The organism is Flavobacterium jejuense (assembly GCF_006491595.2).
Taxonomy (GTDB): domain Bacteria; phylum Bacteroidota; class Bacteroidia; order Flavobacteriales; family Flavobacteriaceae; genus Flavobacterium; species Flavobacterium jejuense.
In genome coordinates this window covers 57,672-101,325 of the sequence record NZ_VEVQ02000017.1, presented here as the reverse complement: position 1 = coordinate 101,325, position 43,654 = coordinate 57,672, and the positions used below count along the sequence as shown (strand labels likewise).

Annotated in this window: 38 protein-coding genes, 3 tRNA genes and 1 riboswitch; of the genes, 22 read left to right on the top strand and 19 right to left on the bottom strand. The window is 32.0% G+C overall.

All coding sequences use genetic code 11. The features are described 5' to 3' along the window. The 3 genes from FIA58_RS18985 to FIA58_RS18975 form a co-directional block, all read left to right on the top strand. The coding region (locus FIA58_RS18985; RefSeq protein ID WP_140964278.1) for a T9SS type A sorting domain-containing protein at positions 1–1,539 on the top strand (1,539 nt) is incomplete at its 5' end. Positions 1,540–1,654: 115 nt separating this feature from the next. Continuing rightward, positions 1,655–1,813, top strand: coding sequence for a hypothetical protein (locus tag FIA58_RS18980; protein ID WP_165928957.1), 159 nt, complete (start codon positions 1,655–1,657; stop codon positions 1,811–1,813). 53 nt (positions 1,814–1,866) lie between these two features. Continuing rightward, complete coding sequence (locus FIA58_RS18975) at positions 1,867–2,046, top strand: hypothetical protein (RefSeq protein ID WP_140964277.1); 180 nt, start codon at positions 1,867–1,869, stop codon at positions 2,044–2,046. A 205-nt stretch (positions 2,047–2,251) separates the two neighbouring features. Here the strand turns inward: FIA58_RS18975 and dnaB are convergent, their stop codons facing one another. The 5 genes from dnaB to tgt all read right to left on the bottom strand — a co-directional run bounded on the left by dnaB (position 2,252) and on the right by tgt (position 8,151). Next, positions 2,252–3,802 carry a replicative DNA helicase gene (gene dnaB / locus FIA58_RS18970; RefSeq protein WP_140964276.1) on the bottom strand — a complete coding sequence of 517 codons (1,551 nt, stop codon included), beginning with the start codon at positions 3,800–3,802 and terminating at the stop codon, positions 2,252–2,254. A gap of 153 nt (positions 3,803–3,955) precedes the next feature. After that, on the bottom strand, positions 3,956–4,909 hold the full coding sequence (locus FIA58_RS18965) for an acetyl-CoA carboxylase carboxyltransferase subunit alpha (RefSeq protein ID WP_140964275.1): 954 nt from the start codon (positions 4,907–4,909) through the stop codon (positions 3,956–3,958). A 50-nt stretch (positions 4,910–4,959) separates the two neighbouring features. Beyond that, positions 4,960–5,871, bottom strand: coding sequence for a DMT family transporter (locus FIA58_RS18960; protein WP_140964274.1), 912 nt, complete (start codon positions 5,869–5,871; stop codon positions 4,960–4,962). Continuing rightward, entirely contained in the window at positions 5,858–6,937 is a 1,080-nt protein-coding gene (locus tag FIA58_RS18955) for an LptF/LptG family permease (protein WP_140964273.1), read from the bottom strand. Before FIA58_RS18955 ends, FIA58_RS18960 begins: the two co-directional genes overlap by 14 nt. An 83-nt stretch (positions 6,938–7,020) precedes the next feature. Continuing rightward, positions 7,021–8,151, bottom strand: coding sequence for a tRNA guanosine(34) transglycosylase Tgt (tgt, locus tag FIA58_RS18950; protein ID WP_140964272.1), 1,131 nt, complete (start codon positions 8,149–8,151; stop codon positions 7,021–7,023). Between the two features lie 176 nt (positions 8,152–8,327). On the opposite strand from tgt, the gene FIA58_RS18945 reads away from it, so the two are divergent. The 4 genes from FIA58_RS18945 to FIA58_RS18930 all read left to right on the top strand — a co-directional run bounded on the left by FIA58_RS18945 (position 8,328) and on the right by FIA58_RS18930 (position 11,986). After that, positions 8,328–8,627 carry a hypothetical protein gene (locus FIA58_RS18945; protein WP_140964271.1) on the top strand — a complete coding sequence of 100 codons (300 nt, stop codon included), beginning with the start codon at positions 8,328–8,330 and terminating at the stop codon, positions 8,625–8,627. Between the two features lie 9 nt (positions 8,628–8,636). Beyond that, on the top strand, positions 8,637–10,019 hold the full coding sequence (locus FIA58_RS18940) for an NAD-dependent succinate-semialdehyde dehydrogenase (RefSeq protein WP_140964270.1): 1,383 nt from the start codon (positions 8,637–8,639) through the stop codon (positions 10,017–10,019). 143 nt (positions 10,020–10,162) lie between these two features. Further along, positions 10,163–11,011, top strand: a complete 849-nt coding sequence (locus FIA58_RS18935; RefSeq protein WP_140964269.1) for a transketolase — start codon at positions 10,163–10,165, stop codon at positions 11,009–11,011. An 18-nt stretch (positions 11,012–11,029) separates the two neighbouring features. Beyond that, positions 11,030–11,986 (top strand): transketolase family protein, encoded by a 957-nt coding sequence (locus tag FIA58_RS18930; protein ID WP_140964268.1) that lies wholly within the window; start codon positions 11,030–11,032, stop codon positions 11,984–11,986. Between the two features lie 71 nt (positions 11,987–12,057). On the opposite strand, the gene FIA58_RS18925 is transcribed toward FIA58_RS18930, so the two are convergent. After that, entirely contained in the window at positions 12,058–13,008 is a 951-nt protein-coding gene (locus FIA58_RS18925; protein ID WP_140964267.1) for an FKBP-type peptidyl-prolyl cis-trans isomerase, read from the bottom strand. A gap of 76 nt (positions 13,009–13,084) precedes the next feature. Here FIA58_RS18925 and FIA58_RS18920 point away from each other — a divergent pair, with 76 nt between their 5' ends. Genes FIA58_RS18920 through FIA58_RS18910 form a run of 3 tightly spaced genes read left to right on the top strand, consistent with a single transcriptional unit; the run spans position 13,085 to position 14,543 of the window. Further along, a complete protein-coding gene (locus FIA58_RS18920; RefSeq protein ID WP_140964266.1) occupies positions 13,085–13,474 on the top strand; it encodes an RNA-binding S4 domain-containing protein in 390 nt (129 codons plus the stop codon). After that, a complete protein-coding gene (locus FIA58_RS18915; protein ID WP_317167932.1) occupies positions 13,458–14,039 on the top strand; it encodes a methyltransferase domain-containing protein in 582 nt (193 codons plus the stop codon). Before FIA58_RS18920 ends, FIA58_RS18915 begins: the two co-directional genes overlap by 17 nt. A 9-nt stretch (positions 14,040–14,048) precedes the next feature. Next, positions 14,049–14,543, top strand: coding sequence for a phosphoribosyltransferase family protein (locus FIA58_RS18910; protein ID WP_140964265.1), 495 nt, complete (start codon positions 14,049–14,051; stop codon positions 14,541–14,543). Here FIA58_RS18910 and FIA58_RS18905 read toward each other — a convergent pair. Beyond that, positions 14,535–15,056 (bottom strand): shikimate kinase, encoded by a 522-nt coding sequence (locus FIA58_RS18905; protein WP_243754707.1) that lies wholly within the window; start codon positions 15,054–15,056, stop codon positions 14,535–14,537. The two genes, FIA58_RS18910 and FIA58_RS18905, sit on opposite strands and share 9 nt — an antisense overlap. Before the next feature lie 129 nt (positions 15,057–15,185). Here FIA58_RS18905 and FIA58_RS18900 point away from each other — a divergent pair. The 3 genes from FIA58_RS18900 to FIA58_RS18890 all read left to right on the top strand — a co-directional run bounded on the left by FIA58_RS18900 (position 15,186) and on the right by FIA58_RS18890 (position 15,486). Next, a tRNA-Lys gene (locus FIA58_RS18900) sits at positions 15,186–15,258 on the top strand. Between the two features lie 27 nt (positions 15,259–15,285). Next, positions 15,286–15,358: transfer RNA gene (locus FIA58_RS18895), tRNA-Lys, on the top strand. A 45-nt stretch (positions 15,359–15,403) separates the two neighbouring features. Continuing rightward, positions 15,404–15,486: transfer RNA gene (locus FIA58_RS18890), tRNA-Leu, on the top strand. Between the two features lie 37 nt (positions 15,487–15,523). Here the strand turns inward: FIA58_RS18890 and FIA58_RS18885 are convergent. The 4 genes from FIA58_RS18885 to FIA58_RS18870 are packed head-to-tail and all read right to left on the bottom strand — an operon-like array spanning position 15,524 to position 17,531. Then, positions 15,524–16,051 carry a DUF4252 domain-containing protein gene (locus tag FIA58_RS18885; RefSeq protein WP_140964263.1) on the bottom strand — a complete coding sequence of 176 codons (528 nt, stop codon included), beginning with the start codon at positions 16,049–16,051 and terminating at the stop codon, positions 15,524–15,526. 11 nt (positions 16,052–16,062) lie between these two features. Beyond that, a complete protein-coding gene (locus FIA58_RS18880) occupies positions 16,063–16,590 on the bottom strand; it encodes a DUF4252 domain-containing protein (protein WP_140964262.1) in 528 nt (175 codons plus the stop codon). A gap of 7 nt (positions 16,591–16,597) precedes the next feature. Continuing rightward, on the bottom strand, positions 16,598–17,035 hold the full coding sequence (locus FIA58_RS18875) for a hypothetical protein (RefSeq protein WP_140964261.1): 438 nt from the start codon (positions 17,033–17,035) through the stop codon (positions 16,598–16,600). Further along, positions 17,016–17,531 (bottom strand): RNA polymerase sigma factor, encoded by a 516-nt coding sequence (locus FIA58_RS18870; protein ID WP_140964260.1) that lies wholly within the window; start codon positions 17,529–17,531, stop codon positions 17,016–17,018. The genes FIA58_RS18875 and FIA58_RS18870 overlap by 20 nt, the downstream gene beginning before the upstream one ends. A 184-nt stretch (positions 17,532–17,715) precedes the next feature. Between FIA58_RS18870 and FIA58_RS18865 the strand changes: the two genes are divergently transcribed. Further along, the gene (locus tag FIA58_RS18865; protein ID WP_140964259.1) at positions 17,716–19,143 is read left to right on the top strand and encodes a S41 family peptidase; all 1,428 of its coding nucleotides are present in this window, start codon (positions 17,716–17,718) and stop codon (positions 19,141–19,143) included. 61 nt (positions 19,144–19,204) lie between these two features. On the opposite strand, the gene FIA58_RS18860 is transcribed toward FIA58_RS18865, so the two are convergent. Next, on the bottom strand, positions 19,205–20,275 hold the full coding sequence (locus FIA58_RS18860) for a YncE family protein (RefSeq protein WP_140964258.1): 1,071 nt from the start codon (positions 20,273–20,275) through the stop codon (positions 19,205–19,207). Between the two features lie 6 nt (positions 20,276–20,281). Next, a complete protein-coding gene (locus FIA58_RS18855) occupies positions 20,282–22,105 on the bottom strand; it encodes a TonB-dependent receptor plug domain-containing protein (RefSeq protein ID WP_243754706.1) in 1,824 nt (607 codons plus the stop codon). A 30-nt stretch (positions 22,106–22,135) separates the two neighbouring features. After that, positions 22,136–22,395: riboswitch (cobalamin riboswitch) on the bottom strand. A gap of 87 nt (positions 22,396–22,482) precedes the next feature. Between FIA58_RS18855 and FIA58_RS18850 the strand changes: the two genes are divergently transcribed. Beyond that, positions 22,483–23,994: a hypothetical protein gene (locus tag FIA58_RS18850; protein ID WP_140964256.1), complete on the top strand. Its 1,512-nt coding sequence runs from the start codon at positions 22,483–22,485 to the stop codon at positions 23,992–23,994. A 157-nt stretch (positions 23,995–24,151) separates the two neighbouring features. Here the strand turns inward: FIA58_RS18850 and cobC are convergent, their stop codons facing one another. The 6 genes from cobC to FIA58_RS18820 form a co-directional block, all read right to left on the bottom strand. Then, the gene (cobC, locus tag FIA58_RS18845; RefSeq protein WP_140964255.1) at positions 24,152–24,676 is read right to left on the bottom strand and encodes an alpha-ribazole phosphatase; all 525 of its coding nucleotides are present in this window, start codon (positions 24,674–24,676) and stop codon (positions 24,152–24,154) included. Next, positions 24,661–25,443 (bottom strand): adenosylcobinamide-GDP ribazoletransferase, encoded by a 783-nt coding sequence (locus FIA58_RS18840; protein WP_140964254.1) that lies wholly within the window; start codon positions 25,441–25,443, stop codon positions 24,661–24,663. The genes cobC and FIA58_RS18840 overlap by 16 nt, the downstream gene beginning before the upstream one ends. 7 nt (positions 25,444–25,450) lie before the next feature. Beyond that, the gene (gene cobT, locus FIA58_RS18835) at positions 25,451–27,127 is read right to left on the bottom strand and encodes a nicotinate-nucleotide--dimethylbenzimidazole phosphoribosyltransferase (RefSeq protein ID WP_140964253.1); all 1,677 of its coding nucleotides are present in this window, start codon (positions 27,125–27,127) and stop codon (positions 25,451–25,453) included. Positions 27,128–27,373: 246 nt separating this feature from the next. Then, positions 27,374–28,018 (bottom strand): Dph6-related ATP pyrophosphatase, encoded by a 645-nt coding sequence (locus tag FIA58_RS18830; RefSeq protein ID WP_140964252.1) that lies wholly within the window; start codon positions 28,016–28,018, stop codon positions 27,374–27,376. A gap of 5 nt (positions 28,019–28,023) precedes the next feature. Beyond that, complete coding sequence (locus FIA58_RS18825) at positions 28,024–28,530, bottom strand: bifunctional adenosylcobinamide kinase/adenosylcobinamide-phosphate guanylyltransferase (protein ID WP_140964251.1); 507 nt, start codon at positions 28,528–28,530, stop codon at positions 28,024–28,026. A 230-nt stretch (positions 28,531–28,760) separates the two neighbouring features. Continuing rightward, a complete protein-coding gene (locus FIA58_RS18820) occupies positions 28,761–29,123 on the bottom strand; it encodes a DUF5522 domain-containing protein (protein ID WP_140964250.1) in 363 nt (120 codons plus the stop codon). 81 nt (positions 29,124–29,204) lie between these two features. Here FIA58_RS18820 and FIA58_RS18815 point away from each other — a divergent pair, with 81 nt between their 5' ends. The 7 genes from FIA58_RS18815 (at position 29,205) to FIA58_RS18785 (ending at position 43,287) form a co-directional block, all read left to right on the top strand. Further along, positions 29,205–30,341, top strand: a complete 1,137-nt coding sequence (locus FIA58_RS18815; RefSeq protein WP_140964249.1) for an ABC transporter substrate-binding protein — start codon at positions 29,205–29,207, stop codon at positions 30,339–30,341. 58 nt (positions 30,342–30,399) lie between these two features. Next, a complete protein-coding gene (locus FIA58_RS18810; RefSeq protein WP_140964248.1) occupies positions 30,400–31,365 on the top strand; it encodes an iron chelate uptake ABC transporter family permease subunit in 966 nt (321 codons plus the stop codon). A gap of 361 nt (positions 31,366–31,726) precedes the next feature. Beyond that, a complete protein-coding gene (locus FIA58_RS18805) occupies positions 31,727–33,232 on the top strand; it encodes a hypothetical protein (RefSeq protein WP_140964247.1) in 1,506 nt (501 codons plus the stop codon). A 207-nt stretch (positions 33,233–33,439) separates the two neighbouring features. Then, the gene (locus tag FIA58_RS18800; RefSeq protein ID WP_140964246.1) at positions 33,440–34,177 is read left to right on the top strand and encodes a hypothetical protein; all 738 of its coding nucleotides are present in this window, start codon (positions 33,440–33,442) and stop codon (positions 34,175–34,177) included. 404 nt (positions 34,178–34,581) lie between these two features. Then, positions 34,582–37,800, top strand: a complete 3,219-nt coding sequence (locus tag FIA58_RS18795; RefSeq protein ID WP_140964245.1) for a LodA/GoxA family CTQ-dependent oxidase — start codon at positions 34,582–34,584, stop codon at positions 37,798–37,800. 2 nt (positions 37,801–37,802) lie between these two features. Beyond that, complete coding sequence (locus FIA58_RS18790; protein ID WP_165928956.1) at positions 37,803–38,897, top strand: NAD(P)/FAD-dependent oxidoreductase; 1,095 nt, start codon at positions 37,803–37,805, stop codon at positions 38,895–38,897. Between the two features lie 178 nt (positions 38,898–39,075). Beyond that, a complete protein-coding gene (locus tag FIA58_RS18785) occupies positions 39,076–43,287 on the top strand; it encodes a CARDB domain-containing protein (protein WP_140964243.1) in 4,212 nt (1,403 codons plus the stop codon). The last annotated feature ends 367 nt before the right edge of the window (positions 43,288–43,654 follow it).

Below are 43,654 nucleotides of genomic sequence, written 5' to 3'. Positions count from 1 at the left end.
ATAAATGCTTCAACGGGTGCGATTGATGTTTCTGCATCAACTCCTGCAACTTATACAGTAACCTATACAACTGCTGGATCTTGTCCTAATAGTTCAAGTGTTTCTGTAACTATAAATACTTTACCAACTGTAACTTATACAGCTCTTGCAGATATATGTAATGATGCTGGTCTTCAAGCTGGTTTAGGTGGTGGAATGCCTTCTGGTGGTGTGTATTCTGGTGCCGGTGTAACTGATGATGGTAATGGACTTAGTTATTCTTTCGATCCTGTTACTGCTGGGGTAGGTGTTCACACAATTACTTATACTTTTACTAATGCTAATGGATGTACCAACTCTGCAAGTGATGATGTAGAAGTAACTGAAACTTCTGCTCCAATAATTGATGTAATAACAGTTAACATCACTGGAGAATGTTTTGATATAGGAGGTGTTTATGCTAATAATGGAATACTTAATGGTAAAAATAGTTATATAGCAACTTTCCCAGGTTTCCCAGGTGCAATCTCTTTTGATGGAGTTAAATGGGTATTACACATCATAGGAGATATTGCTGATACTGGTTTTGAAAACACAACAGTTCCAGCTGGATTGACACCTCCATTAACTGGATGGACACCCACACAATGTCTAAATGGAACTTTAGAAATTGAAATAGGAGTTTCTCTATGTGATGGAGCAATTGTAGATAATTTATCACAAATTACATCTGGTTCCAACTTATTATTTTATAATGTTGCAACAGGAGGTTCGTCTTTAAATAGCAATGATTTATTAGTTTCTGGTGATTACTATGTTTCTGATACTGCAAATGGATGTGAAAGTGACAGGACTATGTTTAGTGTTAATATAAAACCTACACCAAGTGCAACAACAATAACTGCATCTTCAACTGTTATTTGCTCTGGAGGAAGTGTTACTTTAACTTCGGCTTCAGCAAATGGAAATCTATGGTCAACTGGTGAAACTACACAATCAATCACTATAACATCAGCTGGTGATTACACTGTTTCTATACTTAATAACGGTTGTATTTCTAATTCATCAAATACTATAACAGTAACTGATGCGGCTCCAATTGATAATACTATTTCTGAAATGACAACTGGTATTTTAACTGCTAATGAAGCAGGTGCGTCTTACCAATGGTATGAGTGTCCTAACACTTTATTATCTGGTGAAACCAATCAAAATTTTGAGCCAACTGCTCTTGGTGATTACAAGGTAGAAATTACAGTTGGAACTTGTGTTGTGGAATCTGCTTGTTATACAGTGACTGCTTTAGATACAGAATCTTTTGATAACAAAGTTACATTTGTAATTTATCCGAACCCTACAAATGGATTATTAAACATAGATTCTAACTTTGATGGTGACTTTATTATTGTAAATCAATTAGGTCAAACTATTAAAAGTTTTAAAGTAAATGCTACTATCGAGAATGTTATTAACGTTGAAAATATGGCAGATGGTGTTTATTTCATAAAAGGTTCAAATGGAACACAAATAAAATCGCAAAGACTTATAATTAAAAAATAATTATTACTTTTAACTAACTAATCTAAAGAAGGATTGTTTTGAGGTTTCAAAACAATCCTTCTTGTTTTTTTAGAAAAAATTTAGATAATTGACTTATTAACCAAACTTATTTAAAATGAAAAGAAGAAATTTTGTTCAAAAACTAACTATATTCACTACTAGTTCATTAGTTTTATCAGGTTCCAATTTGTATGCCTTAGATGCTGATCCCGAAATTAAAAAACAAAACACGAGTATTGATTTAGCTTCATTAACTTTTAATGATAAAAAATAACTTTAAAAGGAAACTTTATAGATTCAGAAACATTTGAACCTATCAATTTTGCAGTGTTAAAGGCTAAATTTAAAAAAAATAGATTTTTTCCTTTATCAAAATCTATTGAATCTACAGATGGTTCTTATGTAATTCAAACTGGCTTTTCATCCAATGGAAATAAAATAAATGAAAAAGTTACCATTGAAGTCACCGCTACAGGCTATAATTTTTTTCAAGCGATTTCTATCTAACAACGAATGGTTGTAACGTACATAGTGACATTTGGGTGTACAATCCGAAATTCAAAATTGAGTATTGTCCTCAAAACAGTTCTAATGGTGATCACACCAATTCTACATTTGACTTTCATTTAGTTAAAAGTTAAAAAATCATTTTTAAACAAAAAAAGAGATTTCAATATTTGAAATCCCTTTTTTTATTATAAGTCTAGTTATATTAAAAAGGTACATCAGAATCATCCTCTTCATCTGAATTAAAATTACTTCCAAAAGCTTCATTTGGAGAAGGAAGATTTGGAGTTGTAAATGGATTTTGTTCATCCAAATTCATTTTAGAAGGTAAAGCATCAAAAGGAGAACTAAAATCATCCAAATTATCAAACTTACCTAAGTTTCCAATAAATTTTAATCTAATATTATCCAATCCACCATTACGGTGTTTTGCCACAATGAATTCTGCTTGACCTTGAGTTGGAGAACGTTCTTCATCGTCCCATTCATCAATTTTATAATATTCTGGTCTATAAATAAAAGATACAATATCAGCATCTTGCTCAATCGCACCAGATTCACGTAAATCAGACAACAAAGGTCTTTTACTAGAACCACGAGTTTCAACGGCACGCGATAATTGGGAAAGTGCAATTACAGGCACATTTAATTCTTTAGCTAACGCTTTTAAGTTTCTCGAAATAGTAGAAATTTCTTGCTCACGATTTCCTCCACCTTTTCCATTTCCACCTGCTGTCATTAACTGAAGATAATCAATTACTATCATCTTAATTCCATATTGAGAAGACAAACGTCTTGCTTTGGCACGCAAATCAAAAATGGATAATGAAGGAGTATCATCTATAAACAAAGGGGCTTTTTCTAAATCTTTTACCTTAATAGAAAGCTGTTCCCACTCATGTTTTTCTAATTTACCAGTTCTCAATTTTTCCGAAGATAATCCTGTTTCTGACGAAATTAAACGAGTAATTAACTGAACAGAAGACATCTCTAGAGAGAAAAAGGCAACAGGAGCACCATAATCAATAGCCATATTTCTAGCCATAGATAATGTGAAAGCTGTTTTACCCATACCTGGACGAGCCGCAACAATAATTAAATCGGACGGTTGCCAACCTGATGTTAATTTATCTAAGTCATGAAAACCAGTTGGAACCCCACTAAGTCCTTCTTTTCCTGCAATTTCTTCAATACGTTTTTTAGCTTGGATTACTAAACTTTGTGCTGTTTCAGAACTCCTCTTTATATTTCCCTGCGTAACTTCATAAAGTTTTGATTCTGCTTTGTCTAATAAATCAAAAACATCAGTACTTTCATCATATGATTCTTCAATAATTTCGCTAGAAATCTTAATCAAACTTCTTTGGATAAATTTTTGTAAAATAATTCTGGAGTGAAATTCAATGTGAGCTGAAGATGATATTTTTTGGGTTAACTGAATTAAATAAAAATCGCCACCAGCTAAGTCTAACTTTCCATTCTTTTTTAATTGAGCTGAAACTGTCAATAAGTCTATTGGTTGTGTATCATTAAATAATTCAACAATAGCTTCAAAAATATGTTTATGAGATTCTTTATAAAAAGCATCAGGTTGCAAAATATCGATTACTTCATCAACTCCTTTTTTATCAATCATCATTGCACCAATAACTGCTTCTTCTAAATCAATAGCTTGAGGGGGAAGTTTCCCTTTTTCCAAGTTAATTATAGTGGTTTTATCAACCTTTAATGGGCTACTACTTCTGATATTTTCCATGGCGCGAAGTTAACCAAATTTTAATTGTTTTTATAATTCTAATTGTTAATACATGTATGTTAAAAAGCTGTTCATAACATGATAATTTTGTTTATAACACAAAAAAAATCCGAAACAATTAAGCTTCGGACTTAAATTTGAAAATAAAATGAATTATTCTTTGAATTCACCCATTTTACTATATTTATCCATTCTATTCATTATCAAGTCTTCTGTTGATAACTCTTTTAATTCATTGTAAGCTTTAATAATATATTTTTCAACTGTTTTAAAAGTTGTCTCTCTATCTTGATGAGCACCTCCTAGAGGTTCAGGAATAATATCATCTACTAATTTTTGCTTTTTCATGTCAATAGCAGTCAATTTTAAAGCTTCAGCTGCTTGCTCCTTATATTCCCAACTTCTCCACAAAATAGAAGAACAAGATTCTGGAGAAATAACTGAATACCAAGTATTTTCTAACATAAAAACTTTATCTCCTACTCCTATTCCTAATGCTCCACCAGAAGCACCTTCTCCTACAATTACTGTAATGATAGGTACTTTTAAACGAATCATTTCAAAAATATTTCTAGCAATTGCTTCTCCTTGCCCTCTTTCTTCAGCTTCAAGTCCTGGATAAGCTCCTGGAGTATCTACTAAAGTAATAACAGGAATGCCAAATTTTTCAGCCATTTTCATTAAACGGAGAGCCTTTCTATATCCTTCTGGATTTGCCATTCCAAAATTACGATATTGACGTGTTTTAGTATTGTAGCCTTTTTGTTGACCAACTATCATAAAAGATTGTCCGTCTATTTTCCCAAGTCCACCTACCATAGCCTTATCATCTTTAAAGCCTCTATCTCCAAAAAGTTCTAAAAAAGTATCTCCACATAAAGCCTTAATATGATCCATTGTATATGGACGATTAGGGTGTCTTGACATTTGAACACGTTGCCAAGCTGTCAAATTTTTATATATACTTTTCTTCGTTTCTGCTAATTTTTTCTCAATTTGTTTACATGTTTGAGTAACATCAACTTCAGATTCTTGACCTATGATAACACACTTATCTAACTGGTCTTCAAGTTCTTTTATTGGTAATTCAAAATCTAAATATTCCATTGGACTAAATTTTGGTTTTAGTTTGTTATTACAAAGATAAAATTTTCAAATTAATTAACGTTGAATTGACTTTGTTTTAGTTTTCTTTTTTTATAATTTTTCACAACTCCGTTAGCAATAACAGTTGTAAGTATAATTGCTGCTCCAACATAAAACATCGAATTCATATGTTCAGATTCACTAAAAATAAGTAATGCTAAGACAATTCCATATATAGGTTCTAAATTAATAGTTAACATAACCGTGAAAGGACTTAATATTTTCATCACTTTTACAGATGCAGAAAAAGCATATGCAGTACAAATCGATGATAACACTAAAAGCCACAAAAAATCATTTAAAGAAAGTGAGAAAAATTGAGTATCAAACTTTTCTGTAAAAAACAGTATAATGCTCAAAAAAAACACTCCAATTCCTAATTCATAAAATGAAATAATATTCGCCTCATATTCTTTTGCATATTTACCATTAATTACTGAAAATAAAGCAGAAAGAAAAGCAGAAGTAATCGCTAAATAAATGCCGTTTTTATATTGTGTTTCCACGTCAAAAATTATACTAAGCCCTATAATAGTTATTATTCCAAACAAGACTTCATATCCTACAATTTTTCTTTTATACAAAACAGGCTCTATTAGTGATGCAAAAAATGCTCCTGTTGATAAACAAGCTAATGTAATTGATATATTAGAAACTTTTATAGCTTCATAAAAAGTGTACCAATGAGAAGCTATTATAATTCCTGATAATGCAAATCCTACAAAAGTTTTTAAGGGTATTTTTAAAGATTGTTTTTTAATACAGATATAACCAATTATAAAAACTGTTGCAAAAAACATTCTATACCAAACCAATTCCAAAGCTTCTAAAGAAATTAACTTTCCTAAGATAGCTGTAAACCCCCAAATGAAAACAATAAAATGGAGATGTAAATAATTTTTTAAGTAACTAGCGTTTTGCATTGCGAAGTAAATAAAAGGCTAATAGACCAAAAACAATATTAGGAATCCAAACTGCTAATAATGGAGAGAAATCTGAATTTTCAGCAATCGTTCCAAATACCTTATCAAAAAAGATAAATGTAAAAGCTATTACTATTCCTATAGCTAAATTCACACCCATTCCACCTCTTCTTTTCATAGAAGAAACTGCAACAGCAATTATTGTTAAAATGAAAGCAGAAACAGGCAAACTATATTTCTTATAAAGCACTACTAAATAAGCATTTATCCTTGTATTTCCTTTTTTCTTTTCTTTATTAATAAATGTATATAACTCTCCAATTGTCATTGTTTCAGCTATGTAAAAAACCGGAGTTAATTCATCAGGTTCAAAATTAAACTTTACAATTTTTTTATCTATCGATTCTAAGACATCATTGTTTTTTCCTACTGATCGTTTTATATAATTAAATAACGAATATTTCTTTGTTTTTTCATCATACTTAATTCTATTGGAATTAATTTTTTCAACTAATTTATTTCCATTGAATTTTTCGTAAGTAAAATTAAAACCTGTTTTAGACAAAAAATTATAATTACTTATGTAAATGTATTCACCATCTCCTATTTGTCTAAAAATATCAGAAGTTTCCATTGTTTTATAACCTCCTCCTCTTAAATAGGCATTTCTAAAATCTAAAAATCCTTTACTCGCTTTTGGTACTAAGAAAAACCCCATTAACAAAGCAAAAATACAAACGATAGAAGCTCCCATTAAAAAAGGCCTTAAGAAACGTTTGAAAGAAATTCCAGAGCTTAATATGGCAATAATTTCTGTATTATTGGCTAACTTTGAGGTAAACCAAATAACCGATAAAAAGAGAAATATTGGAAATAATAAATTAGCAAAATAGATAATAAAATCCCCATAATAAACAACAATTTCATCAAAGGGAGCTTTTCTTTCAATCATTCTATTTACCTTTTCAGAAACATCAATTACTATTCCAATAGGAATAAATAAAAGTAACATTACTGAAAATGTAATTAGATATCTTTTTAAAATATACTTATCTATTAACTTCATTGCTGAATTTAGAATTTAGAATTTAGAAATTAGAAATAAAAAGTTATATCAACTTTACTACTTCAGAAATCTAATTTCAGAGTTTATAATCGTTGACTCATTTGTATTACCATTTTATCTTTCCACTCTCTAAAAGTTCCTGCTAAAATTTGTCTTCTAGCTTCTCTTACTAACCACATATAAAATCCTAAATTATGAATAGTTGCTATTTGTTTACCAAGATATTCATTAGCTGCAAATAAATGTCTCAAATAAGCTTTTGAATACTCCATATCTACCCAAGTATGATTCATTTCATCAATTGGGGAAAAATCAGCCTCCCATTTCTTGTTTTTTATATTAATTGATCCATGAGCAGTAAATAACATTCCGTTTCTTGCATTACGTGTTGGCATAACACAATCAAACATATCAATTCCTAAAGCAATATTTTCTAAAATATTAATTGGAGTACCCACACCCATTAAATACCTTGGTTTATCCTCAGGTAAAATAGCAGTTACTACTTCGGTCATAGCATACATTTCTTCAGCAGGTTCTCCTACTGACAAACCACCAATTGCATTTCCTTGTGCTCCTGCATTAGCAATATATTCTGCAGATTGTTGTCTTAAATCTTTATAGGTACTTCCTTGAACAATAGGAAAGAAAGTTTGTTCATAACCGTATTTAAAAGGCAATTTTTCTAAATGTGTTGTACATCTATCTAGCCAACGATGTGTCATATGCATAGAGCGTTTTGCATAACGATAATCACAAGGGTAAGGAGTACACTCATCAAATGCCATAATGATATCTGCCCCTATAGTTCTTTGTATTTCCATCACATTTTCTGGAGAAAAAAAATGATATGAACCATCAATATGAGATTTAAATTTCACTCCTTCTTCTTTAATTTTTCTATTAGAAGAAAGTGAATATACTTGATAACCACCAGAATCAGTAAGGATATTTCTATCCCAATTCATAAATTTATGTAATCCTCCAGCTTTTTCTAAAATATCAGTTTGTGGCCGTAGATACAAATGATAAGTATTTCCTAGAATAATATCTGGATTAATATCGTTTTTTAATTCTCTTTGATGCACTCCTTTAACAGAAGCTACTGTTCCAACAGGCATAAAAATAGGAGTTTCTATCACTCCATGATCTGTTGTCATTTTTCCTGCTCTTGCTTGGCTTTTAGTATCTTTACTTAATAATTCAAACTTCATATAAAAATTTTACTCGACAAATATAAATGTTTTCCAAACGATGATTTATAATTTATTATATTATTTAACAGATAAATATTTAAAAACCATACTAATTATAGAACTTTTAATTAAAAAGATGTAACATAAATAAGTTAAAAATAAAGAACTTTGTGTAATAATCTAAAACAAAAATTATGAAAAATTCAAAAAAACCAAAAGAAGCAACAATAGAATCAAAATTAAAAGCGACGAACTATCCTGCATCTGAAGACATTTATAATAAAAACAAAGAAGAAAAAGAGTTAAATCCTGAAGACATTTCAAAAAAGAAATCTAATAAAATTAGCATTGGAAAAATGAATGAAAAATCATTTGAAGATGTAAAAACTGGAGTAGACTTAGATGTTCCTGGTGCAGAATTAGATGATGTACAAGAAAATATTGGAAGTGAAGACGAAGAAAACAACTACTACAGTCAAGCAGATACTAAATAAAACATAAACATGTCAATCAAATCAATAAACCCATATACGCTAGAAGTGTTAAAGTCATATGATGAAATGACTAACAAAGAAGTTGATGCAGCTATTACTAAAGCACACACAACTTATCAAAATTGGAAAACAAAAACTTTTGAAGAAAAAGCAACTGTTTTAAATAAAGTAGCTGCAATTCTCCGTTTAAGAAAAGCAGAATTATCAAAATTAATAACCTTAGAAATGGGTAAATTAATTGCTCAAGCAGAAAGCGAAATTGAATATGCTGCTTCTATTTTCGAATATTATGCTAAAAATGGAGAAGAATTTCTTAAAGATGAAAAATTAGAAGTTGAAAAAGGTGAAGCATTTATTAGAAAAAACTCTTTGGGGGTTTTATTAGGCGTTGAGCCATGGAATTTCCCTTTTTATCAAGTAGCTCGTTTTGCTGCACCAAATATAATGATAGGTAATACCATTTTATTAAAACACGCTTCCAATGTCCCTCAATGTGCAAAGTCTATAGAAGACATTTTTAAAGAAGCTGGAGCTCCATCTGGCTTGTATACTAATCTTTTTATTCGCGGTTCAAAAATCACTAAATTAATAGCCGACAAAAGAATACAAGGTGCTTCTTTAACAGGTAGCGAAAAAGCAGGTTCAGAATTAGCTATGATGGCAGGAAAATATATTAAAAAATCAGTATTAGAACTTGGTGGTAGTGATGCTTTTATCGTTTTAGAAGATGCAGATATTGACAGAACAGTAAATCTTGCTATTTTAGGTAGAACTATTAATAATGGTCAAAGTTGTATTGCTTCGAAACGTTTTATAGTAGTAGAAAAAGTAGCAAATGAATTTTTAACCAAATTTAAAGCAAAAATGAGTGCTTTACAAATAGGAGACCCAATGCATCCTGAAACTCAACTTGGTCCACTTTCTAGTGAAGACGCTTTAAAAACCATTTTAGAACAAGTAAACCAAGCTGTTTCAGAAGGAGCGAAAATTGAAGTTGGTGGTAAAAGAGCAACTATTAAAGGTGCCTTCATGGAACCAACTATTATCTCTAATATTACTTCAAAAATGGAATTATACCAAGAAGAACTTTTTGGACCAGTGGCTAGTTTTTATGTTGTTAAAAATGAAGAAGAAGCAATTGCATTAGCAAATGATACTGAATTTGGCTTAGGAGGCTCTATTTATACAAAAGATTTAGAAAAAGCTAAAAAATTGGCAAACCAAATTGATTCTGGAATGGTTTTTATTAATCATCCCACAAAATCATCCATAGAACTGCCTTTTGGAGGAACTAAAAGATCAGGTTATGGTAGAGAATTATCACCATTAGGTATTGACGAATTTGTCAATAAAAAACTTATTAGAGTGCTCAGCGAAGAAGAAAAACTATAAAACTCAAAACAATTCATTTAAAAAAACATCTTACTAGTTAGTAAGATGTTTTTTGTAGATAACTTTTCAAAAGTCAATAAATATCTGTAGAAGTTAATAATAATAATCTACTTATATTTGTGCTTTTAAATTTTAACATTAAAATGAAACCAAACACACAACAACTACAAGAATTAACAGTTCAAGTAAGAAGAGACATTTTACGAATGGTACATGCTGTAAATTCTGGACATCCAGGAGGCTCTCTTGGCTGTACCGAATTTTTAGTAACACTTTATCAACACCTTATGACTAGAAAAGAAGGTTTTGATATGGATGGAATTAATGAAGACGTGTTCTTCTTATCTAATGGTCATATTTCTCCTGTATTTTATAGTGTTTTAGCAAGAAGTGGCTATTTTCCTGTTAGTGAGTTAGCTACTTTTAGATTATTAAACTCTAGATTACAAGGACATCCAACTACTCATGAAGGATTACCTGGAATCAGAATGGCTTCAGGATCTTTGGGACAAGGCCTAAGTGTAGCTTTAGGAACTGCTCAGGTAAAAAAATTAAACAAAGACTTAAATTTAGTATACACCCTTCATGGTGATGGTGAATTACAAGAAGGACAAAATTGGGAAGCTATTATGTATGCGTCTGCCAAAAAAGTAGACAATCTAATTGCAACTGTTGATGTTAATGGAAAACAAATTGACGGAACAACTGATGAAGTTCTTTACATGGGAAGTTTAAAAGCAAAATTTGAAGCTTTTGGATGGGATGTTTTAGAAATTAAAGAAGGTAATAATATTGAAGCTATTGTAGCTGGAATGACAGATGCTAAATCTAGAACAGGCAAAGGAAAACCAGTTTGTGTATTATTGTATACAGAAATGGGTAATGGTGTAGATTTTATGATGCATACGCATGCTTGGCACGGAAAAGCTCCAAATGATGAACAATTAGCAAATGCATTAGCTCAAAATCCAGTAACATTAGGTGACTATTAATCTTCCAACAAAATGAAAATGAAAAAATATACAAATACAGGAAATAAAGACACACGTTCTGGTTTTGGTGCAGGACTTACGGAACTTGGTCAAAAAAATGAAAATGTTGTAGCACTTTGTGCTGACTTAATTGGCTCTCTAAAAATGGATGATTTCAAAAAAAATCATCCTGAACGCTTTTTCCAAGTAGGAATTGCTGAAGCGAATATGATGGGAATTGCTGCTGGTATGACTATTGGAGGTAAAATCCCTTTTACAGGAACTTTTGCTAATTTTTCTACAGGTAGAGTGTATGACCAAATTCGTCAATCTATAGCTTATTCAGATAAAAATGTAAAAATTTGTGCTTCTCATGCTGGATTAACCTTAGGAGAAGATGGAGCAACACATCAAATTCTAGAAGACATCGGTTTAATGAAAATGTTACCAGGAATGGTAGTTATTAATCCTTGTGATTATAACCAAACCAAAGCGGCTACAATTGCTATTGCTGACCATCATGGACCAGTTTATTTACGTTTTGGACGTCCTAGCGTAGCCAATTTTACTCCTGAAAATGGAGAGTTTATCATTGGAAAGGCAATTCTATTAAATGAAGGTACTGATGTAACTATTGTAGCAACAGGTCATTTGGTTTGGGAAGCTATAATTGCTGCTGAAAAACTAGAAGAAAAAGGTATTTCTGCTGAAGTGATTAACATCCACACTATTAAACCTTTAGATGAAGAAGCTATTTTAAAATCAGTAGCTAAAACAGGTTGTATTGTTACAGCAGAAGAGCATAACATCTTAGGAGGTCTAGGAGAAAGCGTTGCTAGAACATTAGTTTCCAACAATCCTATTCCACAAGAATTTGTGGCTGTAAATGATAGTTTTGGAGAAAGTGGAACACCTGCTCAATTAATGGAGAAATACGGCTTAAATGCAGAAGCAATAATTAGCGCAGCTGAAAAAGCTATAAATAGAAAACAATAAACATAAACTTTCTATTGATACAAAAAAAAATGCCCAATAATTAAGTTGGGCATTTTTTTGTATTTTATTATTTAATGACAGGCACTATCTAAATGTTTTTTTATTGATCCCGAATTACAAAAAGGAATAGTATCAAATGAATAGTAAGTTATATTTCCATTACCATCATTAGTCTGAATAATTTCTGTTTTAGTTACAACTCCATCACCATCATCATCAACATCTAAAAAATTAGGAATTCCATCTCCATCAGAATCATCATTAAAATAATCTCCATCTTGATTTAAATCTTCATTATTACTTTTTACTCTATCTCTATCGTGATCATTTTCTTTACGAGAAAATAATTTAATCTGAAAAGCAATTGGATTATACGCTTTACTTCCAATTGTAGAACTAAAATAAGCTAAACCTGAAGGAATAAAAACCAAAACATTACCGTAATCATTGTGGGTTATTGTTCCATCTCCATTAACCGTAGAAGACGCCTCCGTTTTAATTGCAGACAAAACTTGTCTAAATCCAGAAATAGAAAGCGGATCAAACTGACTTGTTTGAGGATAAGTAAACCAAATTCCTTGATTATTTTGATCAAAAATTTCATTTTCAAAATCCCAACCTTTGTAAGCTGTAAAAGTTGAATCAACCTGTGTAGGTCTAACACCACCTCCTTCGTTTAAAACAACATAATACAATTTATAATCTACAACATCAGTCGATGCACCATTTGTTAAATTAGACACCCTTAAATCATTTTTAACCATCAATGATTGTAATGGATAAGTTGTATTATCCCAAATTGAAGTTTGTGTACCATCAATTTCTTCAACAGTTGCATTTAAATCCCCATCCACTATTAGATAATTTGATTTCAAATAATCTTCAATCTCTGCAATATTTTCATCATAGACTTCTTGTCTGTCTCTTAAAACAATATCATCAACAGATGAATTATTTTTATTACAAGAAATAGAAACTACAAGTAGCACTAAAAAAAAACTAACTCTTAAAATATTCTTCATTTTCATAAAAATTTGAGCCGCAAGATACAATTTTCCTTTATTTTTGTATAAAAATTAACATTGATTTTTGATTAAAATGAGAGTAGATAAGTTTTTATGGTGCACAAGATATTTCAAAACGCGAAACATAGCTGCCGAATCGATTAAAAAGGGTCATGTTTCTGTAAATGGACAAGTGGCTAAAGCTTCAAGGGAAGTGTATCCTACTGATAAAATTGTATTAAGAAAAGATCAAATCAATTATCAGTTTACAATTTTAGACATTCCGCCTAATAGAGTTGGAGCTAAATTAGTAGATATTTACAGAAAAGACACTACACCTGATGAAGCTTTTGCTCATTTAGAATTACTAAAACTTAGTAAAGAATATTACAGAGCAAAAGGAGAAGGAAGGCCTACAAAGAAAGACAGGAGAGACATTGACGATTATACAACAGATATTGATTTTGATGATGAATCTAAATAAGGAATATTGGGAAAACCGATACCAAAACGAGGATACTAGCTGGGATACTGGCTCAATTACTACACCATTAAAAGAATATATAGATCAAATTAAAAATAAGGATCTAAAAATACTAATTCCAGGTGCAGGAAATAGTTACGAATTTGACTACCTAATAGCAAATGGGTTTAAAAATGTTTATGTGATTGATATTTCATCACATCCAATAAACAAGTTACGTTCTAAAAACCCTAAATTTGAGAAACAAATCTTGATAGGTGATTTTTTCAAACACAAAGGAGCATATGATATTATTATTGAACAAACTTTTTTTTGTGCTTTAGATCCTACTCTTAGAAACAATTACATAACTAAAATGAATGATCTATTAAAACCAAAAGGAAAAATAGTTGGTTTACTTTTCAATTTTCCTTTATCTAGTGAAGGACCTCCTTTTGGAGGTAGTATAGACGAATACCAAAATTCTTTTTCTAAGTTATTCACGACCAAGATTCTTGAAAAAGCATATAATTCAATAAAACCACGTTTAGGAAGAGAACTCTTCTTTATCTTTGAAAAAAAATAATTTCACAACATGCAAAATATAATTTTAACTCATAAAGAAATAGAGCACAAGATAAAACGAATTAGTTATCAAATTTTTGAAACTTTCGTAGATGATAAAGAGGTAATTATTGCTGGCATTTCTAAAAGCGGTTTTATTTTGGCAAAAAAAATAGCAACCGAATTAGAAACAATTTCTGATTTAAAAGTCCTTTTATGTGAAGTTCATATTAATAAGCAAAATCCTCAAGAAACAATTACTACCTCAATTAGTAGCGAAACCTATAAAAACAAAGCATTAATTTTAGTTGATGATGTTTTAAGTTCTGGCACAACTTTAATATACGGTGTAAAGCATTTCTTAGAAGTGCCTTTAAGCAAATTTAAAACTGCGGTACTTGTAGATAGAAATCATAAAAAATACCCTGTAAAGGCCGATTTTAAAGGTTTATCATTATCTACATCATTACAAGAGCACATTCAAGTTATTTTTGAAGAGAACAACAGTTATGCTTACTTAAGCTAGTTTTATTTTTTGTTCTATCTCCTCTACTGTTATTTCAATTGATTTATTATCAATTGAAATAACTTGCTTTGATTGCAAATAATAATAACTTCTATCAAAAATATGTTTTCTAATATATTCTTCTAATTCATTTTCAGTTAAATTTGCTATTAAAGGACGATTCTCTTTTTCTTTAATTAATCTACTCGTTAGTGTTTCTATAGAACCTTTCAAATAGAAAGAACATATATCTTCTTGATAAAAAATCTCATGATTATTTGCGTAACAAGGAGTACCTCCACCTAATGCTAAAATAAATCCATCTGTTTTACTAATAAAATTTTTAAAAATAAAGCTCTCTATTTTTCTAAAATAAACCTCTCCTTTAGTTTCAAAAATTTTTTTTATTGTCTCTTTTTCGGATTTTTGAATTATTTCATCTAAATCGTAAAAGGGAATTCCTACATTTTTTGAGAGTTCTTTCCCAATTGTAGATTTACCTGACCCCATATAACCCACTAAAATTATTTTCATGATTTAATAATTCCTTTAAAATTAAGTAGTTAAAAAATAAATTAAAAAAAAAGACAAATTTATAAGAAAAAACCATTGGAAAATAAATTTTAGTTAATATATTTGCACCCGCATTCAAGGAAACAAAATGACTTGGTAGCTCAGTTGGTAGAGCACATCACTTTTAATGATGGGGTCCTGGGTTCGAGCCCCAGCCAGGTCACTAATTTTTTATCCTAAGCAATGCATCGACTTGGTAGCTCAGTTGGTAGAGCACATCACTTTTAATGATGGGGTCCTGGGTTCGAGCCCCAGCCAGGTCACAAGCAAAAAGTTATTCGTTTTTTCGAATAGCTTTTTTTGTTTAAGGCCATGTGGAGAAACGGTAGACTCGCCATCTTGAGGGGGTGGTGCTCGAAAGGGCGTGAGGGTTCAAATCCCTCCATGGTCACTTATAAACACAAAAAAAGTCCCATATGGGACTTTTTTTAATTCATAAAACTTTTCAAAGGCTTGAGTTGTTCTAAATTGAGGTTTGCCTTTTGCATTAAACTCACCAAACTCATTATTTGACTTGGATTCATGTCATTTCCTAAGATACGAACCACTGCAAACCCATTCTCTTTTCCAGTAGCAAATAAAACAAACTCATCTATATGCTCTTCTTCTCCTACAAAATAAATTGCTCCACCATTATTTCCGGAACCCATTCTCATTAATTCCTGATATTTTTCTGATTTTAATATCTCTTTCACTTTTTTACTTTCTAAGGTATATTTTTCTTCATTTAAAGAATCCTTTTTAAAAGCAATAATATTCATTTTTTCAAAAGACTTTAAAACTTCTTTATCTTCTTTTGACAAAGTCATTTTTTCAGTATTAATAATCGACGAACCTAAATCAAGAGCAATAAAATCTGGAGATTCTGAATTATCTACAAAATATTTTTGCAAACTTGGCTCATTGGAACAACTAAAAAGAAAAAATGAAAGAATAATTACTATATATGACTTCATATTTTAAAAATTTACTTTTTAGATACTTTTTTCAATTCTTTTCCTCCTGGTAAACTCATTTTCTCAGTCAAAGCGGAAATTTCGTCTAAATTAAAATTACCCGTTAAAGACAAAACAATCGCTTGATTATCTTTATCACCTGGAGACTCGATAAACATCAACAATTCTCTTACAATATTTTCTGAAGCCCCAGACTTAACATAAATATTCACCTTCTTACCATCATCATTAACACGCATTAATTCTTCCAAAGGATTCGATTTTAAATAACTTGTAACAGTACCCTTCATATCTCCTGCTAACTTTACATTATCAGTAATAAAAACCTTCAAATTATCTAGTTTTTTTAATAAATCCATATATTGCTGAGCCTCTTTATCTTTAGTATCAACCTTAACCTTACTCATCAACTCAAACATTTTTTTATTTACAATAACAGTTGTAACTCCATCTTTATCTTCATATTTATCAAATACTGATTGTGAAAATATTACAGAGGTAAATGCTATAAATACTATACTTAAAATTAATTTTTTCATCTCTTTTTTATTTAAAAATTGTTTTTTTTGTTTTTTCATACTCTTTTAAAATAGCAACTCCTTCTACTCCTTGATTTACTTCTTCTGAAAGCATTTCAAGAGCTTTTTGAGTTTCTACAAATGCTTCTTCAGGACTTGAGTAGGTTCCTAAATTTTGTTTTGAATTCTCATTATTAAAATAATTTATTGTTCCAAAAAGAACAACAATTGCTGCAGCAACACCTATCCACTTTACATACGATTGTTTTTTAGCTTGTAATGGTAGGGCTTTAGTAAATTGTTCTCTTTTTTGATTTTCAAAATAACCAAACAACGGTTTGTACTGAACCAAATGCGGGGCTACATTGTTTGAAGAAAAATAGGCCTTTAATTGTTTTTCTTCAGCAATACTTGAAGTACCCTCCAAATATTTATCTATTAGTATTTCAGCTACTTTTAATTCCATAATTGTGTTTTTCTAACAACTTCTCTCTTATCGTTTTTCTAGCTCTTGAAAGTGCTACTCGTATAGCAGTTTCATTCATATCTAAAACAGAAGCTATTTCATTAAATTCATATTCTTCTATATCTCTCATTTGAACAATGATTTTTTGTTGTTCAGGTAAATTGTCTATTATTTTTTCTACCCAACTCCAACTATCACTATCTTCAACCTGTTTATCTACACCTGGAGCATTGTCTCCATAATTACTATGTACTAATTGCAAATTTGATGCTCTTTTCGATTTCAATTGATCTAAACAATAATTCTTAGTCATTGTCATTGCCAAAGCTTCCACGCTATTGTACTTCTCTAAACCATCATTTTTATTCCATAATCGCACCAAAACTTCTTGAGTAGCATCTTCAGCCTCTTCAACACTAACCAATAATCGTTTGGCTACTCTGAAAATTTTATCTTTAAAAGGAGATATCATATGTAAAAACTCCTGTTGTTTCATTTTAATTAGCTTGTTTAAAGTATAGACGAATGTAAATTAATTTTGTTACATTAAAAAATAAGCTTATTTTTATTTAATAATTTTTCAATGCTATGAAATCATATTTAGAAATCAGGTGTATACTACTAACCTGACACTAATTAATGCGCCAATTATAGGATTTAAAAAATAAATTCGCTGTAATATGAAAAAGAAACTATTTTTACTCTCAGTATTATTCATTTTAATATTATCTACATTTAGTTGTGGAGATGATTATGATGACTTTCCTCAAAGCAGTTCTGTTAATGACTTCATTTGGAAAGGATTGAACCAGTACTACTATTGGCTACAAGATTCCCCTGACTTGGCCGATAATCGATTCTCTACAAATTCTGAATATCAAACATTCTTGAATTCCTATTCTCCACCTGAAAACTTATTTGAGCATTTGCTTGTTGACAGACAAACAGATCGTTTTAGTGTTATTTATTCAGATTATACGGCTTTAGAACAAGCTTTATCAGGAACACAAAAAAATAACGGAGTAGATTATGAACTGAGATATAAAAACGGTAGTTCTACTGAAATTTTTGGCTGGGTACGATATATTTTACCAGGGTCAGATGCCGCTTTAAAAAGCATTCAAAGAGGTGATTTTTTCTATGCTGTAAATGGCACTTCTTTAACTGTTGATAATTATAGAAATTTATTAGCAAATGATACTTATACTTTAAATTTAGCAGATTATGATAGTGGTAATATTACTCCTAATGGAAACACTGTAACCTTAACAAAAACTGCTTTTTCAGAAAACCCAGTACATATTAAAAAAACTTTTACAGTAGGCACAAAAAAAATAGGCTACTTAATGTACAATGGTTTTTATTCGCAATATGAATCCGAACTGAATGATGCATTTGTTTATTTTGCTTCAGAAAATGTTACACATTTAATATTAGATTTAAGATACAATTCTGGAGGCTCTGTTAATACTGCTACAAGATTAGCTAGCATGATTACTGGACAATTTGGCACTGATATTTTTGCCAAACAACAATGGAACAACAAACTTCAATCCATTTTAGATCCTGAAGATTTATTAAATAGATTTACAAGTACTTTAGGAAATGGAAGTAGTTTACAAAACTTAAACTTAGACAAACTTTATGTTTTAACTTCTAAAAGAACAGCTTCAGCAAGTGAATTGGTAATCAACGGACTGGAATCTCATATTAATGTAACTCAAATAGGTGATGCAACCACTGGAAAAAATGTAGGTTCTATAACTTTATATGATTCACCTAATTTTAGAAAAGAAAACGTAAATCCTAATCATAAATATGCTATGCAACCTATTGTTTTAAAAATTGCAAATAAAAATAACTTTAGTGATTACGTGAATGGCTTACAACCAGATGTAAATCAAATTGAAGATTTAGCTAATTTAGGCATGTTAGGTGAGACAAGTGATCCTTTATTAAACACAGCTTTAAATTATATAGACACTAACGGAAAGCTAGCTATTCCAGAACCTCAACACAACTTTAGACATTTTGAAGATAGTAAGTCCATTGTCCCTTTTGGAAACGAGATGTACTTAGAAACTATTCCAGATTTTAATATAAACTAGATCCAATTTAAAAACGCTCCTCTTAGAGGAGCATTTTTATTATTTTATTATCTATAAATTATTAATTATTAAAATAAATTCCAGAAGGAGAAACTCCTACTATAAAACTATTCAATAAAGTTCCAGTTAAAGAATATGCGTAAACTTCACCATTCGAACTATAATCTTTTGCGTCACCAATGTAAATCTTATCATTATTTACGGCAAAACTATATATACCATAAGCTCCTTGATTTTCTGTACTAAACAACTCTGCATTAGGTAATTCAACATCACTTAGTCCCATCTTGTAAATTTTAGAATCTATTGTATAATAAAAATTATTTGATTCAAAATCTAAATTAGAAGGATGTACCATACCATTGAAAACCTTTGATTCTGTTGTGTTGTCTAAAATGTTTATTTTTACCAATTCTCCAGTTGTTTCAGTTGCAGACCAACTTGGAGCTCCACCACATAAGACATATAGTGAATTATCTACCAATTCTAATGAATTAGGAACATCACCTACTGTAACTGAAACAACACTATTATTAGAAAGATCAATTACTGAAACACTATTTCCTTGACCATAACCACCTTTATGAGCGACATATAGCTTGTTGTTATTATGTAAAATTCTCTCTGGTCCTTCAACAACTGGAATAGTAGAAGAAACGACATAATTAGTCAAATCTACAACAGCAATATAATCGTCTGTTGTTGATCCACCATCGCCCCAGTTTGTAACATATCCCTTTCCATTAGCAAAAGTGATATATCTAGGGTTAATTAATCCACTACTTATAGTTGCTACATGAATCATCGTATAACGATCTACTACTTCTATTTTTTGAGAATTATTCAAAACAATAAAAGCTAAATTATTATAAAAGCCTATATCTTGACCCGTATCTCCTAATGCTAATGCTGTATTAACAGTGTTAAAAACATTGTTTTTTACAATTGAAAAATCGTTTGACACAAAAGAGATTTCACTATTATCTGTCCCAAAGTTACCTTCATTCAAAACAATAATTCCATTTTCGTAAGCTCCTAACGCTTCTTCTCTAGTCACATCATCATCACTACTACACGAAAAAAATAATGTAGAAGATATAAAAGCTAATAAATACAGTTTTTTTAATTTCATCTTTTTTTAAAAATTAAGGGTTAAATTGATAGTATAATTTCGACCTGGCATAGGTCTGGATAATAAATTTTGATAGGGTCTATTCTCTAAATTGAATACTTGAAAAGTAAGTATCGTTTTTATTTTAGTCCTTATAGTGTAATCCATAGACAGGTTAGATATTCCATATTCTTTGAGTTTATAAAAATTATCTGACGATGTAAATACCTCTCCATTAAACACATATTGATAATTCAGACTAAAAGAAGCAATATTAACTCCTAACGAAGAAGTAAATTTATGATACGGTACATAAATGAGTTGCTTTTCAGTAATTTCATTGGTAGACTTAGTATAGGTGTAGTTCCCATTCAGATCTATTCTAACTGCATTTATTTTTTTTTCCCAATTTAAACTTGTTTCTAATCCATAAATACTTACTAAATCCGTATTTTCTGGTCTCCAGATTCCGAATTCATTTGGAACCCATCTCAACATATCTTTTAAATCTGTTTTAAATCCAGTGATCCTTAGTTCGAAATTTTTATAGGTAATACCATTATTCACTTCATACTGCAAAGAATGTTCAGGATTTAAATCAGGGTTTCCAGAACCTTCCCAATACAAATCATTAAAAGTTGGAATTCTAAAATTTTTAGAAAAATTAGCATTCACACTATAAAATTTAAACGGACTATACTTCACTCCTATAGAATACAATAAAGGGCTTTTATAATTAGAAGTAATCTCTTTTCTAACTCCAATTTCGTAATCTACTTTCTTTAGTAACGAATGCTTAAACAAAATACTTAGTGAGGAAATATTTCTTTTTGTTTCAGAAACATTTGTTCCTATTCCTCTATTTTGAATATGACTAACAATTGGATTTATTTTTATATTTTCTGAAATTTTATAAAACAAATCATACTTCAAAATAAGACTTTTTACTTCTCCATAAGAAAACAAGTCGCTTTCTTTATTTTCAAAATATTTATATTTCTCTGTCAAATAAGCAACCTGACTACTTGATATAAAAGATTTACCTTCATATTTCCATTCTAATAAGTTTCTAGTGTTATAATCTTCATACTTACTTCTCGATGGAGAAGCAATTGTGCCTGAAAAAAATTTTTCTCCATCAAAAAAATGAGTTGCAAATTTCAACGTATTTTTAGTATTTATTTTATAACCAAATAAAGTACTGAAACTGTTATTCTCATAACTTCCGTTCTCATTTTTTTTATTATATCCTAGATACTCATAATCATTCTCCGATTGATTTCTAGAAAAATTCACATTAGCTGAAATTTTATCTGACCCAGCATTTAATTTGTAATGAATTCCTTTCGTATCATAACTTCCATAATTTAAACGCACCGTATTTGAAAATTTTTCTTCAAAATCTAAATAGGAATTTAAATGAATAGTACCTCCAATAGCTCCACTTCCATAAACAACACTTCCTCCTCCTGCTCTAACAGCAATAGAATTAAAATCGAAACTATTTATAGTATTAAAATCGGTTTGCCCATTAAACTGAGAATTGATATTTATACCATTCCAAATTACTGCTGTTTGCTGCGAAGTTGTTCCTCTGAAAGATGCAGAAGAAGTCATTCCTTTACCATATTCCTTAAAATAAATAGTTGTGTTATTTCTTAACAATTCTGTTAAAGAAGTAGGGTTTCTTTGTATAACACTATCAGACAGCTTTATAATAGAATTGGTTAAAGAAAATGCTTTAAGTTTATTATCTATTAAGACAACCTCCTTTAATTTAAGTATAGAGTCTTGCTGCGAAAACACATTAAAAACAAAAATAAATGAACAGAACACCAATAGTTTTTTCATAATCATTACAACTTTTTTTCCCGAAAGTTTGTTACTCAATGAAGTAAGGCAGGTCTCCTGGCTTGCGTCTTGTTATTCACCTTCCCATTTTTAAAGTTAGAAGTAGGAATTTAGAAGTAACATACTTTCTAAATTCTAAGTTCTACATTCTAAATTATCAACAGTGGTTATGTAGATAATAACAAGCTTTATAGCTTACAGTTGCGGGTACAGCTTAGGCATTTCACCTAATTCCCTTTTAATGTTGTTTTGAAAATTCAGAAACAACAACCAAAATTCGAGTGCAAAGGTAGATTTTTTTTGTAGTTAAAAATAAAAAATATTGTTTTTATTTAATACTTTAAAAGTATATTTTTGTAAAAAATAAACTAACAATAATGAACAATACAATAAGTTTTAAATTAATACTTGTATTAGCTTTTTTAGGAATTTTTAACATCCTAAATGCGCAACAAAACTTCACGAATTCAGTAACCATATCTGAGGATTTAAATGGTTATAATTGGCCAACACTAGAAGTACATGGTTTTGGAGGACCTATTGATGATAACAATGCACATCCTGTTATAAATTTCGTAAGAAAGAACGGTACAATTAACGCTCCCAGTTTTACAAAAAATGGAGATGTAATTGGTGTATTGGGTTTTGCTGGATTTGATGAAACTAATATTATTCATAATATAAGAATCAGCGCCTATGCCTTGAGCGACTATACAAACGGTAATTATGCAAATCGCTTAGATTTTCAAGTAGGTGGAAATGCTACTTGCTGTGGAGAAACGAGAATGTCTATTAATGGTGTTACTGGTAATGTAGGTATTGGCACAACAACCCCTACAACTGCATTAGATGTAATTGGGAATATTAAAACAACTGAAAATTTTCTTTTTGGTAACTCACACCTAAACAACGATCAAGGAGGTGCTGTTGTATTAAATTCGACTTCAGGAACATCAACACCTTATCTTGATTTTAATACATTTGGAGAAACTGATTACTTTACTTCAAGAATTACAATATTACCTCCTCAACAATATACAAACAACGAATCTAAACTTACTATTTTAGGGAATAGCACTTTAACTCTTCAAAGAGGAGTAGAATTTTTGCATTCATCTTATGAAAATGGATTTGGTTCTAAAATTTATGGGACTGATAACGGTAACGGAAGTACAAGTCTAAGATTTGGCATTAGAAATAATACAAATACATTTACTGATGCTATGGTTATTAGAACTGATTATGGAAATATAGGAATAGGAACTGACAACCCAGGAGGTAAATTAGACATCAACTTTGGTGGCTGGGGAAGTATTCCTAGAGTAGTATTCAAATCAGTTAGTGATAATCCTGGGATAAATTTTTATAGACCAACTGGAAATGGAACAACTGCCTATCCTTGGAGAATTGAAGAAAATCTTGGTGTTCTTGAATTCCAAACAGGTGATTTTGCTAATATTGGCTCTGAAACATTCGTAAGAAAGTTTTACCTAGACAATAATAAAGCTTTTTTTAAAGATAATGTAGGCATAGGAACTGAAAATCCAGATTCAAAACTAACTGTTAAAGGAAGTATTCATGCAGAAGAAGTGAAAGTAGATTTAGCTATTGCTCCTGATTATGTTTTTGAAAAATATTATGATGGTTATTCCGCTTTAAAGAATGAGTACAAAATGCCAACATTACAAGAAGTAGAAGCTTATACAAAAGAAAACAAACACTTACCAGAAGTACCTTCTGCACAAGAAATTAAAGATAATGGTTTAAAACTAGGAGAGATAAATGCTATTTTACTTCAAAAAGTAGAGGAACTAACACTTTACTTAATTGAACAAAACAAAGAAATTGAAAAACTGAAAACGAAAGTTGACGAATTATCAAAAAAATAACAAAAAAAAAGTCCCTTTCGGGACTTTTTTTTATACATCAATTATTTCTTTTTCTTTTTTCTCATTTTACGCACTAAAATAATAACACCAATAATCACATGAATAGCAATTATTGTATAAAGTGCAGCCATAAATTCTCTAGAGTCTGTATTCATTTTTAAAGTATTATTTTTATAATTTGTCCAAAGGTAACTTTATTTTGGAAGGCCTCTTTTAAAGGTAAATTTTGTAGGTAACACAAAAAACTCCTAATTACTCCTGCATGGGTTACAATAGTAACTTTTTCATATGGTTTCTTTTTTAAATCTTCGATAAAAGAAAGTACTCTTTCATATAGTATTTCAAAAGATTCTCCATTTGGCACTTGAACAGAAACAAAATCTTCCATCCAAGGATTGAGTTCTTCCTTTGGAATGTTATCCCATGGTTGTAATTCCCAATTACCAAAGTGCATTTCCATTAAACGTTTGTCATCATCAAATTTTCCATTGGAAAGAAAATCAGCTAAAACAGTACATCTTTTTAAGGGACTTGAGATTACTTTCATTTCTTCAGAGGGAAGTTGGTCTTTTATTTCTTGGAACAAATGTTCAAAGGGTTCTTGAACCGCTACATCGGCTTGACCATAACAAATGCCTTTTTCGCAAACAGTTTCTGTATGTCGTATTAGATAAACTTCCATAAAGCTAGTATTGAAATGTAAAAAACTACCTCGCAAACTTGCTGGGTTGCTCCTAAACAATCTCCCGTGTAACCACCTATCCATTTTTTAAAATAACGTGCTAAATACCATCGAAAGATAAAAACTGGTAAAACTACTAATACCATCTTATAATTATAAAAAACAAAATACAATAGTGGTAAAAGTCCGAAAAAAGCTGTTCCAACAACTTCTTTCCAAGTATATTGCTTTGCGATGGGTTTGCTTTTACTCCATTCATCTTCCCGAACATATTCATGTGTAAAAATAATCGTAGCTGCTACCCAACGGCTAACTGAATGAGCTGCTATAAAGATTAATAAAATTGAAACAATATTCGATTGAACCGATAAAATTTCAACTAAAATAGTATATTTCAATAGTAATAAAAGTAGTATTCCAATAGCACCATAAGCACCAATAGCACTGTCTTTCATTATTTTTAAGATCTTTTCTTTGTTCCAACCACCTCCAAAACCATCACAAACATCAGCAAAACCATCTTCATGAAAAGCTCCTGTTGTTAAAATACTAGCAATCATACTCAACAGAACAGCAATAGTTACGGGTAAAATTTGAGAAAAAGCAACAAATACAAGTCCAGAAATTAATCCAACAATCCAACCTATTAAAGGAAAATAGCGTGTGGCTTTGTTTAAATAATCTGGATCGTGTGTGATGTTTTTTGGGCAAGGAATTCTAGTGTAGAACATCACTGCTGTAAAAAATATATCAAGTTCTTTTTTCATTTTTAATTTATTTACTACTCACTCCAGCACTTTCAAAACTAGCCATTTCATTTAAAAAACCAATAGCCGATTGTATAATTGGAAAGGCAACCGCACAACCACTACCCTCTCCTAATCTCATTCTTAAATGTAAAATAGGTTCAACTTCTAAATAATCCAGCAATGTTTTATGTGCTTTTTCTTCCGAACAATGGCAAAAAATGGCATTTGTTTTTATAGCAGGATTCTTTTTATAAGCAATTAAAAAAGCGACACTAGAAATGAATCCGTCAATCAAAATGAGCATATTATTTTGATACGCTTGCAACATACCTCCTGCCATTTGTAGTATTTCAAATCCTCCAAAATAAGCTAGCAAATCATCTAAATTCTCAGTTCCTTTATAATTCTGAATCGCTTGTGAAAGAATCTTTAATTTGTTTTCCAGTTTTTCATTGGTAACACCTGTTCCTCTTCCTATACATTCTTCTATCGTAAAAGGAGTTAAAACGGATAATAACACGGAAGCAGTTGATGTATTTCCTATACCCATTTCACCAAAACCAATACAATTCGAACCTTTTTGATGCATTTCATTTACAATAGCAGCACCATTTTTTAAACACAACTCCATTTCGGTGTAACTCATAGCTGCCGTTTGCAAAAAGGATTGCGTGCCTTTGGCTACTTTTTTGTTTATCAGATTTGTATTCGTTGGAAAATCATAATTGACACCAGCATCCACAATTTCTAAAGCAATGTCATTTTGTTTACAGAACACATTAATGGCTGCACCACCTTCTAAGAAATTAGTTATCATTTGACGCGTTACTTCTTGTGGATAGGCACTCACACCATGATTTGCAATGCCATGATCAGCAGCGAAGACAACAATATGCGGGTTTTTAATTTCTGGTGTTTCCGTTTTGAAAACCAATCCGATTTGTAAGGCCAGTTTTTCTAAAAGACCTAAAGCACCTTCTGGTTTGGTTTTATGATCTATTTTATGTTGTAATTTCTGAGCTAAAGCTTCATTTCTGTTGGCTTTCTCTTTTTCAACACTAAAAGTGGTTTTAGTTACTTCTTGCATCTCTTCCAACTTAATCACATTGGCAACAGCCTTTTTCTCTTTCCAGTCTAGTTGTTGTAACATGGGTTGGTTTCCATAATCGGTTGCTGGTTTTCCAATACAAAAATAGCCTAATGGCTCTATGTGTTCTGGAATGTTTAAAATGGTTTTGAAATCGTAATAATTTAAAATAGAAACCCAACCCATCGAATACCCTTGTTCGGTTAAAGCCAACCAAATATTTTGTGTTGCACAAACCGCACTAAACTTTATAGCTTCATTACTACCCACAGTTCCAATGGTAAACGAATCCAAAACAGAGCGATCATACCCAATTACCATTCCGATTGGTGCTTCTTCTATGGCTTCTAGTTTTAATTTTAAATAGGATTCTTTTTGAGCTTCATCATCTGTAGTATTGGCTGCCTTTTCATGGTAAGCTAAAAACAATTCTTTTATTTTCTTTTTAATAGTATCGGATTCAATAATATAATAACGAGTTGCGTCGGTTAAACCTACAGAAGGTGCTTGATGCCCTGCTTCAATAGCTTTTTCAAGTACTTCATTAGGTACTTTATCCGTTGTAAAATGACGCGTGTCTCGCCGTGAGGCTATTATTTCGTATAAATCGTTCATTTTTTATAACCTTTTTTTTAAATATTCTCAAAAACCTAAGTTTATTTATTGTTTTTTAGGAGCACAACAATTATTCTTCAAAAGATAAATGGTCCTGCTATCCACTATATCTTTTCTTTTTTAAGAAAAAAGAAAAGGATGTCGTTCCTATCAGGGCTAGAATTGCCATTTTAAATTTCTATACACCATTTAAATCATAACTTGACAATACTCTTACACCAAATCATTTCTTAAAAGAAAAAAAAACTAAACCTCCCAAACTACAAAACAGTAATTCTCGTAAGTTTTCACTTCAAAATTAGGCAATTGAATTCGGTTTTTAAATAACGGACAATCTATAACTAAGGTGTGAAACTCTCCGTTTTCTCCGCAAGGATCAATTCCTTTTTGTTCTAATGCTAAAGCCAATTCTTTTGTTAATAGCTTCCCTAAATAGGATTCTCCCATTTCTAAATTGCAAGAAACAATCATCGTTTCAATTCCAGCATCGAGCATTTGGTTTACTAATGCAACACGATCTTGTTGCCATAAAGGGAGATACGCTTTTAAATCCGCAGCTTTACACACTTTTTCTTCCCAAGCCCGGTGTGGTTCTAAATCAATGTCTCCAAAAACGACTCCTTCAATTTTGTACTCCTCTTTAATTTTGTGTAAAGTAGCAATGTAATTTTCTTCGTATTGTGACCACGAAGCTGGAATAGCTACTAATGGAACATTTACTTGTAGGGCTTGTTGCTTTAAAATTTGTAATGGAATACCATGCGAACGCGACACTTTTCCATTTTCGTTCATCATGTTTAATAAAACGGTTGGTTGTAATCCTTCTTTAACAGCTTGCATTAGAGCAAAACAACTGTCTTTTCCTCCACTCCACGAACTTAAAACTTTCATGTTTTTTATTTAATTGGCACAGGAATTCCTGAAACCATTAGTACTACTTTATCTGCTTTTTTGGCTAAATATTGGTTCATCCAACCTTGTAATTCTGTGAATTTTCTACCTACGTGTGTAGCTGCGTGAACACCCATTCCTATTTCATTGGTAATAATAATCAAAGTAATATCTTCTTGTTGTAATACCAATTCGATTTCCTTTTTCGCTTGTTCCAAACACAATTCCACATCGTTTTTAGTATCGACAAAGAAATTGGTTAACCAAAGGGTTACACAATCAATCAAAGCTACTTTTCCTGAAAAATCAATTTCGCTAAGATGTTTTTCTTTTTCGATATTTACCCAGTTTTCGTCTCTATCTTTTTGATGACGGTCAATTCGTTTTTGAAAATCTCCATCCCAGTTACGAGCAGTTGCCACATACATAGGATTTTTTGATAGAGACATGGCTAAATCTTGTCCGTAACCGCTTTTCCCTGAGCGCTCTCCTCCTGTTATTAAATAAAACATTGAAATTAATTATTAGTGGTTGATGATTGATTATTAATAGATTTGGATAGTGTAGACATTATTGTTATTGTTTAGGTTTACAGTTTTGATTCTGTTTTTCATTAGTTTTAGAGTAGCTATTATTTATACAAACAAGTTGCTGTTTTGGTTTTTCTATATTTTCATTATTTACAAATTCATAATCATCAGCACAATATTATAATTAATAACTAACCATTAACAATCGATAATTAATACGGACAGTGTCTACATCCATTGCCACAACATAGTCCTCTTTTTAAATGAAACCATTTGGTAAACACATAATTTCCCTCTTCCAAATAATAATCTATGTCTTCTACTAAATGATTGGTTTTGGGTAAGTCTTTTGCTTTATTATTTAAACTATTTTCTGGTGTGATGGTCTTCACATAAGCATCAATCTTTTTAATTGTTGCTTCTTTTAGACATTTGGGACACAAACAATCAGTGATTTGATCCAATGAAAAAATTGGTGGTAATTCATTACACCAGCATTTTATTGTTTCAGATGGATTACCACAGCCAAAGGTTGTTTTACAGATTACACATGTTTTTTCTCTAACCAAATTCATGTCGTAAAGATAGTATTTATAATTTTTAATAAAATGGAAGCGTAGAATTTTTCATACATTTGTGCAAACAGAATAAACCGAATGAAACTATTTTTTAAAACCCTTTTCATAACTTCACTTTTATTCGTTAGTTGTAAAAAAAACACCAAAACTACAGTTAAAAGCATCGAAAAAGAGGAGAACCAAATTAAACATGCTACTGGATTAGTTATTTATAAACACGAAGGCTATTCTATAGTAAAAGTGTTAAACCCTTGGCCAAAAGCAGAAAAAACTTTTACTTATATACTAAAAAACAAGAACGGAATTATTCCAGACAGTTTACAACAGTTTCCCTCTATAAATGTTCCAGTTAAAAAGTTAGTAGTTACTTCTACTACTATTATTCCTTTTTTGGAAATGCTAGAAAGTGAAGACAAACTAGTTGGATTTCCTCACACGGATTATATTTCTTCACCAAAAACAAGAGCTTTAATCAATAAAGGTCAAGTTAGAGATGTGGGTCAGAATGAGAGTTTGAATATTGAATTGTTGTTTGACATGCAACCAGAGGCGATTGTGACTTTTGGAGTAGACAATACCAATAAAATGGTAGACAAGCTTACAAAAAACGGTTTGAAAGTACTATTTCAGGGCGACTGGATGGAGCAATCTCCACTAGGCAAAGCGGAATGGATTAAGTTTTACGCGGCCTTATTAGGTAAAGAAGAAGAAGGGAATACTATTTTTAATACTATTGAAAAAAACTACACGGATGCACTTACTTTAGTAAAAGATAGAAAAGCTTCTCAAACTGTGCTATATGGTTCTTTATATAAAGACCAATGGTTTGTAGCAAGAGGAAATAGCTGGATTGCACAATTCTTAAATGATGCTAAAGCTGATTATTTATGGAAAAACTTACCAGGAATGGGCAGCGAGCCTTTGAGTTTTGAAAGTGTTTTCGATAAAGCTGAACATGCCGATATTTGGATTACAAATGGTTCCATTTTAACTTTAAGTCAATTAGTAGAAGAGAATCATCATTATAAAAAATTTGAGGCTTATCAAAAAAATGAAGTCTACACCTTTGAAGGTCAAAAAGGAGCCACTGGAGGTACCATTTATTATGAAACTGCTCCAAGCAGACCAGATTTGGTTTTAAAAGACTACATTAAAATCTTTCATCCTGAAATTCTTCCCGATTATACCTTTACCTTTGCCAAAAAGTTAGAATAGCGTGACCAGAAAATTTTCCATATTATTTATTAGTCTACTTATATTATTAGTATTTCTAATGCTTTTAAACATTAGTTTAGGCTCCATAAAAATACCTTTTAAAGAAGTTATTAATTGTTTGTTAGGTAATGATGCTTCTAAAAGTTCGTGGGAATATATCATCTTAAATTTTAGGTTACCGAAAGCCATTACTGCCATTTTAGTTGGTATTGCTTTATCAATAAGTGGTTTATTAATGCAAACGTTATTCAGAAATCCTTTGGCAGGTCCTTATGTATTAGGATTGAGCTCGGGTGCTAGTTTAGGAGTAGCTATTGTAGTACTTGGTGCTGGAATTCTTCCATTAAGTATTTCAAGAGTATTTACCTCTTCTTACGGATTGGTTTTAGCTTCTGGAATAGGGAGTTCGCTGGTTTTATTGGCTGTTTTATTTGTTTCCCAACGCTTGAAAGACACCATGTCCATTTTGATTGTAGGTTTAATGTTTGGGAGTTTAACCAGTGCTATTGTTTCCGTTTTATCTTACTTTACCACTGCTGAACAACTTCAGAAATACACGTTTTGGCAAATGGGCAGTTTGGGCAATTTGAGTTGGCACGATGTTAGTTTTCTAAGTATCATTACTTTTATAGGTATTAGTTTAAGTTTTTTGGTAATCAAACCTTTAGACGCTTTATTGTTAGGTGAAAAATATGCCAATAGCTTAGGAGTTAATTTCAAGAAAACTCGTTATATTATTCTTTTTGCAACCAGTATTTTAACTGGAAGCATTACCGCTTTTGTTGGACCAATTGCTTTTATTGGTTTAGCTGTGCCTCATATTGCCAAGCTACTTTTTCAAACCAGTAATCATTTCATATTATTTTGGAGTACTTCTTTGTTAGGGGCAATTATTTTATTGTTTTGTGATATTGTAGCTCAATTTCCAGGCAATGATATTACCTTACCTATTAACGCGATTACTTCTATTATTGGTGCTCCTATTGTGGTTTGGTTGTTGGTTAGAAAGAGAAGAATTAGTTGATTGTTATAAAACACATACTCCTTTTCGTCTCTTTTTTTCTCTTAATCACTACTCCCTTTACGTCAGTTAGAATGTTTTTTTATGGAATTCTAGTAACAATTTCATAATCCCGAAACTTCAAGATATATCGAGAACTTGTGTACTGAAAACAAAACTTTCCAATAGTGTTTTTACTTAAGAGGCACATATCTTCTATACAAAATCTCCTACTAGGTTTTTCTATTCTTATGGATAAAAATATGACGTTCATGGTTATTTATCAATTTGGATCCGTACAAAAAAATAACTTTACCTAAGAAAGTAAAACTAACATAGCTTTTATTTTTTCTAATTCTTTTTTTAATTATTAAAAAACTAATATATGAACAACACACTTACAAATGAGGTAGCTATAACTCCAACAGAAGAACTTACCAATTACCATCAACAGCTACTAGAACAATTTAATGATCCTAAGTTCCAAGTTGTTAATAATGCTGATACACTAAAGCTAATCCCTTTTAATGGTTACTATACATTAGATTCTGCAACTGGTGCTTTTTTTGCTATTGACACAAATATGGTTATTACTCCTACAACTACTGAACCACAGTATGATTTGTCTCTTTTAATTTCTTTGGATGGTACAACATCTAAACGCTATAAATTCACTGGAACTTTTGATGGTAACCAATTACTCCAAGATAATGCAGAAGAAGGTCTTGGCTTAAGCTTAACCTTTTCTCGTAACAGTAGCACGTATGGTCCTACTGTCTCTTGTAAAGGAAGTATTATCTTACTTGGTCAACAAGCGTTACACGTAAAGGGTACTACTTACAATAATCCTATTCCAGCTTCGCTTTATAAAGGTGATTATTTTTATACACCTATTATAGGGCAACCACCTGTAAAAGTAATGAGCATAGGAGACAACAATACATTACTGTATGACAATGGTACTAATAATGGAGAGTTACATCCCGTAAAAACCTATATATACAATTTAAACATGTATTACTTCTCTATTGAGACAAAACCTTATACACAGGTAAAGTTAATTATGGGTACTGCTGCCACACAAGGTTTTGCTTGTAACAATATGAGCATTATTGGTAACAACTTAACTACAAGATCGTTAACAACTATACCAACAGGACCTACTCCTAAATCACAAATATATGATCTTAGTGGTATTACATTGGCTGATTTTAGTGGCTATTATCAAATTCCATCAAAAGAATATCCAAAAGCTTTTGTATCTATTCAAGCCCAATACATTAGTACAGGAGCTAAAATGGAATTAGAACTTAATTTTGTAATGATTAGTTATTCCTTAGATGGCAAAACATCTTTCGGACATTATTTTGATCCTCTTTTAGGAATGACATTTGATACTACTACAAACACATTAACAGTGCCTTCTACATTAGGCAAACCTGAATTAGTACTGACATTCAATCGTGAATATAAACCGTGTAATGAAATTAGTGGATCGTTAGTAAGCGTTACAGGAAATATTGATGACACTCTTATATCTGGTACTACACTATTCAATCCCGTGCCGTTGCATGTATTTGGTGGTGTAACAATGACAAGTAAAGATGGAGATGAACAACTAACCATCAACAACGATAATAGTATTACCTATGTTACTACTAGTAAAACCAGTACTAACAATGTTAAAACCATCAACAAGCAAACTAAAACATTTGATAGCATCATTTATGTGCCGCTTATGTATATTGTTGCCGCTCCTGCCGATGCTCCCACATTAGAGTTATCACTAGGTACAGATGGTCTTAGAGGCAATGTTAGTATTGTAATTACTGATATAAATACTCCTAGTCCAAAAACCTCTTCGGTAAATGCCATTAACGGTCCTGAATAGACAAGGATTTTGATTTACAACATTAAATAGCCCTGTATAACCTTACTAACGAAAGGTACTGTAGGGCTACTTTTTGTTTAAACTATTTAAATACTTCTTTTATTAACCTATTCATCAAGTTTTAGTTACTATATTATTACTATACCCTTACTATATAATTATTATATCTATTTTGTATCTTAGTATTTTATAAAGGTTTTTTTAATTATGGCAAAAGGAAAAAGTGTATTTCAAGTAAAGGGCACATTAAATGGGCTTAATTTTTATGTACTCGATGGTAAACAAGTGGTACGAACTGCTGGTGGGGGTTTTAATGGTGATGCTATTAAGACTAAAGCTTCTATGGTACGCGTAAGGGAAAATAGTACAGAATTTAAAACTTGTATGCATAGTGTATCCTTATTTAAAAAGGCTTTACAACCCCATTTGAATGTGCTTAAAGATGGTAAATTACACCAACGCTTAGTAAGTTCGTTTACTAAACTTAAAGCTCTTGATCCTATTTCTGAACGTGGCAATCGTCATTTTGTAAAAGGTTTACTAACCCCTGATGGCAAAAAAATGTTTACTGGCCTTGTTTTAACCCATGGCAAATCATTATTGACTACTTTACGTCATCATTATTCTTTTTCTTTTACGAATGGTTTGCTACTTTCTGCCTATACTGGTAAAAAATTGTTTCTAGATACAAATGCTACGCATTTTGAATTGGTTTTACGCTATATTACTATTGGTTTAGAAAATGAAGATTATTCATTTGAGGATAGTGAGCCTATTTTTTTAGACAAAAACTTTTCTGGCAATGTAGCGTTAGTTCTTGCTCCTCCTGTTACATCTGATAATGTGGTAGTGGCTGTTATAATTGGTCGCTTTTTTAAAGAAGTTAATGGCAAACTTTATGGTTTGGAAAGTGGAGTTCTTGAAATCATTGGTATTGATGGTTGATAGTTACAATAATAAATTCCTTTTTTATTTCTTTTTCTAAAGCAGATTTTCACGGATTTATGTAACTTACTTTATCTTCTAGATGTATTCTGATTTCTTATTGATACATCTCATTCCATTTCATCAAACAAAACACTCAAAACAAAGTAGTTACAATTAAAATAATTCGTTTTCAGTACAATAATTAAAAGACAACAAACGTCACTTTGAGTGCGAAGCATATCTAGAATTTTTTATAAAAAACAGGTAAAACTACCTACTCCATTTTCCAAGATAAATTTTAAATTTGTAAGGATGTACTACTAATCGTAACCTAACTATTCAACTAATTTTGGTTGTCTTAGTTTCCGATTCTACATACGATTTACGTACTAAATAACGTAACAAACAAATAATTACTAAATATGGACAACAAAAAACGAATCTTTGAAAAACCAACAGCAAACGATGTGAAATGTTGGGATAGTAGTGGTAGTACTGAAATGGTGACACAGCGTCTTAAAGAGATGTTTGTAGAAATGGGACAAAAGACCCGAATTGAAAAAGGACAAAATCCAGCGGAACGTGCTGTTTTTAGAAAACAACATGGCATCGCTTACGGACAGTTCGTAATCAATGAAGATATCGATGAAAAGTTTAAAATAGGTATTTTTGCAGGCTCTCATTACGATTGTGCCGTTCGTTTCTCTAGTGATACAGGACCAACATCTCCTGATTTACATACTACTTTAGGTGTGGGGTTAAAACTTTTTGGAGTGGAAGGTCCGAAACTTTTTGGAGAAGGCCCTACTGCCGATTTTATTTTTCAGAATATCGATCGCTTTTTTGCTCGTGATGCACAGCAAATGTGCACGTTTACAACCGCTGGTGTTGTGGATAGAGATTATGATACTTATATCAACAAACATCCTGAATTGGCTAGTATTTTGCAAGCCATGCAAAAAGAAGAAGCTAGTGTTTTAAGTGCTGGTTATTGGGCCATCTTACCTTTTCAATTTGGAGAAACTCAAATTGTAAAATACCGTTTGATTCCTGATGACACGTATAAAGGAGCTCCTTTTGACGATGATAATTATTTACGATTGGATTTAGAAAAACGCTTACGCAATGGAAATGCTACTTTTCGATTTGAAATCCAATTGCGTACTAACGATGCAACCATGCCTCTTAATGATGCACAAGTGGTTTGGAGTACAGAGGAAAGTCCGTACATCTGCATTGCGAAATTGCATTTACCACAACAAGATGTAACTGCTATTGGTCAGTCTGAATTTGGAAGTAATCTTTCTTTTAATATTTGGAGAACTTTAGAAGCTCATAAACCTTTGGGTAGCATTGCAGAGGCTCGTAAAACAGTTTATGCTGCCAGTGCTGAAGCCAGACATCAGGCTAATGGGCAACAACTACAAGAACCTAAAGAAATAAATCCGCATTTTAGAGGTAATACAGATGAGGATAGTACTTGTATTGTAAGAGCTGGTATTTATCCTCCTATTGGTGTGATGCGTGTGGGAACCAGTGAAGAAGAGTATTTCATAGGTCCTTTGGTAGATGAGCCAGAAGTAAAAGAAGACGTTTATGCTTATCGTGATAAAACTGGAGCGATAAAACGTCAGGCAGCTCAGTTTCGCATTTATGGTTTTAATGCAGCTGGAAAGGCTATTAAAGAATTGACTATGGATAATGCTAAAATTACTTGGCATTCGCATTTGGCTAACCAAAAATCCTCTTGGTACCAATTCCAAATTGCCTTAGATATTCCAGACGCCTCCGACCCTAATGTGCCAGCCTCTTTATTAAGAAATATTGATGTAAAAGACCGTACACAGTTGTTGATTGATGGTGGTGGTGCCACTATTTCAGAGCCGAATGTTAGGGAAGGTAAAAAGTTTAAAGGAAAGTTCCTAGGCAAATCGGTGTATTTAGGAGAAATGCATACCGATGAAAAAGGACGTTTAGTGATGCTTGGTGGTCATGGAAAATCGGAAAATATCAATGGAGATAAAGCGATTACTTTTGCCAATAATGAAGGGTGGTATGATGATATGTCTGATGGTCCTATTACCGCTACAGTAGAATATGAAGGAGTAGCTCTTAATGTAGATCCAGCTTGGGTAATTTGCGCTCCACCGGATTATGCTCCTATGCAAAAATCGGTACGTACTATGTGGGATTTAATGCGAAGTGTTGCTGTAGAATCGGGAATGCTAGCAAGACCCGCGAGACCTTCTTTCTGTAAAGACATCTTGCCTATTTTTGAAAGAATGACCAACTTACAATGGGTAAATGCAGGATTTGCTGCTGCTTTTGGTTGGGGTGGTCAATTCAATTATACCAGTATAGAATGGGTCAAAAAATTAAATGATCCTTCTTCTGCCAACCTAGAAATGCGTCGTACTATTTCGAATAATTTCCGTAGATTTGATCAATCTGGTGCGGAAGCTCCCCAATTATGGCCTTGGTTATATGGTGATGCTGTTGCAATTCCTACACTAGGTTCTGTAAGACAACATTCGACTTTATCGCACTTGCAATTGGAGTTTTTAGACCAATGGGTGGAAGGTGATTTTGATGCTGATTTTGTAGATACAACAGGTTGTCCGTATATTCCACCCGCTAAAAAAATTGAGGATTATCCTATAGCGGAACAACCCGATATGTTAACCAAAGCTGCTATGGATTTCTGTTTGGCTGATGCTTTTCACCCAGGTTGTGAAATGACTTGGCCTATGCGAACATCTGGTATGTACATGGCTCCTTTCCGATTGAAACATGCTCCTAAAACTCCTAAAACGGATTATCATTATTATGGTTCTACTATGAATAGTGATGTTTTGACTTTACCTGCTGGTCCTTTATTAGGAGGTCAAGTACCTGGTGGTGTTACGAGATGGATGGCCATTCCTTGGCAAACCGATACCGCTAGTTGTAGAGATGGGTATACTACGGCTTACGATCCGTATTTACCAACTTTTTGGCCTGCTCGAGTTCCGAATAATATTTTGAGTGAAGAACGCTATAAAGAAACGATTGATTCACACTTGGATGAAGAAACAAGAAGAGAAGCCTTTGCTTTTCGTTATTTCTGGTTGGATGATTTGCCTTTAGATGGTGCAGCTCCTACACAAACCAATCAGATTAATGCTATGGTGAAGTATTTTGACAAGTTAGCCATTGTACAACCTCGTCCTGGTGTGCCTGATAATCCTAATTTTCCGCCCGAAATGCAAATTGGTGTGATTCCAAATGAGGCACAAAACCAACTGTTATTAAAAGAGACAGAAGCTCGATTAAGAAAAATCTTAAACGACAACAAACACTTGGATATGAAAGAAGAGTCCTTATTACATACTACGCTGGATCACTTGTCTAACGAAAATTTATTTAATGAGCAAGCTGTAATGGAAAGCACTCGCGATCAATTATTGGAAATGGTTCAAGACGAATTGGTACAAGATGAAGCTTTAAGCAGTGAAGTTCAAAAACTAGTGAATTTATTAGCTTCTAAAGCTCATAAACATACTAAAACGAGAACCGTTCCTCATTCTAGACAACCAAGAAAAGAGGTGGGTGTTCCTGAACAATTGGTTCGTTTCCAACGTTTTATTCCAAAAAAATATTAGGTTTGATAACCGAAAAAACAGAGATACTCATTATAGGTGGTGGCATTGCAGGTTGCATTGCCGCCATTTCTTTGATAGACACCTATCAAGTAACTTTAGTGGACAAACTTTTAGCACCAATGGAACGCATTGGAGAATCTTTAGCTCCTGCTACGCAACGCATTTTAAAAGAGTTGGACTTGTTAGAAGGCATGGAAAATCAAATGGAGACTTTGTATCGTAAAAGTGTAGGCATGCAATCCTATTGGGGAAGCCACCAAGTGCATTTAGTAGACGATTTAAGAAATCCGGATGGTTTTGTTAAGAATTTGGACCGTCAAGCTTTTGAAACCTATTTGAGAAAGACCGCAGAAGCACGTGGAGTGCATTGCTTATGGGGTTCCAAACTATATAGCAGCACATATGAAGATTCCCATTGGAAAGTACAATTAAGAGCCAATGATGATCCTTTACAAACTTACACTATTTCTGCTGATTTTGTAATTGATGCTAGTGGACGACAAGCCCATTTTGCCAAAAGCTTAGGCATTAAACGTATAGTTGAAGACAAATTAGTGGCTTGTTGGGTGACGTTACCGAATACCAAAACCAATACCATGGGTACCATTTCGGCTAGTGCAAACGGTTGGTGGTATAGTTCCGTTGTCCCTAGGAACAAACGAGTGGTGGCTTTTCATACCGATGCTGATTTAGTGGCTAAAAACGAATTAAAAACGACTGTCTCTTTTTTGAAATTGGCAGAAGAAAATCCTGTTATTTCAGAATTACTACAAGAACAAAAAGGCACTATTAGCTTTCAAGGTACTGTTGCGGCTAACTCTACAAAATTAGAACAAGTAGCTGGACAACAATGGGTAGCGCTAGGCGATGCAGCATTGAGTTTTGACCCTTTGTCTTCACAAGGCATGTTCAATGCTATGGCCAGTGCGATGCAATTGCGAGTCTTGCTCCTACACTATGGTTTTACTGAAGCACTACAAAAAAACTACACTCAACAAATGGAGCAAATTTGGCATCACTACTTAAAACACAAAAGTATTTTTTACCAAGCAGAAACGAGGTGGAAAGAGCGTGCTTTTTGGAAGAGAAGGTTGTGATTGTAATCGTCAGTTCGAGGTATAATTTTTATGCTAAAAAAAATCGCTACTACAGCTTACTATCCATATTTACCAACATTCTGACCTGCTAGAGTTCCGACTACTCTTTTAAGTGACGAAACTTATAAATAAATTATAATTACATTTGCAAACTTATAAACTGTATTTTTCAATTACTATGAAAAGAATTTTACTCCTTTTGCTGCTTATTGGTTTTACGTCCCATTCGCAAGAAACACTACCTTATGTAAATAATTTCAATAATGTTAATGCGTTGACAGGTTGGAATCATTATGCAATTTCTGGAACTGATGATTGGGAATATGGTTTAGCTTCATTAGAAAGCAATCCTAATAATCTAGCTTGGGAGACTAAACTTCGGGGCACACCTACAACTAGTTCTGTTAGGGTTTTGGAATCACCTTCATTTGATTTAACCAATGCAGCGCTCCCGTATGTACTTTCGTTTAAGCATACAAGCAATATAAATTCTTCTAGTTTTTATTTAGATTTCTCTATTGATAATGGAGTAACCTGGCAATTGTTAAATCCAACGACAACTTTAAAAAAAAACTGGCAATCTGGTGGCGGTTTTAACTACTCATCATCAGGTTATAGTACTGTTTCGGCAATTAACCTTTCTTCTTTACAAGGGAATGCAAATGTAAAATTTAGATTCCGTTTTGCAACCTATTCTTATTGCAATGGTTTTGGTTGGGTTATTGACGATTTTTCAATTGCTCCAGAATATTATAATATTTGGGCTTCTCAGGGTACTACTATTGAAATTTCACCGCTTTGTCCAGAAATTAAAGTTGTTAGTACACTTAATTTTAATAATCAGTATACAACCTATTTTAATGTAACTACAAAATACTATTTGTCTACAGATACTGTTTTGGATGCAGGGGATACCTATTTGGATGAAAAAGCTTCAAATATATTGACAACAGTTTCGAACTGGGAAAAGATTATTCCAACGCCATCTTCTTTAACTCCGGGACAATATTATATTTTGTATGTTCACGATTTTAATAATGTAGTTACTGAAAATAATGAATCTGATAACGTGTCGTATGCATCATTACTAGTAAAACCAATTTATAGCCTTCCCTTCTTTGATGATTTTGAATCGAATCAACAAAACTGGAAAGCTACACAGCATCCAACAAGTACAACCCCTATGATTTGGGGACTTGGAGAAGGAACTAGGCATCATATAGAAGGAACACATTCTGGTAATTATGCATGGCACACGAGCGGAACGGTGAATGAAAATATACCAGAGTCTACAGGTCAATGGGTAGAGTCTCCTTATTTTAATTTAAGTTCCTTAACGGATCCGTTGTATTTAAGTTTTTGGTTTAAAGATCATTATAGCAGTAGTGGAATTGGGGCTTATGGTAATTTCTACAATGTACAATATATTTCAGGATGTGGCGATTATTGGCAGCTTTTATACACTATTCCAGAAAACGCTTCGGACGAGTGGGAATTTGTAAACATTCCAATACCAGCTGCAATGGCTTCCTCAGAAAACATTCGATTCCGAATAACATTCTCAACAAATTATGAAAAACCTGAAGGGATTGTTTTTGATGATTTATATATTGGCCCAGCAAAAGCTGATTTAACAATAGAAAGAATTGATTTTAATAATAGATTTACTGTTTCTCAGCTAGCTTCAGGTGAAATCAAATATTATCTTACTAATAGTGGAAAAGTAAATACTGGGGTTTCTACCACCTCTTTTTATTGGTCTAACGATCAGAATCTGGATGCTTCCGATGTCTTATTAGGACAGCAGACCTATACAGATGTGACAGCAGAAACAGGTCAATGGGAGCAATTTACATTTACTAAGCCCACACAACAAGCAGGCGAGTATTATATCATTTATAGTCTAGATGCGAGTAATCAGGTTGATGAGATTTTTGAGACTAACAATATTGGTTTTATTAAGATGGAACAAACACCAACTCAAGGTTTTCCGTATTTCAATGATTTTGAGACACAAGCTCAGCATTGGGTTCATGATAAAAGTTTAGGAAATGATGATTGGGCACTTACTGTTCCTAATGGACAAAATTTAAATACTGCATTTTCTGGGACTAAGGCATGGATTACTAACGCAAATGGCATTCTTTCTAGTTTAAGTAGAATGCACCTTTATACACCCGTTTTCGATTTGTCGCAAAGTGTTAATCCGGTTTTAGAGTTCGACATGATTACTGATACAAAATACTATAGAACAGGAGCGATTAATTTAAGTTACTCTATAGATAATGGTGCTACCTGGCAAATTCTTACGCCAATAAATGACTCGTATACTAAATGGTCGAAATCTATGAAATATAATGAAAATACTGGTTTAGATGAAGATTATCAGGCATTTGGTACTGAGCTTATGTTTAGCAGTCATGAAAGTGTTTTGAGTACACAAGAATATTATAATTCTAGAGATGTTGACAGGAATTCCCATTATGCTATAAACATACCTCAACTAAAGGACTATGAAAATATCAGGTTTAGATTTAATGTTACTAAGTTTGATAATGCAAATAATAACTATCCAAATTACGCAGGTGAAGGTTTTTTGTTGGACAATTTTTCAATTTCTGAAGCAACAATTGATTTAACGGTACCTTACAGTAAAGATATGTATTTGAGCTCATTATCTGAAAAAATTAATTTTTCTATCGATATTAAGAATAATGGCAATTACATAAGTAATGCAACAGATATAAAGTTTTATTTGTCTTCGGATGCTACCTTAGATACTGGTGATTACTTATTGGGAACTGCTCCAATTCCACAAATTCGTCCTGAATTTAAACATCACAAGAGTTTGGAATATGCAGTTCCTGCAAATTTCAGCTCTTATTCTTATTTGCTTTATGTAGTAGATGGGAATAATCTTAATGCAGAATCAATAGAAACAAATAATACAGGTATTTGGGATTTAAAATTAAATGGAGTAACTGTTTTTCCTTATCAAGAGAATTTTGAAGGAGCGGTTATAAATGGTTGGCATGGCTATTCTTATAATGGTCTATCCCCAAATGTTCTCGATAATTATCGAGTAGTTACAAGAATTCCACAAGCTGTTCAAGAAAATTTATATACACGCATTTATGATGGTGTTTTAAGAACGGAGTATGTTGCTTACGGACCATGGCAGAGTTATTTAACGCCAATGTATTATATTCAGAGTCCTGTGTTTGATTTTACAGGTCAGACACAACCGTTGTTTATGGCTTTTGATTATATGTGTATTGGACAGTCTTTCACCGATGGTGGGAATATGGAATATTCTATAGATGGAGGTACAACATGGAATCTGATTACAACAGCTAGCGGTCCATCTGTAAATTGGTATCAAAATTATCAGACACTGTCTGATTTGAATAATGAGCCTGGTTGGTTTGATTTGTCGGGTAAAATTTTGACAGCGAAGATGAATATCTCTTTTCTTCAAAATCAATCAAATGTTGTTTTTCGATTCAAGTATTTTAGTAATACCGCTAGTGCATCGATTACAAGCAGAGGTTTTAGATTGGATAATTTTGTTATTGGAGATGAAACGGCTGTTAATGGATTTAGTTGTCTAGAAGAAGTTCCTTATGTGTTTAATTTTGATACATTTGATCAGACTTGTTGGGAAATAACAACTAATGATCTTACGATTTTAACTGAAAGATCTGGAGGTATGAATTGGGAGATTGTGGATAATTTTGCCAATACACCGAACAATACATCTGCTAAAATAGATATAATAGGTTCAGGTAATAGCTCTGGAGTGTGGATGATTTCTCCTAAATATCAAATGAATGCGAATGATAAGTTGAAATTCAAAATCGCACTTACAGAAATGGGGAATACCAATGTGGCAACTATGGATGCTGACGATAGAGTTGTCCTTTATTTTTCAACTAACAATGGGCTAACGTGGTCTATTTTGGAAGAATGGAATAGTCAGACACCGATTTCGAACACAGGTGAAATAGTGAATTTTAATTATTTACCAGCATCCGGACATGTTCGTTTTGCATTTTGGGCTACAAACGGTACTGTGAATGATAATATACCAACGACTTTTTATGTTGATGATTTTGAGCTCTATAATAATACTTTAGGTGTAGATGATTTTAATCAAATAGATCTAAACTATTATCCAAATCCAGTTGTTGATGTTTTAAATATTAATTCTGTGACAGGAAGCCTTTTGACTAAAATTGAAGTTTATACTATTTCGGGACAATTATTGATGACTGAACTTCCAAATACTGCTAATTTTGGTGTGAATATGGTAGGTTTGAGTGCGGGTATTTACTTCATAACTGTTCAATCTGAAGAAGGTGTTAAACGATTTAAAGTTTTGAAGAAATAATTGGAATAATTTATATAGTAAAGCCTTGAAAATTCAAGGCTTTTTTGTTTTTCGTAATAAATAGTGTTGGTAGCATTCCATTTACATGGTAACGGTAATGATAATAATATATTCATTGTTCCAATACGTGTAAAGTAGCTAATATTATTTTATGGATATAGTGTAAAGAAAACAAAACGACATCATATCCGTCAGTTCGATTTCTATAAAATGCGAATAGCAAGTTTGTAAACAGTGTATCGAGAACTCGTCTACTGAAAACTAAGCTTCTCGATACTTTTTCAATTCCATTGCATTCCATTGAAAAAACTCGAAGTGACGTGTATTAAGAACTTTTTTTTAATAACCAGTAGCAATACCTATTGCC

Excerpts from the sequence above, each read along its gene's own strand:
- FIA58_RS18980 (WP_165928957.1), top strand. The coding sequence starts at position 1,655 with ATGAAAAGAAGAAATTTTGTTCAAAAACTAACTATATTCACTACTAGT.
- dnaB (WP_140964276.1), bottom strand. The coding sequence starts at position 3,802 with ATGGAAAATATCAGAAGTAGTAGCCCATTAAAGGTTGATAAAACCACT.
- FIA58_RS18965 (WP_140964275.1), bottom strand. The coding sequence starts at position 4,909 with ATGGAATATTTAGATTTTGAATTACCAATAAAAGAACTTGAAGACCAG.
- FIA58_RS18960 (WP_140964274.1), bottom strand. The coding sequence starts at position 5,871 with ATGCAAAACGCTAGTTACTTAAAAAATTATTTACATCTCCATTTTATT.
- FIA58_RS18955 (WP_140964273.1), bottom strand. The coding sequence starts at position 6,937 with ATGAAGTTAATAGATAAGTATATTTTAAAAAGATATCTAATTACATTT.
- tgt (WP_140964272.1), bottom strand. The coding sequence starts at position 8,151 with ATGAAGTTTGAATTATTAAGTAAAGATACTAAAAGCCAAGCAAGAGCA.
- FIA58_RS18945 (WP_140964271.1), top strand. The coding sequence starts at position 8,328 with ATGAAAAATTCAAAAAAACCAAAAGAAGCAACAATAGAATCAAAATTA.
- FIA58_RS18940 (WP_140964270.1), top strand. The coding sequence starts at position 8,637 with ATGTCAATCAAATCAATAAACCCATATACGCTAGAAGTGTTAAAGTCA.
- FIA58_RS18935 (WP_140964269.1), top strand. The coding sequence starts at position 10,163 with ATGAAACCAAACACACAACAACTACAAGAATTAACAGTTCAAGTAAGA.
- FIA58_RS18930 (WP_140964268.1), top strand. The coding sequence starts at position 11,030 with ATGAAAAAATATACAAATACAGGAAATAAAGACACACGTTCTGGTTTT.
- FIA58_RS18925 (WP_140964267.1), bottom strand. The coding sequence starts at position 13,008 with ATGAAGAATATTTTAAGAGTTAGTTTTTTTTTAGTGCTACTTGTAGTT.
- FIA58_RS18920 (WP_140964266.1), top strand. The coding sequence starts at position 13,085 with ATGAGAGTAGATAAGTTTTTATGGTGCACAAGATATTTCAAAACGCGA.
- FIA58_RS18915 (WP_317167932.1), top strand. The coding sequence starts at position 13,458 with ATGATGAATCTAAATAAGGAATATTGGGAAAACCGATACCAAAACGAG.
- FIA58_RS18910 (WP_140964265.1), top strand. The coding sequence starts at position 14,049 with ATGCAAAATATAATTTTAACTCATAAAGAAATAGAGCACAAGATAAAA.
- FIA58_RS18905 (WP_243754707.1), bottom strand. The coding sequence starts at position 15,056 with ATGAAAATAATTTTAGTGGGTTATATGGGGTCAGGTAAATCTACAATT.
- FIA58_RS18885 (WP_140964263.1), bottom strand. The coding sequence starts at position 16,051 with ATGAAGTCATATATAGTAATTATTCTTTCATTTTTTCTTTTTAGTTGT.
- FIA58_RS18880 (WP_140964262.1), bottom strand. The coding sequence starts at position 16,590 with ATGAAAAAATTAATTTTAAGTATAGTATTTATAGCATTTACCTCTGTA.
- FIA58_RS18875 (WP_140964261.1), bottom strand. The coding sequence starts at position 17,035 with ATGGAATTAAAAGTAGCTGAAATACTAATAGATAAATATTTGGAGGGT.
- FIA58_RS18870 (WP_140964260.1), bottom strand. The coding sequence starts at position 17,531 with ATGAAACAACAGGAGTTTTTACATATGATATCTCCTTTTAAAGATAAA.
- FIA58_RS18865 (WP_140964259.1), top strand. The coding sequence starts at position 17,716 with ATGAAAAAGAAACTATTTTTACTCTCAGTATTATTCATTTTAATATTA.
- FIA58_RS18860 (WP_140964258.1), bottom strand. The coding sequence starts at position 20,275 with ATGAAATTAAAAAAACTGTATTTATTAGCTTTTATATCTTCTACATTA.
- FIA58_RS18855 (WP_243754706.1), bottom strand. The coding sequence starts at position 22,105 with ATGAAAAAACTATTGGTGTTCTGTTCATTTATTTTTGTTTTTAATGTG.
- FIA58_RS18850 (WP_140964256.1), top strand. The coding sequence starts at position 22,483 with ATGAACAATACAATAAGTTTTAAATTAATACTTGTATTAGCTTTTTTA.
- cobC (WP_140964255.1), bottom strand. The coding sequence starts at position 24,676 with ATGGAAGTTTATCTAATACGACATACAGAAACTGTTTGCGAAAAAGGC.
- FIA58_RS18840 (WP_140964254.1), bottom strand. The coding sequence starts at position 25,443 with ATGAAAAAAGAACTTGATATATTTTTTACAGCAGTGATGTTCTACACT.
- cobT (WP_140964253.1), bottom strand. The coding sequence starts at position 27,127 with ATGAACGATTTATACGAAATAATAGCCTCACGGCGAGACACGCGTCAT.
- FIA58_RS18830 (WP_140964252.1), bottom strand. The coding sequence starts at position 28,018 with ATGAAAGTTTTAAGTTCGTGGAGTGGAGGAAAAGACAGTTGTTTTGCT.
- FIA58_RS18825 (WP_140964251.1), bottom strand. The coding sequence starts at position 28,530 with ATGTTTTATTTAATAACAGGAGGAGAGCGCTCAGGGAAAAGCGGTTAC.
- FIA58_RS18820 (WP_140964250.1), bottom strand. The coding sequence starts at position 29,123 with ATGAATTTGGTTAGAGAAAAAACATGTGTAATCTGTAAAACAACCTTT.
- FIA58_RS18815 (WP_140964249.1), top strand. The coding sequence starts at position 29,205 with ATGAAACTATTTTTTAAAACCCTTTTCATAACTTCACTTTTATTCGTT.
- FIA58_RS18810 (WP_140964248.1), top strand. The coding sequence starts at position 30,400 with ATGCTTTTAAACATTAGTTTAGGCTCCATAAAAATACCTTTTAAAGAA.
- FIA58_RS18805 (WP_140964247.1), top strand. The coding sequence starts at position 31,727 with ATGAACAACACACTTACAAATGAGGTAGCTATAACTCCAACAGAAGAA.
- FIA58_RS18800 (WP_140964246.1), top strand. The coding sequence starts at position 33,440 with ATGGCAAAAGGAAAAAGTGTATTTCAAGTAAAGGGCACATTAAATGGG.
- FIA58_RS18795 (WP_140964245.1), top strand. The coding sequence starts at position 34,582 with ATGGACAACAAAAAACGAATCTTTGAAAAACCAACAGCAAACGATGTG.
- FIA58_RS18785 (WP_140964243.1), top strand. The coding sequence starts at position 39,076 with ATGAAAAGAATTTTACTCCTTTTGCTGCTTATTGGTTTTACGTCCCAT.